General features: G+C 40.2%; 56 protein-coding genes and 2 tRNA genes (1 of these 58 running past the window's edge). 35 read left to right on the plus strand and 23 right to left on the minus strand.

Annotation, left to right across the window (positions count from 1 at the left end; all coding sequences use genetic code 11):
• The coding region (locus AACZ88_RS22175) for a hypothetical protein (RefSeq protein WP_339715415.1) at positions 1–221 on the plus strand (221 nt) is incomplete at its 5' end.
• On the opposite strand, the gene AACZ88_RS22180 is transcribed toward AACZ88_RS22175, so the two are convergent.
• The 12 genes from AACZ88_RS22180 to AACZ88_RS22235 all read right to left on the minus strand — a co-directional run bounded on the left by AACZ88_RS22180 (position 187) and on the right by AACZ88_RS22235 (position 9274).
• Positions 187–268: transfer RNA gene (locus tag AACZ88_RS22180), tRNA-Tyr, on the minus strand. The two genes, AACZ88_RS22175 and AACZ88_RS22180, sit on opposite strands and share 35 nt — an antisense overlap.
• A 25-nt stretch (positions 269–293) precedes the next feature.
• Positions 294–367 (minus strand) — tRNA-Thr (locus AACZ88_RS22185).
• Between the two features lie 101 nt (positions 368–468).
• Complete coding sequence (gene raiA, locus AACZ88_RS22190; RefSeq protein ID WP_339715419.1) at positions 469–771, minus strand: ribosome-associated translation inhibitor RaiA; 303 nt, start codon at positions 769–771, stop codon at positions 469–471.
• Positions 772–812: 41 nt separating this feature from the next.
• Positions 813–1703 carry a tyrosine-type recombinase/integrase gene (locus tag AACZ88_RS22195; RefSeq protein WP_339715422.1) on the minus strand — a complete coding sequence of 297 codons (891 nt, stop codon included), beginning with the start codon at positions 1701–1703 and terminating at the stop codon, positions 813–815.
• 94 nt (positions 1704–1797) lie between these two features.
• Positions 1798–1992 (minus strand): 30S ribosomal protein S21, encoded by a 195-nt coding sequence (rpsU, locus tag AACZ88_RS22200; RefSeq protein ID WP_089895062.1) that lies wholly within the window; start codon positions 1990–1992, stop codon positions 1798–1800.
• Between the two features lie 88 nt (positions 1993–2080).
• On the minus strand, positions 2081–3253 hold the full coding sequence (locus tag AACZ88_RS22205; protein WP_339715427.1) for an acyl-CoA dehydrogenase family protein: 1173 nt from the start codon (positions 3251–3253) through the stop codon (positions 2081–2083).
• 10 nt (positions 3254–3263) lie between these two features.
• Entirely contained in the window at positions 3264–4046 is a 783-nt protein-coding gene (locus AACZ88_RS22210) for a helix-hairpin-helix domain-containing protein (protein ID WP_339715430.1), read from the minus strand.
• A gap of 132 nt (positions 4047–4178) precedes the next feature.
• Entirely contained in the window at positions 4179–6248 is a 2070-nt protein-coding gene (locus tag AACZ88_RS22215; protein ID WP_339715433.1) for an amino acid carrier protein, read from the minus strand.
• 74 nt (positions 6249–6322) lie between these two features.
• The gene (locus AACZ88_RS22220) at positions 6323–7354 is read right to left on the minus strand and encodes an NAD-binding protein (RefSeq protein WP_339715437.1); all 1032 of its coding nucleotides are present in this window, start codon (positions 7352–7354) and stop codon (positions 6323–6325) included.
• Between the two features lie 2 nt (positions 7355–7356).
• Positions 7357–7584, minus strand: a complete 228-nt coding sequence (locus AACZ88_RS22225) for a PspC domain-containing protein (RefSeq protein ID WP_089895051.1) — start codon at positions 7582–7584, stop codon at positions 7357–7359.
• Between the two features lie 9 nt (positions 7585–7593).
• Positions 7594–8877 (minus strand): DUF2851 family protein, encoded by a 1284-nt coding sequence (locus tag AACZ88_RS22230; protein WP_339715440.1) that lies wholly within the window; start codon positions 8875–8877, stop codon positions 7594–7596.
• An 85-nt stretch (positions 8878–8962) separates the two neighbouring features.
• Positions 8963–9274 carry a rhodanese-like domain-containing protein gene (locus AACZ88_RS22235; RefSeq protein WP_339715443.1) on the minus strand — a complete coding sequence of 104 codons (312 nt, stop codon included), beginning with the start codon at positions 9272–9274 and terminating at the stop codon, positions 8963–8965.
• 137 nt (positions 9275–9411) lie between these two features.
• Here AACZ88_RS22235 and AACZ88_RS22240 point away from each other — a divergent pair, with 137 nt between their 5' ends.
• From AACZ88_RS22240 to AACZ88_RS22350, 23 genes are all read left to right on the plus strand, one after another.
• Positions 9412–9858 carry a MarR family transcriptional regulator gene (locus tag AACZ88_RS22240; protein WP_339715446.1) on the plus strand — a complete coding sequence of 149 codons (447 nt, stop codon included), beginning with the start codon at positions 9412–9414 and terminating at the stop codon, positions 9856–9858.
• 26 nt (positions 9859–9884) lie between these two features.
• Entirely contained in the window at positions 9885–10517 is a 633-nt protein-coding gene (locus AACZ88_RS22245) for a nitroreductase family protein (RefSeq protein ID WP_339715448.1), read from the plus strand.
• A gap of 33 nt (positions 10518–10550) precedes the next feature.
• On the plus strand, positions 10551–11129 hold the full coding sequence (locus AACZ88_RS22250) for a YceI family protein (protein WP_339715450.1): 579 nt from the start codon (positions 10551–10553) through the stop codon (positions 11127–11129).
• A gap of 288 nt (positions 11130–11417) precedes the next feature.
• On the plus strand, positions 11418–12815 hold the full coding sequence (locus AACZ88_RS22255; protein WP_339715452.1) for an anthranilate synthase component I family protein: 1398 nt from the start codon (positions 11418–11420) through the stop codon (positions 12813–12815).
• A 2-nt stretch (positions 12816–12817) separates the two neighbouring features.
• Positions 12818–13393 (plus strand): aminodeoxychorismate/anthranilate synthase component II, encoded by a 576-nt coding sequence (locus AACZ88_RS22260; protein ID WP_339715455.1) that lies wholly within the window; start codon positions 12818–12820, stop codon positions 13391–13393.
• Positions 13394–13462: 69 nt separating this feature from the next.
• Positions 13463–13624: a hypothetical protein gene (locus tag AACZ88_RS22265; RefSeq protein WP_339715458.1), complete on the plus strand. Its 162-nt coding sequence runs from the start codon at positions 13463–13465 to the stop codon at positions 13622–13624.
• Positions 13625–13731: 107 nt separating this feature from the next.
• Entirely contained in the window at positions 13732–14727 is a 996-nt protein-coding gene (trpD, locus tag AACZ88_RS22270) for an anthranilate phosphoribosyltransferase (RefSeq protein ID WP_339715461.1), read from the plus strand.
• A gap of 80 nt (positions 14728–14807) precedes the next feature.
• Positions 14808–15593 (plus strand): indole-3-glycerol phosphate synthase TrpC, encoded by a 786-nt coding sequence (gene trpC / locus AACZ88_RS22275; RefSeq protein WP_339715464.1) that lies wholly within the window; start codon positions 14808–14810, stop codon positions 15591–15593.
• Between the two features lie 80 nt (positions 15594–15673).
• On the plus strand, positions 15674–16366 hold the full coding sequence (locus AACZ88_RS22280) for a phosphoribosylanthranilate isomerase (RefSeq protein ID WP_339715466.1): 693 nt from the start codon (positions 15674–15676) through the stop codon (positions 16364–16366).
• A 72-nt stretch (positions 16367–16438) separates the two neighbouring features.
• Positions 16439–17548, plus strand: coding sequence for an alpha/beta hydrolase (locus AACZ88_RS22285; RefSeq protein WP_339715468.1), 1110 nt, complete (start codon positions 16439–16441; stop codon positions 17546–17548).
• A 212-nt stretch (positions 17549–17760) separates the two neighbouring features.
• Positions 17761–18258 (plus strand): hypothetical protein, encoded by a 498-nt coding sequence (locus tag AACZ88_RS22290; RefSeq protein WP_339715471.1) that lies wholly within the window; start codon positions 17761–17763, stop codon positions 18256–18258.
• A complete protein-coding gene (locus tag AACZ88_RS22295; protein ID WP_339715478.1) occupies positions 18245–18487 on the plus strand; it encodes a hypothetical protein in 243 nt (80 codons plus the stop codon). Before AACZ88_RS22290 ends, AACZ88_RS22295 begins: the two co-directional genes overlap by 14 nt.
• 168 nt (positions 18488–18655) lie before the next feature.
• Entirely contained in the window at positions 18656–19450 is a 795-nt protein-coding gene (locus AACZ88_RS22300; protein WP_339715481.1) for a hypothetical protein, read from the plus strand.
• A gap of 197 nt (positions 19451–19647) precedes the next feature.
• Positions 19648–22038, plus strand: coding sequence for a glycoside hydrolase family 95 protein (locus AACZ88_RS22305; RefSeq protein ID WP_339715484.1), 2391 nt, complete (start codon positions 19648–19650; stop codon positions 22036–22038).
• Between the two features lie 5 nt (positions 22039–22043).
• Positions 22044–23744 carry an arylsulfatase gene (locus AACZ88_RS22310; protein ID WP_339715487.1) on the plus strand — a complete coding sequence of 567 codons (1701 nt, stop codon included), beginning with the start codon at positions 22044–22046 and terminating at the stop codon, positions 23742–23744.
• 60 nt (positions 23745–23804) lie between these two features.
• Positions 23805–24986, plus strand: a complete 1182-nt coding sequence (gene trpB, locus AACZ88_RS22315) for a tryptophan synthase subunit beta (protein WP_339715491.1) — start codon at positions 23805–23807, stop codon at positions 24984–24986.
• Positions 24987–25042: 56 nt separating this feature from the next.
• A complete protein-coding gene (locus AACZ88_RS22320) occupies positions 25043–25780 on the plus strand; it encodes a DUF3784 domain-containing protein (RefSeq protein WP_339715494.1) in 738 nt (245 codons plus the stop codon).
• A 121-nt stretch (positions 25781–25901) separates the two neighbouring features.
• Positions 25902–26684: a tryptophan synthase subunit alpha gene (trpA, locus tag AACZ88_RS22325; protein WP_339715497.1), complete on the plus strand. Its 783-nt coding sequence runs from the start codon at positions 25902–25904 to the stop codon at positions 26682–26684.
• A complete protein-coding gene (locus AACZ88_RS22330) occupies positions 26684–26911 on the plus strand; it encodes a hypothetical protein (protein ID WP_339715499.1) in 228 nt (75 codons plus the stop codon). Before trpA ends, AACZ88_RS22330 begins: the two co-directional genes overlap by 1 nt.
• Before the next feature lie 88 nt (positions 26912–26999).
• On the plus strand, positions 27000–27143 hold the full coding sequence (locus AACZ88_RS22335) for a hypothetical protein (RefSeq protein WP_339715502.1): 144 nt from the start codon (positions 27000–27002) through the stop codon (positions 27141–27143).
• A 176-nt stretch (positions 27144–27319) separates the two neighbouring features.
• The gene (locus tag AACZ88_RS22340; protein ID WP_339715504.1) at positions 27320–31234 is read left to right on the plus strand and encodes a PVC-type heme-binding CxxCH protein; all 3915 of its coding nucleotides are present in this window, start codon (positions 27320–27322) and stop codon (positions 31232–31234) included.
• Between the two features lie 230 nt (positions 31235–31464).
• Positions 31465–31812 carry a YciI family protein gene (locus AACZ88_RS22345; protein ID WP_339715506.1) on the plus strand — a complete coding sequence of 116 codons (348 nt, stop codon included), beginning with the start codon at positions 31465–31467 and terminating at the stop codon, positions 31810–31812.
• Between the two features lie 7 nt (positions 31813–31819).
• Positions 31820–33076: a sigma-70 family RNA polymerase sigma factor gene (locus AACZ88_RS22350; protein WP_339715509.1), complete on the plus strand. Its 1257-nt coding sequence runs from the start codon at positions 31820–31822 to the stop codon at positions 33074–33076.
• Positions 33077–33172: 96 nt separating this feature from the next.
• Here the strand turns inward: AACZ88_RS22350 and AACZ88_RS22355 are convergent, their stop codons facing one another.
• From AACZ88_RS22355 to AACZ88_RS22365, 3 genes are all read right to left on the minus strand, one after another.
• Positions 33173–35719: a phosphoenolpyruvate carboxylase gene (locus AACZ88_RS22355; RefSeq protein WP_339715511.1), complete on the minus strand. Its 2547-nt coding sequence runs from the start codon at positions 35717–35719 to the stop codon at positions 33173–33175.
• A gap of 392 nt (positions 35720–36111) precedes the next feature.
• The gene (locus AACZ88_RS22360; RefSeq protein WP_339715513.1) at positions 36112–36798 is read right to left on the minus strand and encodes a uracil-DNA glycosylase family protein; all 687 of its coding nucleotides are present in this window, start codon (positions 36796–36798) and stop codon (positions 36112–36114) included.
• Positions 36799–36871: 73 nt separating this feature from the next.
• The gene (locus AACZ88_RS22365) at positions 36872–40324 is read right to left on the minus strand and encodes a pyruvate carboxylase (protein ID WP_339715516.1); all 3453 of its coding nucleotides are present in this window, start codon (positions 40322–40324) and stop codon (positions 36872–36874) included.
• 221 nt (positions 40325–40545) lie between these two features.
• Between AACZ88_RS22365 and AACZ88_RS22370 the strand changes: the two genes are divergently transcribed.
• Entirely contained in the window at positions 40546–40674 is a 129-nt protein-coding gene (locus AACZ88_RS22370; RefSeq protein WP_339715518.1) for a 30S ribosomal protein THX, read from the plus strand.
• Positions 40675–40678: 4 nt separating this feature from the next.
• Here AACZ88_RS22370 and AACZ88_RS22375 read toward each other — a convergent pair whose 3' ends face one another.
• From AACZ88_RS22375 to AACZ88_RS22400, 6 genes are all read right to left on the minus strand, one after another.
• A complete protein-coding gene (locus AACZ88_RS22375) occupies positions 40679–41038 on the minus strand; it encodes a hypothetical protein (RefSeq protein ID WP_339715521.1) in 360 nt (119 codons plus the stop codon).
• A gap of 56 nt (positions 41039–41094) precedes the next feature.
• Positions 41095–41856: a peroxide stress protein YaaA gene (gene yaaA, locus AACZ88_RS22380; RefSeq protein WP_339715523.1), complete on the minus strand. Its 762-nt coding sequence runs from the start codon at positions 41854–41856 to the stop codon at positions 41095–41097.
• A 174-nt stretch (positions 41857–42030) separates the two neighbouring features.
• A complete protein-coding gene (locus AACZ88_RS22385; RefSeq protein ID WP_339715526.1) occupies positions 42031–44271 on the minus strand; it encodes a hypothetical protein in 2241 nt (746 codons plus the stop codon).
• 32 nt (positions 44272–44303) lie between these two features.
• Positions 44304–44765, minus strand: a complete 462-nt coding sequence (locus AACZ88_RS22390; RefSeq protein WP_339715529.1) for a GyrI-like domain-containing protein — start codon at positions 44763–44765, stop codon at positions 44304–44306.
• A gap of 276 nt (positions 44766–45041) precedes the next feature.
• A complete protein-coding gene (locus tag AACZ88_RS22395) occupies positions 45042–46067 on the minus strand; it encodes an RluA family pseudouridine synthase (protein WP_339715532.1) in 1026 nt (341 codons plus the stop codon).
• Between the two features lie 3 nt (positions 46068–46070).
• Positions 46071–46658 carry a PASTA domain-containing protein gene (locus AACZ88_RS22400; protein ID WP_339715535.1) on the minus strand — a complete coding sequence of 196 codons (588 nt, stop codon included), beginning with the start codon at positions 46656–46658 and terminating at the stop codon, positions 46071–46073.
• 99 nt (positions 46659–46757) lie between these two features.
• Between AACZ88_RS22400 and AACZ88_RS22405 the strand changes: the two genes are divergently transcribed.
• From AACZ88_RS22405 to AACZ88_RS22425, 5 genes are all read left to right on the plus strand, one after another.
• Complete coding sequence (locus tag AACZ88_RS22405; RefSeq protein WP_339715537.1) at positions 46758–47741, plus strand: D-alanine--D-alanine ligase; 984 nt, start codon at positions 46758–46760, stop codon at positions 47739–47741.
• Between the two features lie 28 nt (positions 47742–47769).
• Positions 47770–48222: a pantetheine-phosphate adenylyltransferase gene (gene coaD, locus AACZ88_RS22410; RefSeq protein ID WP_339715540.1), complete on the plus strand. Its 453-nt coding sequence runs from the start codon at positions 47770–47772 to the stop codon at positions 48220–48222.
• Between the two features lie 313 nt (positions 48223–48535).
• The gene (locus tag AACZ88_RS22415; protein ID WP_339715543.1) at positions 48536–50335 is read left to right on the plus strand and encodes a PAS domain-containing protein; all 1800 of its coding nucleotides are present in this window, start codon (positions 48536–48538) and stop codon (positions 50333–50335) included.
• Positions 50322–50726, plus strand: a complete 405-nt coding sequence (locus AACZ88_RS22420) for a response regulator (protein ID WP_339715546.1) — start codon at positions 50322–50324, stop codon at positions 50724–50726. Before AACZ88_RS22415 ends, AACZ88_RS22420 begins: the two co-directional genes overlap by 14 nt.
• A 148-nt stretch (positions 50727–50874) precedes the next feature.
• On the plus strand, positions 50875–52623 hold the full coding sequence (locus AACZ88_RS22425) for a M14 family metallopeptidase (protein WP_339715549.1): 1749 nt from the start codon (positions 50875–50877) through the stop codon (positions 52621–52623).
• 10 nt (positions 52624–52633) lie between these two features.
• On the opposite strand, the gene AACZ88_RS22430 is transcribed toward AACZ88_RS22425, so the two are convergent.
• Positions 52634–53221 carry an NUDIX domain-containing protein gene (locus AACZ88_RS22430; protein WP_339715552.1) on the minus strand — a complete coding sequence of 196 codons (588 nt, stop codon included), beginning with the start codon at positions 53219–53221 and terminating at the stop codon, positions 52634–52636.
• 7 nt (positions 53222–53228) lie between these two features.
• Between AACZ88_RS22430 and pyrE the strand changes: the two genes are divergently transcribed.
• On the plus strand, positions 53229–53870 hold the full coding sequence (pyrE, locus tag AACZ88_RS22435; RefSeq protein ID WP_339715555.1) for an orotate phosphoribosyltransferase: 642 nt from the start codon (positions 53229–53231) through the stop codon (positions 53868–53870).
• Positions 53871–53874: 4 nt separating this feature from the next.
• Positions 53875–54267 (plus strand): SRPBCC family protein, encoded by a 393-nt coding sequence (locus tag AACZ88_RS22440; RefSeq protein WP_339715558.1) that lies wholly within the window; start codon positions 53875–53877, stop codon positions 54265–54267.
• A 30-nt stretch (positions 54268–54297) separates the two neighbouring features.
• Here AACZ88_RS22440 and AACZ88_RS22445 read toward each other — a convergent pair whose 3' ends face one another.
• The gene (locus AACZ88_RS22445; protein ID WP_339715560.1) at positions 54298–55029 is read right to left on the minus strand and encodes a biotin--[acetyl-CoA-carboxylase] ligase; all 732 of its coding nucleotides are present in this window, start codon (positions 55027–55029) and stop codon (positions 54298–54300) included.
• 92 nt (positions 55030–55121) lie between these two features.
• On the opposite strand from AACZ88_RS22445, the gene rsfS reads away from it, so the two are divergent.
• From rsfS to AACZ88_RS22460, 3 genes are all read left to right on the plus strand, one after another.
• Complete coding sequence (rsfS, locus tag AACZ88_RS22450; protein WP_339715563.1) at positions 55122–55499, plus strand: ribosome silencing factor; 378 nt, start codon at positions 55122–55124, stop codon at positions 55497–55499.
• 9 nt (positions 55500–55508) lie between these two features.
• Positions 55509–57515, plus strand: coding sequence for an ATP-dependent zinc metalloprotease FtsH (ftsH, locus tag AACZ88_RS22455; protein ID WP_339715566.1), 2007 nt, complete (start codon positions 55509–55511; stop codon positions 57513–57515).
• A 64-nt stretch (positions 57516–57579) separates the two neighbouring features.
• Positions 57580–57671 carry the 5' portion of an LUD domain-containing protein gene (locus AACZ88_RS22460; RefSeq protein ID WP_339715568.1) on the plus strand. The gene runs 520 nt beyond the window's last position, so the window shows 92 of its 612 coding nt (coding positions 1–92); its start codon is at positions 57580–57582; its stop codon lies beyond the right edge, outside the window.

Below are 57671 nucleotides of genomic sequence, written 5' to 3' on the forward strand. Positions count from 1 at the left end.
ACCGGCGACATTCAGCTTGGAAGGCTGACGCTCTACCAACTGAGCTACTCCCGCAAATTTTCAAGAAATTTCCAAAAAAGGAAATCCTAAATCCAAAATATCAAAAAAACTTATTACCCAACGCCAATCAACAAAAACCGAATCCTTTAAAAATTCGCCATTTGAAAATTCAGGGTTTTCAAATTGTGGGGAGAGCAGGATTCGAACCTGCGAAGACGTAGTCAGCAGATTTACAGTCTGCCCTCGTTGGCCGCTTGAGTATCTCCCCGACCTATATTTTAAAGACCTTTTTGAGCCGATAGAGGGACTCGAACCCACGACCTGCTGATTACAAATCAGCTGCTCTAGCCAGCTGAGCTACATCGGCTTTTTAAGTGCTTTTTTGTACAAAAAAAGCCCGCTATTTCTAACGGACTGCAAATGTATACGTTTTTTTGTTTATTCAAAACAAAATTCGAAAAATTTTAATCAGACTTGAACACGTAATTTCTCTTTTCTTTTAATCAGCTTTCTTTCTAAAGAGCTACACGCCGAATCAATCGCCTCTTCAAACGATTTACATTGCTTTTTAACAATAAATCTATCCCTGGGCACATTTAACATGATTTCAACAATCTTATTCTCTTTGGCACTGGTTTTCTGCACCTTTAAATATACGTCTGAACTTATTACCTTATCATAAAAAGTTTCCAATTTATCCATTCGATGCTGCACAAAGTTGATGAGCTCTACATCTGCATTGAAATTTACTGATTGAGAGTTTACTTTCATAGGTTGAAGATTTTAAATAATTAAAAATAAAAACCGACTCGTTATTTCTTGCTTCTTGGGTGGGAAGAGGCGTGTATTTTCTTAAGTTCGGCGATACTGTTATGTGTATACACCTGCGTTGATGCCAAACTTGAGTGCCCCAACAACTCTTTTACCGAGTTTAAATCTGCCCCTTTATTGAGCAAGTGGGTCGCAAAAGTATGCCGGATGATATGTGGACTCTTTTTTACTTTAGACGACACTTTACTAAAATAATTATTTATTAATCTATAAACAAGAGTTTCATATATTTTATTGCCCGACCTCAATAAAAACACATACTCTCTATCATTGATAATTTCAAGTGACTTTCGTTCTTTAAAATATTTTAAAAACAAATTTCGAGTGGGGTCCAATAAGGGCACTATGCGCTCTTTATTTCGTTTTCCCAATACGCGAACCGTTTTATTTTCAAAATCAACATCGATTATTTTCATTTGAATCAATTCGGCCCTTCTAATACCCGTAGTATAAAGTAAATCTATAATCAGTTTATCACGTACTCCCTCGAAGTCTTCCTCAAACAGAATTTGTGACATCACCGCTTCCATCTCTTGCGGTGAAAAAGGAACCTCTATTTTTTTTGAAGTCTTAAGTGCTTTATGCTTAGCCAAGGGATTCGACTCGATGGCCCCGGTACGCTGTAGAAATTTGTAGTAGGCTTTTAGTGATGCGATTTTTCTGTTGATCGAACGATTGGAAAGACGTTGATCAACCAAACTTACAATCCAGTTACGCACCAAGCCATATTCAACATTGTCAATTTCGGCCAAGCCATATTCTTTCGAACAAAACAAACAAAAACCCTGTATATCAGAACTATATGCTTGCACCGTATGTTCAGAGTAGTTTTTTTCCAAAGATAAATACGAGATGAACGATGATACACTCATACCGTAAAGTTACTAAAGAATATTCTCTAGCGCTAGAAAACAAAAAAATCCCGCCAATAGGCAGGATTTTAATATTTTGATTATCTCAAGTGGATTAAATCTCCTCTTGATCTCTTAAACCCTGAATGTACTGGGCTTTTTGAATCAACTGTCTACGCTCTACGGAGGGTTTTGTAAATTGCTGACGTTTGCGTAACTGTCGCATTGTACCTGTTTTATCGAACTTTCGCTTGAAGCGCTTTAAAGCTCTGTCTATGTTCTCTCCTTCTTTAATTGGTATTATTAACATGGGCTACAACCTCCTTTCTTTAGTGATTAGGGGTGCAAAGTTAAAAATTAATTTTCAACTCACAACCAAATAATGATAAATATAAATTTTAGTTTTCCTCTGATACGCGGTACTCCTTTTTATCGATGACAATCTTGGCAATAATTTCCCGAAGAATTTCCGATGTGCCCCCACCAATTGGCCCCAATCTACTATCGCGCAATAAACGTGCCATTGGATAATCTTCAATATAACCATAGCCGCCTAAAAACTGTAAACATTGATAAACAACCTCATCTGCCATTGCAGTGGACTTTAATTTGGCTATGGAAGCCTCACGAACCACATATTCGCCATTATCCATTTTGTAAACTACGGAATAATTGTATTGCTTGCACATATCCATGTCTGCATGTAAGTCGACAAACCTATGCCGTAATGCTTGGTATTGGTTAATTGTCTTACCAAAGGCCTCGCGTTCCGACATATACTGCAACGCATATTCTAGCGCATATTCTGCCCTCGCGTGAGCATTAATTCCCATTATTAAACGCTCCATAGCGAAAGCTTCCATTATAAAGCTAAATCCTTTCCCTTCACTTCCCATCAAATTTGCCGCTGGTATAATCACATTATCAAATGCTAGCTCAGCTGTATCTGATGCCCTCCAGCCCAACTTGTTGAGCTTGCTTGAAGAAACCCCTTCGCTGTTGAGATCAACAATGAATATACTGATTCCCTTGTTTCCTGCCGAGGGATCCGTTTTTGCTGCCAAAATTATATAGTCTCCATAGACACCATTGGTGATAAAGGTTTTTGATCCGTTGATGATATACGTATCCCCTTTTTTGACAGCCGTGGTACGCATACCTGCCACGTCGCTTCCACCAAAAGGTTCCGTAACCCCCAGGCATCCGATTTTCTCACCCTTGACACTTGGCGTCAAATAGGCTTTTCTTTGATAGTCATTACCGTTTTTATTCAAATGGGTCATTGCTAAATAGGCATGGGCCCAAATAGCGGCAGCGAAACCTCCGGAATTTATTTTTTGCAGCTCTTCCAACAAAATGACGGTATAGAAAAGATCTAGGTTCATACCTCCATCACTTTCGGCTGTAGCCAGGCCAAAATAGCCCATCTCACCGAATTTCTCCCAAATGAAACGTTCAATAGTTCCGGTAGCTTCCCATTTATCGATATGGGGAACAACTTCTTTCTGTAAAAAATTCTTGAAGCTTTCCCGAAATAAATGATGTTCTTCAGTGAAGTACATACTTTGCATAGCTGATTTTTTAGAGCGTCAAATATAGCTTAATTCTATCAATCTTATCCGCAGGAAAATCAACAATATCCTTTAACTCGTCAAATGAGTTGATACGCCCGTTGATTTCTCGGTAAGCCACAATTTCCTTGGCTACACCATATTTAATATACACTAGTTTTGAAATTTCTGCAACGGAGGCTTTGTTAATATTTATTTTCTTGATTTCAGGTTTACTAAGCACCTTATACCTCTTCAAAACTCTTTCTGCAACTACCGAATCCAAGAAATAGACCTCATATAATTGTTCATCGATTAAAAAGCCATTCAACATATCCCTGAATTTCACAATCCTAGCCGATAATTTTTCTCCTATGCCATTTATAGATTGTAGGTCTTCTGCCGTCACACTGTTTAAATCGAGAACATTTGACACAACCTCGTCTGCAGTTAGGTTTCCTTTAGTCGTATTTGAGTACGTTGTAGCCTTAAATGCTATCTTACTCGGCTTCTTCGTCCACTCGGGAAATTTAAAATACGGGGAGATTGCCTTTAACAAGCTATCGGATATATGCGTTACATTTTGAAATTCCGTTGGTGAGTTGGCAAACTTATTCTGTTTGCGAAAGGCATGCAACCTATCGATTTCCTCAACTGACATGCCCAAGGTATAGCCTTTATATTCTGTGATAAAATTGGGATTGAAGGGATACAGCCGCCCCCCAGGGTCACTCTTTAATGCTCCCTCTTTTAGCATATCGATTTGGGCCTGGGTCGTATCATTAAGCGAAAATGCGACCGCCGAGCCACTCACAGGCCTTACTTTGATGACAAAAAATATAATTTGTAATATTATTATAAGAAGTAGCAAAAAGAAAATCCCACTTCGTTCCTGTTTACTGAACTTCAAGTGGGATTTAAACTTTCTCATGATTGAGTCTATCTTTTATTCCGTCTGCTTTTGCTTTCTAAACAGCTGGTTCGCTTTTAACTTATTCCAATATTCTCCTAAATCGGCTTTCACCTCTCCAGACATAATATAAAGACCAATGATATTTGGGAAAGACATGGCCAGAATCATCATATCAGAAAAGTCGAGTACCGCGCCCAAACTTACAGAGGCTCCAATTACAACGAAAATTAAGAAGAACATCTTATAAATCATTTCCGATTTTTTGCTTTTTCCAAAAAGATAAGTCCATGCACGCATCCCATAATACGACCATGAAATCATGGTAGAAAAGGCAAAAAGGAATACGGCCAACGCCAGCACATAGGGAAACCAAGATATTTGACTTGCAAAGGCGTCAGAGGTCAATTGAGCTCCTGCCATTCCCTCCACTTCGTGCATACCTGTAAAAATAAGCACCAAGGCTGTCAAAGTACAAACTACTACGGTGTCGATAAAAGGTTCAAGTAAAGCAACAAAACCTTCAGAAGGCGGGTGATTCGTTTTAGCCGTACTATGTGCGATAGCCGCTGAGCCTACACCTGCCTCGTTGGAAAATGCGGCTCGTTGAAAACCGACCACCAGCACGCCTATAATTCCGCCTTTGAGCGCACTGGGGTTAAAGGCCCCATCAACAATGGCCGAAAAAGCGGGACCAATATTTTGAATGTTCATAATAATAATGGCCAACGCCGCAACAATATACATAGATGCCATAATAGGCACTACTTTTCCCGTCACTTTAGCGATACTGCTTATGCCACCAATAATAACAACCCCTACTAGAATGGCAGTAACCACACCAAACCAGAATCCGTTACCTACCAAAACAGGAAACTGTCCCGATAATTGTTCAAAAGACTGGTTAGCCTGAAACATGTTACCTCCACCAAAGGAAGCACCAATGGCAAGTACGGCAAAGAAGCCGGCAAGCACTTTTCCAATCCCTTTCATGTTTCTTTTTTCGAGTCCGTACCGCAAGTAGTTCATCGGACCACCGAAAACTCTTCCATCAGGAAGAATATCACGGTATTTTACGCCAAGGGTACATTCGACAAATTTAGAAGACATTCCTAGCAGGCCACAAACGATCATCCAAAAGGTGGCCCCAGCACCACCCAAGGAAACTGCGACTGCTACACCGGCAATATTACCCAAACCAACGGTACCTGATACCGCAGTGGCCAATGCCTGAAAGTGGGTAACTTGACCAGGGGCGTTGGGGTCATCATATTTGCCTTTGGCCAAATCAATAGAGTGCCGAAACCCTCGAATATTAATAAAGCCCATTCGAATGGTAAAGAAAAGCGCACCTACAACCAACCATATAACTATAAAAGGAATTCCCTTTGTTACCGGGTCTCCATTGGGGTGCACCATCACCACCGGTTCGTCATATTTTATTTCTGCAAGGTTATGAGCCCCCGCTTCGATAATATGTTCTTGATTTTCAGAATTGTATATTACCCCCCCTTCCTTTACTAGATATTTAAGCTCTCCGCTAGCCGGTGCAACAATAGTTTCATCGACACCATTATCCCTGGAGACAACTGCTATTTGGTCTCCCTTCTTAATTTTTGAACCATCCTCTTTAAACCATTTTTTTAATACAAATTTGTCTCGAACCTCTGGAGACCACCCTGGGGTTCCCACCAATTTAATATCGGCATATGCCACAGGGTCATAGATACCGAGTGCATCAAAGGGATCCCAAAAGAGAACAGCACCCAAGGCACTCACCGCCGGGGTCATTGCTCCGTTAAACACCTCGGTTATCGCCTTGGCATCTACCTTAAATACTTTGGTTTCTGAAACGCCTTTGGCATCGATTACCGTAACGGTGTATGCTATACCCTCAACCAAGCCAGTTGCCATTTTTGAATTCAGTGGGGTACTTTGATTGCTCCATTTATAGGTATACGGAGGAGTTCCTCCATCAACTTCCAATTCGATAGCTCCGTCATTAATAGTATTCGACGGGTTTATGGTCTTGCCCTTCACTACGAGTTCTTGTGCAAAAGATGCAAAACCATATAGCATAAAAAGGAAAAAAAGGAATCTCTTCATAATGAAATTTTATTTTTGGTATGTTTGATTTCTGTTAAATATGATGGGCAATATCCTAAAAATAAGCATCACTATCAAATATTGTCGTTGAAAGATGCTTGCTCAATGTGGAACATTTCGTTTAAATTTTGAATCTGCTCGGGTTTCCCTAGTACAATCACCTTACTTTTTGGCTGAAGTTGTAAATCAGCCTCTGGGTTTATTATATATTCTCCATCGGGTGCTATATAACCTATGATGGTACAGCCCGTTTTTCTTCTCAAATCAAGATCGCGAAGCGAATTATTCCCCGCGCTTAACATAAAATCTTCGATGGCTACTTCTTCGAGGTTGGTTGTATGCTGCCCTTCCGTCGATAATTTATTTATAAAAGTAATCAGATTGGGCATAACCACCAACGAGGCCATATGATCACCACCAATTTTGTCGGGCATAATGACCTTATCGGCACCTGCTAATTCCAATTTCTTCTGTGAAGTTACCAAGGAAGCCCTACTCACAATAAATAAATTTGGATTTAACTGTCTTGCTGAAAGTACCACAAATAAATTTGTAGCGTCGTCGGGCATGGCAACAATGAGGTACTTTGCTTTTGCAATCCCTGCCTTAACCAACATTTCATCATCATTCGTATCACCCTCTACGAAGAGCACCTCATCTTCATATTTCTCTATGATTTCCCGGTTTCTTTCAATGACAACAAAGGGTCTTTTATACGATTTCAAACGTTCGGCCGCTTGCATACCATTTCGTCCGTAGCCACAGACAATTACATGGTCAGACAATCTATTGATCATATTTTTCACTCTTTTTTTCTTTAAAAGTTGTAGCGCGTTTCTACTTAAAATATATTCGGTGATTACCGAAATGGCATACGCAAATATGAAAACACTGGCAATAATTAAAAATACGGTAAAAATCTTTGCCTCGGGATCTAAGGGCCGTACTTCCGAAAAGCCTACGGTAGAAACGGTGATAACCGTCATATAAAAAGCTTCAAGCCAAGTAAAATCTGCAATAAAACGGTAACCCAACACTCCAATGACCAAAACTGCAACAATCAAGAGTTCTGCCAAGTAAATTTTTGAACGAAAGAATTTTATCATATTCAGAGGTCAAAAACCGATGTTCGTTTGGTATAGAGCAAATCTTTAATCTTTAACCAAAAGGCCAAAAACAAGTACAAGGCAAAACCAAAGCCCAAGGTCACGAATGTAAGGTAAATGAACGATGTGCGCACTACCCTTGCCCGTATTCCCATACGCTCAGCGATACGTCGACAGACTTCAAAACCGCGTTTCTGAAAATAGTAAAGTAACTGGTAGAACAAATTCATCGCCTAAAATTAGCTATTTTGGGTCAATAAACCAGTACCAATCGTACATTGTAGGCATTTGTTCTTTGTACAATATTCATTATACAACTGTAAAATACCCTGACTTTCCATAGCATTTTCAGCAGTTACCCCATGTGCAGCAAAATTCGAAACCACACTATTCTCTTCTTTATCAAGGGCCAAGGCAATGCTTGAAATAGTTTCATCTACGGCCTCATTCAAATGGCGGGAATAGCAAAACTTGATGGGCAATATGGTATTGACGATCAACAGGTCTATAAATTTCTTGGTCAATTTCTTTACCCCTTTTCGAGATGATTTTCCAAAAGTAAAATGGTCATCCCAATAACGGCTCGCTGAAACATCGAAAATGGTATAGATTTCCTCTAGGGTCGTAGCCTCGATTACTAAACTGAACAAGTTCTGGTGCTTGTGATACAAACTAGCCAATTGAGATAGCCTGATAGTAGGGAAATTTGGCGGACGAAGTTTAAAAAACTCCGGTTTTTGTACCCTTTCTTCCTCTAAAGAAAACTTATGCTGCAAATACCTGTATTCTTTCTTTAATAGCATATGGTACTCATCTGAAATAGTATCGTCATCCAGTAGGTGCGACATTCCATATAAAACGCTCTCCAGCTGAAACGGATCATGTTGAAGTTTGCGCACTATAGAAAAGTCAAGGGCCTTGGCCAAACTTAGAAAAGCGTCCCCATTGATTTTTAGTCCGAAATTTTTTAAGAGCAATACAAAAAAGACATTTTCCCAATCAGTTTTTGAATCTTCGAGCAACGTAAAGACAACGTTTGATTTGCGCTCCAAACGTTCAAAAAAAAGTCGTTCGAGCCAATTTTTGATCGTAAATGCGTCTGTCTGCCCGATATCTTTTTCGCAATTGATGAAGCGACTACCTTTTTTATCGAATAGGTCTTGGTAGGCCCCCAACAGCCTGTCTGAAATATAGTTTTTGAGTTGTAACGTGGGAATCTCCGAATTATCACTTCGAAAAACCTCAACATCCTCTTCCCAGACCACGTGTAGAATAACGTTATCGTAGTTTCGGTCTTTTTCATGATGGTGCGCATACCAATCGGAAGACTTGATATGTATTTCGACATTTCCGGCCCACAACTGTTCATCGATACGCACCTGGGCATTAAAAAAATCGGGGCCGGCAAGGTGATTATGCCTGCCCGCATCAACAATGACTACGGCCTCGTTCTTGGAAGTGACCAAATCTTTTAGCGGAAGCTTTTTATATTTCCATATAAAATGAAGTAAGTCTTCTCGCATAGGTGCAGTCTTTATTGTTAATAACTAAAAAACTACATACATCTTTCTAAAAGCGAATGATATAAAAACAAAAGATACGGTTAGGCTACTCGGCAACCTCCCCTTCCCAGTTCATAAAGCCACCTTCTAAATTATAGGCCTTCTCAAACCCCAAACTATTCATAATGGCACAAGCCTGTCCACTACGGGCACCAGATCGACAATAGACATAGTACGATTTTGACTTGTCCAATTTTTCAATCTCATCTATAAATCCCTGACCTAAATGTATGTCGATATTGGTTGCATTAGGAATATAACCTTCTTCTACCTCCTCTGGCGTTCGTACATCTAAAATAAACGCATTGCCGTCATTTTCCAATTGCTCTTCCCACTCCTCTTGTGATAAATCTGCCATAATCTAAAATTTAAAATCCAAAAATACGGTTTTTGGAGCAAATCGCTTGCACTAAATAATTAACAGAAATTTGGCACTCAGACACAACCCAATATGAAAAATTGACATACATTTGTATATACAATTATTGTATTGACATGAATGTAGAGGAAGTTATAAAAACCGACAAGCCGATTCCACTGGAAAGCAGAACCCTAATTCATTATAGCCTAGTAGGCAATAGAATTCATGAGGTGATGACAAACGCACTTAAACCCTTTGAAGTGTCGTTACAGCAATTTAATGTGCTACGTATTTTAAGAGGCCAGAAAGGTAAACCCGCCAATCTTTCTACCTTAAATGAAAGAATGGTGACCAAAATGAGCAACACCACTCGATTGGTAGACAAATTGATTATTAAAGGTTATGTAAATAGAATAACGTGCCCAAGTAACCGGCGTAAGGTTGAAATCAATATTACCGCAAAGGGCGAGCGTGTATTGACACAAATGGATAGCGCGATGAAAGCTGCCGAGAAGTCGGTTCTAAAAAACCTAAGTCAAGAAGATCTAAAAATTTTGAATCAGTTATTGGATAAATTTTGAATTAATAAAAATAAAAACATATTTTCATGAGTACGTATATTGATAGTTTAAATTGGCGATACGCCACCAAGAAATTTGACAATAGCAAAAAAGTATCTGAAAGCGATTTAGAAGTTTTGCTCGAGGCCACAGCTTTAAGCGCTTCGTCATATGGGCTGCAACCCTATGAAATATTGGTTATTAAAGATACAGAGTTAAGACTCAAGTTACAGCAAGCGGCCTGGGGGCAGGTGCAGACAACACAGGCATCACATCTAATTGTTCTTGCCAACAAAGAATCTTTTGGCGAAGAGTTGGTTGATGATTATTTAAAAAATGTAAGTAAAACTAGAGGTATCGCCCCTGAGGATTTAACAGGTTATGCCGATTTCATGAAGTCTAAATTAATGACATTGACCGATGGGGAGAAGACCATATGGACAGCGCGACAAGCGTATATTGCATTGGGAAACCTTCTCTCCGCGGCCGCGGACATGAAAATCGACACCTGCCCAATGGAAGGTTTTGACAGCGAACAGTTCAATGAGATTCTGAATTTAAAGGAAAAAGGCTTGAACGCCGCTGTTTTAGTGGCTATTGGCTATCGTTCAGAAGAAGACGAAACACAGCACTACAAAAAGGTACGAAAACCAAAAGAGAATTTAATTACCCATTTATAACAACGTAAACAAGAACAATTAAAAATGAAAATTATGAAGAAAAATGTATTGAGTTTAGTATTTGCGGTCGTAATCGGCGCTGTAGGAACTGCCGCTGATCCGATCGATGATGAAAAGAAAGAAGTGAAGGTCAGCGAAAGCACCGTCACTTGGAAAGCATATAAAGTAACAGGTTCGCATCATGGGACTATCGATTTAAAAGAAGGTGCATTGGAGTTTGATGGCGACAAATTGGTCGGTGGTGAATTTTTGGTCGACATGACCACTTTGGTTTCCACCGATATGGAAGGTGACGGCAAAGGTAAACTGGAAGGCCATTTAAAGTCTGACGATTTCTTTAGCGTTGAAAAGCACGAAACGTCTAAATTGGTCTTCACCAATGTGAAATCTACAGGTAAAAACTCATATGAAGTTACAGGAGATTTAACAATCAAGGGCATGACCAAACCCGTTACCTTTGATGTTTCGGTTTATGGAAGCAAAGCTACCGCCACAATGAAAGTAGATCGTACCGAATATGATATTAAATTCAGATCAGGCGATTTCTTCGAAAATTTAGGCGATAAACTAATTTACGATGAATTTGACCTTGTCGTTGATTTGGTATTCTAGACAGACTTAGATTCAAAACCAAAAACCTGCTTTTCACACTCGAGAAGCAGGTTTTGTTATTTTTAAGCACAGTATATTGTCGGTTTTAAAAATGATTTCTATATTTGACGCAATGAATACATGTAGAACAAATACTTGGTGGTGGAACAACTTACGACAACCTTCGTGAGCTAAGCATCATTGTAGTTAAACCATACAAGGCTTGTCATCACGACAAGCCTTTTTTATTAATGCTTTTTTAATTTTATTTCTGCACAGGCGGAAATCAAACTAAATGAATAAAAATATATGTTATACCAGCTCCATTCGCATCAGAAGAAGATATTAGCCGATACTATTACACCGGTAAGTGTATACTTGAAAATACGCGACCGTTTTCCGAATAGTATATTGTTGGAAAGCAGTGATTATCATGCCAACGACAATAGCTTTTCCTATGTCTGTTGTAACCCGATCGCCTCGATAAAAATTGAAAATGAAATCGTTACGCAACAGTTCCCCGACGGAACCATCAACGAAACCCCCATTGACGATACCACCGATGTAGTCAACATGATCCATGAATTCGGACAGCATTTCAAGGTACAAGACAATGATTTCAAGTTTATCAATAATGGCCTTTTCGGTTATATGGCCTATGATGCGGTTCGTTATTATGAGGATATCGACATTTCAAAAAAGGAAAATTCGCTGACCATTCCCGATGTCTACTATGCGATTTATAAAAATGTAATTGCTATTGATCACTTTAAGAACGAAGCCTACATTTTTGCCCATTGCTATCAAAGTGAAGAGAATACCGCCGAAATCGAACATATTTTGAATGTTCGCAATTTTGCCTCCTATAATTTTCAGATGGAAGGTGATGTCGCCTCAAATTTAGAAGATGAAGAGTACAAAGAGCACGTTCGTTTAGCAAAAAAACACTGCCAACGCGGTGATGTTTTTCAATTGGTGCTCTCACGACGATTTTCACAAGGTTTCAAAGGAGACGAGTTTAATGTGTACCGTGCCTTGCGATCGGTGAACCCTTCCCCCTATTTGTTTTATTTTGACTTTGGCGATTTTAAAATTTTCGGAAGCTCTCCCGAAGCCCAACTTATCGTAAAAGACGGAAAGGCCGAAATACACCCTATCGCTGGAACTTTCAAAAGAACGGGAGACGATGAAAAAGATACCATTCTCGCCAAAGAACTTACCGAAGATGACAAAGAAAATAGCGAACATGTAATGTTGGTCGACCTTGCCCGCAATGACCTGAGTCGCAATGGCAATATGGTCAAAGTAGACAAATATAGGGAGGTACAGTTCTTTTCTCATGTCATCCATTTGGTATCTAGGGTAATCGGTCAAAAAAAAGACAATATTTCGACCATGAAAGTAGTGGCCGACACCTTTCCGGCAGGTACGCTAAGTGGTGCTCCCAAGCATATGGCGATGCAATTGATCGAAAAATATGAAAAGACGAGCAGGGGCTATTACGGCGGAGCCATCGGATTTATGGATTTTAACGGAAATTTCAACCATGCCATTATGATCCGCACCTTTCTCAGCAAAAATCACCAATTGCACTATCAAGCCGGGGCAGGTTTGGTGGCCGCATCGGATCCAGAAGATGAATTACAAGAAACCTATAATAAATTGGGCGCGTTGACCAAAGCACTCGAAATAGCCCAAACGATATGAAAATGCAGAAAATATTAGTTATAGACAATTACGATAGTTTCACCTACAACTTGGTGCACTATCTTGAAGACCTTGATTGCGAAGTGGTCGTAAAGCGTAATGACCAACTCACGCTTGAAGCAGTCGATGCGTTCGACAAAATTGTGCTGTCGCCCGGCCCGGGAATTCCCGATGAAGCCGGACTTTTAAAACAGATAATCGCTACTTATGCCCCTACAAAACAAATTTTCGGCGTTTGTTTGGGCCAACAGGCCATTGCCGAAGTTTTCGGCGGTTCCTTGATTAATTTAGACAAGGTATATCACGGCACGGCTACCAAAATTAAAATCACCAAAGATGATATTATTTTTGACGGAATGGCCCGGGAAATTGAAGTGGGCCGGTATCATTCATGGGTCGTAGACCCGAATTTACCGGAAGTTTTAGAGGCAACATCATTCGATGAAAACGGACAAATTATGTCGCTAAGGCATCGCGATTATGATGTATGCGCCGTACAATTTCACCCCGAATCGGTGCTGACTCCCGAAGGAAAAAAAATATTGGCCAATTGGCTTGGGAAAAATAGTATAGCGTAGTGAGAAGTGAGTATGTAGTACCTAGACTGTGGTATTATGCAGCGCAGTGTTTTATACCAAAAAGTAGCAATGAACAATTATAAGGAACTTATCGTAAGGCAAAAATCAATGTTGCTTGTAGAACTGGTGTATAAACAGACCGATTCTTTTCCCAATGAAGAAATTCACTCAGGCCCAATATCTCTTATCTTAAATCTAAATACTTGGAAGAAAATAGAAGGGAGACGTTAAATTTGGGGCCAAAGACTTTGGAAACAAAAAATGGTAACTTTAGTAAAATACGGAATATTAACTAAAAATCAGCTCTTTCCCTTTTGCGGAAGGCTGGGACGAGGATTATGAAAGATACACTCAACAAATTGATCAACCACGATATGCTCACCAAAGCAGATGCGAAACAGGTTTTGGTCAATATTGCCAAAGGCGATTACAACACAAGCCAAATTGCGGCCTTTTTGACCGTTTATATGATGCGTAGCATTACTATTGAAGAGTTGGAAGGTTTTCGCGATGCCCTGCTAGAACTTTGCTTGGCCGTTGACCTTTCCGACTATAACCCTATCGATTTATGTGGTACAGGTGGTGACGGAAAAGATACGTTCAATATCTCTACCTTGGCTTCTTTTGTTACGGCCGGCGCCGATGTAAAAGTCACCAAACACGGTAATTATGGGGTTTCCTCAAAATGTGGGAGCAGCAATGTCATGGAGTTTTTGGGCATTAAATTCAGCAACGAGGCCGATTTTTTAACGAAATCGATTGAAGAAGCGGGCATTTGCGTGTTACACGCACCCCTGTTCCATCCGGCTATGAAAAATGTGGCGCCGATTCGCAGGGAACTCGGTGTGAAGACCTTTTTCAATATGTTGGGGCCGATGGTGAATCCGGCATTTCCGAAGAATCAGATGGTGGGGGTATTTAATTTGGAGTTGGCACGCATGTACGGCTATCTCTATCAAAACACAGACAAACGCTTTACGATCCTACATGCCCTTGACGGATACGATGAAATATCGCTGACGGGAAGCACCAAAACCATTTCCAACAATTCGGAAGGCATGTTAAAACCCGAAGATTTTGGGGTTCCTTCCGTAAAACAAAGCGAAATCGTGGGCGGGGAAGGCATCGAAGATTCAGCTCAAATTTTTCTTGACGTACTCAATGGTCGCGGCACCGAAGCACAGAATAATGTTGTCTGTGCCAATGCGGGTATTGCCATTGCCACGGTAAAGTCGATATCCCCAAAAGCAGGTTTTGAACAGGCCAAAGAATCGCTGTTGAGCGGAAAAGGATTACATGCATTGAAAAAATTACAGGAATTAAGTAAAAATTAAAAACGTCGTTACGAGCGAAGCGAAGCAAACTGTCTAAAATGTGACGTATGGCTTCTGGCCCGCAATGACAACCATACCAAATGAACATTCTTGATAAAATAGTAGCGGACAAACGCAAAGAGGTCGATTTAAGAAAATCGATTATCCCAGTTTCCCAATTGGAAAACTCCGTGCTTTTTGACCGCGCAAGTCCATCCCTGGCTACTGCCTTACGCAATAGTTCTACGGGCATTATTGCCGAACACAAACGTAGGTCGCCCTCAAAATCGGAAATCAATCAAAGTTTAAACGTACAAGATGTCGCTAGTGGTTACGAAAATGCGGGCGTCTGCGGTATGTCGGTCTTGACAGACGGAAAATATTTTGGTGGATCCTTAGATGATCTGCTATTGGCCCGGGCATCGGTTCAAATGCCGTTGCTGCGCAAAGAATTTATAATTGACGAATATCAACTTATTGAGGCAAAGGCGCACGGTGCCGATGTCATTCTATTGATTGCCGCCATTCTGACCCGGGAAGAAATAAAAGTCCTATCCGAAACCGCCAAAGGGTTAGGCCTCGACGTGCTATTGGAAGTGCACAACGAAGAAGAATTGCATAAATCGATCATGCCAAGTTTAGATATGTTAGGCGTAAACAACCGGAACCTAAAAACTTTCGAGGTCAGTTTAGAAACCAGCAAGTCGTTATCGGCATTGATTCCCGATGAATTTGTCAAAGTCTCTGAAAGCGGCATCAGTTCGGTCAGTGCCATTACCGCTTTAAAACCCTATGGTTATCAAGGGTTTTTGATCGGGGAAAATTTTATGAAAACGGACGAACCCGGAGCAAGTGCCACGGCATTTATCAATGAATTAAAACAATGACGCCATTCCGAGGAACGGAGGAATGATCAACGGATTCCTTCGTGCCTCGGAATAATCAAAGAAAATGACACTATTTCTTAATGAAAACCAATCCTAAACATACGAGAATTCAAGCTCCCTTCGCTTTGGGGAGGGCTGGGGTGGGGATTAAGGTCTGCGGAATGAAATTGAATACCTCGGAAGTGGCCGCATTGCGACCCGATTACTTGGGTTTTATTTTTTATAAAAAGTCTTCCCGTTTTTTCGAAGGGGAAATGCCCTTGTTACCGCACGGAATCAAAAAAGTAGGTGTATTTGTCGATGCTACCATTGAAGAAGTGATGGAAAAGATAACCCGTTTCGATTTACAGGCCGTTCAATTGCACGGTAGTGAAAGTGCGGAATATTGTAAAACATTGAAAGAGAAATACGCTTCGGCTGTACCCCGAGTGCAAATCATCAAAGTATTCTCTATCAAAGACGACTTTGATTTTGACGAATTACAACCTTACGAAGCCGTTTGCGATTTTTATTTGTTTGACACCAAAGGAAAACTCCCGGGCGGCAATGGCTATGTTTTTGATTGGCAGGTGTTGCAAGACTACCCTTCGACCAAGCCCTATTTTTTAAGCGGGGGGATTGGTTTAGAAGAAGTCGACGCCATCAAAACCTTTCTACAGCAACCGGAATCAAAATACTGCCAGGTCATCGATGTAAACAGTAGGTTTGAATCGCAGCCGGGATTAAAGCAAGTGGGAAAACTAAAAGAGTTTAAAAAACAATTGGGCGTATAAGGGGGTTAAGATCAATGATCATATACAATTGTTGGCGGTAATAAGAAAAACCATAGAACTAATTAAGAACATATGAAAATATTAAAGAAAATAGGAAAGTGGTTTTTGATTTTACTGGGAACAAGTGTTGCGTTTGTTTTAGTTGTATTACTAATAATTCGAATCAATAGTTCTGGAAACGAAGAACCTTTTTTAGACGAAAAGGGTAATGTTCTTCCGAATAGTATCGCTATGCACGAGGACATGACAATAAATGGAGTTCCACAAAGGATTACTATTAGAGGAAAAGACAAGAATAATCCCGTACTACTAATAGTTCACGGAGGACCAGGAGCACCAATTTTACCTGTAATTTATAGACTCACAGGAGTTGATTTGGAAGATATATTTACGGTTTGTTATTGGGAACAAAGAGGCTCTGGACTAGCCTATAATGATAGTATACCTGATTCGTCCATTACCTTAACCCATATAGTAGATGATGGTTTGGAACTATCAAACTACTTAAAAAAGACTTTCAAAAAAGAAAAAATTTACATCGAAGGTTTATCTTGGGGAACAGCGGTAGCAGCTTATATGGTTCAAAAAAAACCTGAATTATATCACGCCTATATTGGTAGTGGTCTGATGGCTAACCTATCACTTTCAGAAGAATTATCTTATGAATTTGCAATGTCAGAATCGCAAAAACATAATGATACCATTTCAATCAATCAATTAAAACAAATTGGAAAACCACCTTATGTTAAAAATTCAAAAAATTCAGTAACTGAAGCCTTCGAAATAGAACGACAGATTGTAATGAAGTATGCACCGATAAAATTAGAGACCGATTTTAATTTTATTAAAAGTATGTTTTTAGATAATGGGTTGACGTTTAAAGAAAAATTTACTGATATGATAAACAGTCCTGAATCCTACTATCCTGCATCTAAGATTTTAGAATCTACAGCTATCGATATGAATCTAATGCGTGATATTCCCGAATTGAAAGTGCCAGTTTACATATTACAAGGAGACAACGATCATTTTACCGAAACGTCCGTAGCTAAAGCGTATTTTGATTCAATTATTGCACCATCTAAAAAATGGTTTTTATTTAAAAATGGCACGCACGGAGTACAAGTTGAATATCCTGAAAAATATCGTTCAATATATATCAGTGAAATACTGGGGAAATAATACTACTGCCAAGAATGTATATAAAACATATCTAATATTGGCTTTGCGAAAGGTATGTGTGTATTTGCGAAGACCGCCAAATTTTTAGATTTGGCTTTTAATAAAAAAAAAGAAATATTTAAAAATTCGGCTCGTGTATAATTCGCAACGAAAGCGTCCTTTTACACGCTACGTTTCATACAAGAGACCATTGTGCGTCATTAAAAAATATTATGAAGAAAAAATTAAGATTATATTTCCTTGAATTAATTGGCCCTTTTATATTGATTGTTTTATTGGGTATTCTATTATCCATAGTAATATATTTCTTTGTTAATATTTTTATTGACTATGATGTTTTTAGTGAACCAATTAATGACAAGCGTCTGGATAGTACATTAAAAATTATGGGAACTGCAATATCTTTGACAGGTTTCATATCAATTATTGTTGCAATCATTTACTCAAAAAAAAGTATTCAAAGAGATATTCAAAAAAAAACTATTGAACTTTTTCGAGAATTTAATGGTGAACGATTTAAAAAAATAAGAAGTGAAGCTTGGATTGTAAAAGAGAAGTGGGAAAATAAAAAAAAATATAAAGAAAAACTGATTGAGTACAATTTTGCTAAATCAGGAAAAAAAGAGGATAAAGAATTAGCAGATGATACAAAGGTCGTTTATCAACTATTAGAATTTTATCTTGTTATAAGCACTTTTGAAAAAAAATAAAGAAATTTTACAAAGTTTGAGGTATTTTTATTATGGTTGGTGGAGAAAATTTCTATATGAAATAGCACATGAAATTGAAAGTAACAGAAATATTAACGAAATAATCATTAATGCCAAAAGCGATTACTTAGAGAATATATCTTATACTAAAAACCTTGAAAGATTAGACAAGATTTGTGGACTTGAAGATATTCCCAAGAATATAGAAATTCATCATAATGCTGGATAAAACGAACGCACAACAACGTATAAAACTAATCTCTTGGTATTCGCCTACTTCTGAACCCCGAAACCTCGAGGCTCACGGATTTTCAGTTAGGTGTGTACTTGCAAAGCTAAGTGCTAACCCACACAACTATTCATAGCCGAGACCATTGTGCGTCATTAAAGAAAAACCTTGGGAAAGAAGAAAATAATAAAGATAGACACATTTAACCCTTATGAAAATAGGTTTCCAAATAGAAAACTAATTACAAGGGATACTTTACTGCTTGTTAAGCACTTACGTACTGAAGGTTACGAAGTTGCCATTGAACCTGACAATGGACTTCCAGTACAATATCTGTATAAAAAAGGAATTGCGGAATTTTTTGCTGACCCAATTATTATAACCTTGATTAATATTCCAATAACAATATTAACCAACATTATTTCGAATCAAATTCAAAAACTTTTAGACAAAAAAGAAAAAGTATCTAAAGAAAATATCAATATTAAAATTGATAACTCAACTCGAACTTATAACTATTTGGGAGAACCTCAAGATACCAATAATCATAAACTGATTAACAAAAGAAGAAAAGAATTAAAAGATGGATTTGATAAATGTTTTGAAATAAAATCACCTTATGAAGATTTACCTACACCAGTCTTTTTAGAACATAAGCCAAAAATTGTTGGTTGGTGTTGGCTTTGGAGTGATGATGAAGGACTAAAATCAAAAATGATAATAAATGATAAAGTAGTTAAAAGAAGAATTTCTCAAAATCGACTGAATGGACTAAGTGTTACTGGAATTGCGACAAAAACTGAATGTTCAATTTGTAAGTCTGACTTTGTTGAATGCAAGCATATTCCGGCAAAAAAATATAAAGGAAAAAAATGTTTTAATACGATAATGGAAACTGACTATGTTGAAACAAGTATTGTAAAAGAACCAATAAATTCTCAATGTTTAATTAACCATAAATAACGAACGCACAACAATGGCCATAAGCAATTGCTTGTTCTCACTAACTTCTGAACCCCGAAGCCTCGGGGCTCGCGGATTTTCAGTTTGGTGTGTACTTGCAAACTTAAATGCTAAACCACGCAACTAACCATACACAAAAGCATTATGGGCAATTAAGAAAATATGGAAAGTGATAAAATAAAATTAGCAACTATAAAATGACAAAAAGGCTACATCAAAACATACTGCTACTATTCGTACTGACCCTATTTTCTTGTAACCATACGGAACCCGAAAAATCGCTAAACCCTTCGCTGATGTTATGGTATGCGAAACCCGCAGCGAACTGGACAGAGGCACTTCCCCTCGGTAACGGCCGTATGGGCGCCATGGTGTATGGAGGCGTAGATAAAGAGGTCATTCAATTTAATGAAGAATCCCTTTGGACCGGCCAACCCCATGACTACACCCATGAAGGAGCTTCTGAAGTTTTGAATGAACTCCGCCAGCTTCTCTGGGATGGCAAACAAATAGAAGCCCAAGACCTAGCGAATGATCGTTTTATGTCACAACCTTTCGGACAATTCTGTTACCAGCCTTTCGGGAATATATTGCTCGATTTCCCCGACCACAAAGCGGTTGACAATTACAAAAGGCAACTCGATCTCGAAGATGCCCTATCATCGGTAGTTTATGAAATGAACGGCGTAAAATTTAAAAGGGAAGTTTTTGCATCAGAACCAGACCAAGCCCTTATTACCCATATTGAGAGTTCAAAAAAGGGTGCATTGACTTTTAACATCGGGCTAGATTCTCCACATTCGGAATATGAGGTTTCCGTTGAGGGCGATGAAGTTGTTCTAAAGGGGAAAGCCAATGATTATCCCAAAGCACTGGATTTTCAAAACAAACCCTATCCCGAAAGCAAACTAACCTTTGAAGCACGCTTAAAAGTGGTCAATGATGGGGGTGAACTGGTAAAGGAAGGCAGTGTCATCAAAGTCATTGACGCCACCAGTGCAACCCTGTACCTTGTAGCGGCAACGAGTTTTGTCGACTATCAAGACATCAGTGGCAATCCCACGGAACTATGTATAAAATACCTCGACAACCTAAACGGCAAATCGTATCAATCAATTAAGGAGAAACACCTCGCAGATTTTCGGGAACTCTTCAATCGGGTAGCAATAGATTTAGGAAAATCGGAGCTTTCAAATCGGCCGACCGACGAAAGGTTGATTTCGTTTCAACAAGATGAAGACCCAAATTTAGTATCCCTACTTTATCAGTATGGGCGGTATTTATTGATTACGTCATCAAGAACTGGTACACAGCCCGCCAATTTACAAGGTATCTGGAACGATAAATTAGCGCCGCCTTGGGACAGCAAATACACTATCAATATCAATACTGAAATGAATTACTGGTTGGCTGAAATGACCAATCTTTCAGAACTATCCGAGCCATTGCGCCAGATGGTAGAAGATCTGTCGGTTACCGGAAAAAATATAGCCCAAGAACATTACAATCTCGATGGTTGGGTCGCGCATCATAATACCGATATCTGGCGCGGTGCCGCACCGATAAACAACGCCAATCACGGAATTTGGCCCACTGGTGGAGCATGGCTAAGCCAGCATCTCTGGTGGCATTATCAATACACCAATGACACCGCATATTTAAAAAATAAGGCGTACCCCATTTTAAAAGAGGCATCACGGTTTTTTGTCGGATATCTGGTTCCCGACCCGAACAATTCGGAATGGCTGGTAAGCGGACCAACGAATAGCCCCGAGATCGGAGGGCTGGCCATGGCAACAACTATGGATCATCAAATTATCAGAAACCTTTTTGCCAATACCATAGAAGCTGCTGAAATTCTCGATGTAGATGCCGATTTTATAAAAATAGTGAAAGAGAAACGCGCTAAAATAGCACCGAATTTAATTGGTAAACACGGGCAATTGCAAGAGTGGCTCATTGACCAAGATGACCCTGAAAACAAGCATCGACACGTCTCCCATTTGTGGGGGCTGCATCCGGGCAATGAAATTCACCCTTCAACAACACCAGAACTGGCAGAAGCAACAAAGGTTACCCTATCACACCGTGGAGATGGTGGCACGGGCTGGTCAAGGGCATGGAAAATAAATTTTTGGGCACGACTATTAGATGGTGATCATTCCTTTTTATTACTTCGCAATTTAATGGTGCCCTCAATCGAACAAGGTGTTGAAATGAAAGATAAAGGCGGGCTTTATCTTAACTTGTTCGATTCGCATCCGCCTTTTCAAATCGACGGGAATTTTGGCGCCACTTCGGGAGTTACCGAAATGCTGTTGCAATCGCATTTAAGGGATAAAAATGGCGACTCTTTTCAGGATATTCTTCCTGCACTGCCCTCAGCACTTTCTTCAGGAAAGATTTCCGGAATAAAAGGAAGGGGGGCTTTTGAACTCTCCATCGAATGGAAGGATGGAACATTAGTCGCCGTGGAGGTTAAATCCCTAACAGGAAACAAGCTAAATTTACGATATAAAGGGAAATCGATTTCACAAGAAACAACCGAAGGAGAGACATTTACTTTTGTCCCTGCTGATTTTAAATAGATAAAATGACAAGATCCAAATTACTAATTGTAAGCCTTCTAAGTTTGATCAATTTGGCAAGTTGCGAAACCGACAAACCCAAAAACACCAGACCGAACATCATTCTTATCATGTCAGACGATATGGGCTATTCCGATATCGGCTCCTATGGCGGGGTGATAAATACACCTGTTCTTGACGGACTCGCAGCGAATGGTTTGCGGTTTACCCAATTCTATAACACAGCGCGTTGTTGCCCTACCAGGGCATCACTTTTAACGCGGCTTTATCAACATCAGGCAGGTATAGGCCATATGATGAGCGACCGGGGCAGCGATGCCTACCGTGGTGATTTGAGCAAAAATGCGGTGACCATCGCCGAAGTTTTAAAACAGGCAGGTTACGCTACCTATATGTCAGGCAAATGGCATGTTACTCCTTATAAGGCATCAGAAGAAAATCCGTCCAAAGACAATTGGCCTTTACAAAGAGGATTCGATAAATTTTTTGGTACCATTCACGGCGCCGGAAGTTTTTTCGACCCCAATTCATTGACCCGTGGCAACGAGTTTATCGCTCCATCAAAAGATTTTTATTATACGGATGCCATTTCCGACAATGCCGTTAAATTTATAGAAGAACACGATACCGAAAAACCATTTTTTATGTACCTGCCCTATACGGCGGCCCATTGGCCCATGCATGCCAAACCTGAGGATATCGCAAAATACAAAGGCAAATTCGACGAGGGTTGGGATGCGCTGCGGCAAACCAAATACGAACAAATGCTTAAAATGGGCCTGATCAAACCCGAATGGAAGTTATCGGAAAAAGACGGTATTCCCGATTGGGAGCATGCAGAACGAAAAAGTTGGTACAGTTCGCTTATGGAAGTGTATGCGGCCATGGTCGATTGTATGGACCAAGGTATTGGCAGCGTAATGAATTCACTGGAAAAGAAAGGGATAAAAGAGAATACCTTGGTTTTCTTTTTACAGGATAATGGCGGGTGTGCCGAAGAATATGGTTTTGTCGATTCCATTGCCCCCCATTACCGTGATATCGATCCCGATGAGAAAAAACCTATGAAAGAAGGTGAATTTCAAACCGATATGGTTCCAAGGTATACCCGTGACGGAAGACCTGTACTAGTCGGAAAAGGCTTGGAACCTGGAGGCGACGACACCTATTTAGGCTATGGTAAACCGTGGGCAAATGCCAGCAATACACCGTTTAGAACCTATAAACATTGGGTACATGAAGGGGGAATAGCCACACCGTTGATCGTACACTGGCCTTCGGGAATTGCGGCAAAAAACGAATTCCGGCACCAACCTGGGCATTTGATAGACATTATGGCCACATGTATCGATGTTGCCGGTGGAGAATATCCAGATACGTTCAGCGGCAATACCATCACCCCCTTGGAAGGAATTAGTCTCACGCCCGCATTCAAGAATCAAGATTTAGCGGACAGGGCCATTTTCTGGGAACATGAAGGCAATAAGGCGGTTCGGCTTGGGAAATTCAAATTGGTCTCGAAATGGAAAAAAGATTCGGAATACAACTGGGAATTGTACGACCTTGAATCTGACAGAAGTGAATTGAACGACCTCATCGAGCAAATGCCAGAAAAAGCAACGGAGTTGGAAACCCTATGGAAAGGTTGGGCCCAAAAGGTAGGTGCTTTAACGTGGGATGACAAACAGCCTATTGTAAGGAATTAAGAGAAAACAGAAAGATTAAACAGAACAGATTTCCGTTTTCATGGAAATAAAAATGATAAAATGACATATCAAGCAGACGAAAAAGGATATTACGGAGAGTTCGGCGGAGCTTTTATTCCAGAAATGCTATACCCGAATACCGAAGAACTACGCCAGAACTACATTCGTATCATGAACGAACCCTCGTTCAAAAAAGAGTTCGATCAACTTTTAAAAGACTATGTAGGCCGACCAACGCCATTATACTTTGCGAATCGCCTTTCGGAGAAGTACAATACAAAAATTTACCTAAAACGCGAAGACCTGTGCCATACCGGTGCCCATAAGGTGAACAATACGATCGGGCAGATATTGATGGCCAAAAAGCTGGGTAAAAACCGAATTATTGCCGAAACCGGTGCTGGGCAACATGGTGTCGCCACAGCCACGGTCTGCGCACTTATGGGCATTCAATGTGTGGTATATATGGGGGAGATCGACATTGCCCGTCAAGCACCGAACGTAGCCCGTATGAAAATGTTGGGTGCCGAAGTTCGACCGGCCCTTTCCGGTAGCCGTACCTTAAAAGATGCGACCAACGAGGCGATACGCGATTGGATCAACAACCCCGTCGACACGCATTATATTATCGGTTCCGTGGTGGGTCCGCACCCCTACCCCGATATGGTGGCACGGTTTCAGTCGGTTATTTCCGCTGAGATCAAAACACAGTTGCAAGAAAAGGAAGGTCGAGAAAATCCCGATTACGTCGTAGCCTGTGTAGGCGGTGGTAGTAATGCCGCCGGGGCTTATTATCATTATCTAGACCAAGAAGACGTGGGTATCATTGCCGTAGAAGCCGCTGGTAAGGGCATCGATTCAGGTGAAAGTGCCGCGACTTCCGCATTGGGAAAAGTCGGAATCATTCACGGTAGTAAAACCTTATTAATGCAAACCCCTGACGGACAGATTACCGAGCCATACTCCATTTCCGCAGGATTGGATTACCCCGGGGTTGGCCCCATGCATGCCCACTTATACCGGTCAGGTCGTGGTGAGTTTATTTCCATCACCGATGCCGATGCCATGCAAGCTGGGCTTTTGATGTCGAAACTCGAGGGCATTATCCCTGCCATAGAATCATCGCATGCTTTTGCTATTTTGGAACATCGTAAATTCAAACCTGAAGATATAGTGGTCATCAACCTATCCGGCCGCGGCGACAAAGATCTTAACACCTATATTGAATATTTTAATCTGTAAACTTGTTTTATCCTTCCCGCGAATGCGGGAAGCTGGCTTTAGTTAAATCATTGCTTATGGACTATGTTATAATTGGCATCGGACTTCTTTTTATAGGTATAGGCTTTCTTATTACCGAGAAAAATGCCAAATACCTCCTCTCCGGCTACAATACCATGTCTAAAGAGCAGCGAGACAAAGTGGAGCTAAAACCATATCTGGCGCATTTTAGAAAGTTCCATATTTTTTTGGGACTTTCGTTTATGGTCATTGCATTGGTTTTAAACTATTTGAGTCCGAATATTGGTGGAATTTTCTTAGTGGTCTACCCCATTTTAGCCTATAGTTATTTTATGTGGACAAGCCGCGGGTATTTTAAAAATGTAAAATCAAGTCGAACCCAGCTTAAAGTAGGAATGGCCATACTTATTGGAACCTTAGTCTTTGTGGGCGCCATCTTCTATTTGGGATATCAGGAAGACGAGATTATTTTTGATAAAAACCAGATTACGCTTGAAGGTTTTTATGGCGAAGAAATCGACCCTTCGGAAATACAATCCGTGAAAGTGATTGAACAATTACCAGAAATCAAAAAACGGACCAACGGATTTTCTTCTGGTACCGTGCACAAAGGATACTTTAAACTAGAAGATGGAAAACGCGTCAAATTAATACTCAACAACGAAGCTAAACCCTATGTAATGATTACTAAAAATAATGGCGAACAGATTTATTATTCCTCGAGAAGTAAGTCGAACCAAGAAATTTATAACCAATTAAAAAATTTGTTTCCCGACCTGGATTACAATCCGTGATACTGATTTTGGATGTTGGGAGATCAACCCTTGGAAAAATACAAAAGATACCCGCCTTCGCGCCGGGACCAAACAATAAAGAAATAAGATTTCCGCCTTCGCGGGAATAAACATACAAATAATGAACAGAATCAATCAAAAAATACAAGAGAACAACCTGCCCGACGGCAAGACGGGAAAAATACTTTCCATCTACTTTACGGCAGGCTACCCCGCCTTAAACGACACTGTAAAAATCATTCAAGATCTTGAAAAAAATGGGGTTGACCTGATTGAAATCGGACTTCCCTTTAGTGACCCATTGGCCGATGGCCCCACCATACAAGCGAGTTCCACAGCCGCCCTAAAAAATGGAATGACCACCGAGATTCTTTTTGACCAATTGAAAGACATTCGCCAATCCGTTTCCATTCCCCTGATCATCATGGGATATTTTAATCCCATGCTTCAATATGGAGTTGAGGCCTTCTGTAAAAAATGTCAAGAAATCGGTATTGACGGTTTGATCATTCCCGATCTACCGGTCGACGTCTATCACGAAGAATACCAGGCCATTTTTGAAAAATATGGCTTGATCAATGTATTTCTGATAACACCGCAGACTTCCGATGAGCGTATACGGTTTATCGATAGCGTCTCCAAAGGGTTTATTTATATGGTCAGTTCTGCAAGTGTTACCGGGGGGCAATCAGGTTTCGGACAAGAACAGCAAAATTATTTCGAGCGTATCGCTTCCTTATCCCTCGCAAACCCACAAATCGTAGGCTTCGGCATCAGCAATTCAGAAACGTTTCAAGCGGCCACCAAGACGGCAAAAGGTGCCATTATCGGGTCGGCCTTTATCAAACATTTGACCGAAAACGGGGTGGATTCCATTGCCAGCTTTATTAAAAAAATCCGCTAGTGAAAGACCTAGTCGCTAATTGGAAAGTCGTCATCCTACTCTGTTTGACATTGGGGCTCGCACCATTTTTCCCCGAACCTCATATTTGGGGCAAAATCAAATGGATTATGGGAGGAGCTGTTGGTATGCAATTTAAAGATTGGTTCGATGTCATTTTTCACGGATTTCCATTTTTGCTTTTGATACGGTTGGCAGTTTTAAAGGTAATGGATACAAAGCCTAATTAACACTTACTAACAAAGGTTTATCAAGGCTTTAACGGAGGTTCCGGGTTCAGAACCTTATATTATCTACTAACCTAAAAAGCAAATAATTATGGGATTGATAGATGATAAAAGAAAATTTAAACGAAAAGTCGAACAAAGTAATCCGACGAACCCAACGGGGAATACCAATGTCGACACTAACAAGTTCGATTTTGATAAAAAAACAATAAAAGATCAGCAAAACAAAAAGTAGGATTAGAAAAATAATATAGTTCATGGCCCCGAAGTCGAATCGACTTCGGGGTCTTTCTTTTTTAAAGGGTTCCGCACATCACTCCATTCTATATAAAATATAACGTACCTCTAAATTTCCTAAATTGTAACTTGGAAGAAAGCACCTTTCAAAATATTCATAACATATATTTATCAATGAAACTGCCACATCAACCCAAGTCCTTCCCTTTTCTCGTACTACTACTATCAATTTTGGCATCTTGCGGTCATCAAACCGAAAAAAAATCGGTAACGAATTCTTCAGGAGTACTACAGATCAAACAAGACACAGCCGGCGGAACTTTGTCGGTGTTTCGACAAGGAGATGACGAGGTACTGGTCACACAAAATGCCTTACCGGATTTTCGCCCCTTTTTACATCCAATCATGGCCCCTGATGGTACCGGATCCCTCACCGAATATAGCCCCGGTCACCATAAACATCAAACGGGACTCTATTGGGGGTTTACTCGGGTTAACGGCAAAGGTGCTCCTACCGATACGATACGCAAATATTTTTACAGGAAGGATGATCTGCCCGAGATGCAAAAGAAGATAGGTCGTGATTTTTTTCATCATCCCGAAGGCGACCATTGGAAGCGAGTCTCTTTTGACGTACTAAAGGAAGAAGGCCCCGAAGTCTCTTGGCAGACGGTTTATGAAATGTTGGATGTTGATGGTACCCCCATGCTACAGGAAACCCAAATATGGACCATGACTGAAAAAGAAGGCAAGATCCTATTGAACCTTGAATGGCAGGGAAAAGCAATCAAAGACATAACCATAGGCGAATTCGATTATGGGGGGCTGTTCTTGCGTATGCCATGGAAAGAAGGTATAAAAGGAGAAGCTGTCAATGCCGCGCGGCAGCGTAATGAAAAGGCCGAAGGCCAACGTGCCATGTGGATGGACGTTGGCATGCAAATAGACGGCCATAAAGATCTTGCGCATATTGCCATTTTTGACCATCCCGATAACAATGGCTTTCCGCAACCTTGGCGGGTCGATGGACAATTGGGCGTGGGCCCCGTTCGCGCACGTATGGGCGATTGGCATATCAAATCTGGAGAGACCGAAATTATTAAGAACAGTATTGTCGCCTATACGGGAGAACTGAACAATTTGGCCCTTACCCAACTCTGGAACGACTATATAGGAAGTAATTCGCTCTATACTACAACTTCTTTATGGGGTATCGCCCAAGAAGAAGGCAGAAATGCGAAGTTCTTAAATCCGCAGGAGGCCGTCGCCGAAATGACCCTGTTAGATGGTTTTAAAGCCAATGCATGGGCGGGAGAACCCATGGTAACCCAACCCATGGCTTTTTGTTGGGATGATCATGGTCGTTTGTGGGTAGCCGAAAACCGTGATTACGAGTCACGGGTCGACGGTTTCTCGAATTCCGGTGATAGTAGGATCGTCATTTTGGAAGATACCGACAACGATGGTACCGCCGATAGCCGTAAAGTATTTTTGGAAGGCATTCCGTTTCCTTCCGCCATTGCAGTAGGTTTCGACGGATTGTTCTTGGGCGCACCACCAAACCTCCTTTTTGTACCCGACAAAAATAGGGATGACGTCGCCGACAAAACCGATATTGAAGTGCTATTGACGGGTTGGGGCATTCGTGACCGGCATGAAACCATCAATAGTTTTCATTGGGGACCCGATGGATGGTTATATGGATTGGAAGGCTTTGCGACCCCGTCTAAAATCAGAAAACCAAAAGGTAAAGGTAAAATCTATAAACATAAGGAAGCTTTTCCCGATGATCTTTTGGAAGCCGATGGTGTGGATATCAACGGTGGGGTCTGGCGTTATCATCCCACAAAACAACGCTTTGAAGTAGTGGCCCATGGTTTCAGCAACCCTTGGGGCATTGATTACGATAAAAAAGGGCAGCTATTCATTAGCGCCTGTGTAATTCCACATTTATTTCATGTAGTACCGGGAGGAATCTATCATCGCCAGGGCGGGCAACATTTCAACCCCTACGTGTATGGCGATATTCAGACCATCGTCGATCATCGGCACCGCTCGGCACACGGAGGGGCGCGTATCTACCAATCGGATGCCTTCCCAAAAACGCATCACGACCGTATTTTTATGGCGAACATTCACGAACATGCTGTGCTTTCCGATATTTTAGAACCCAAGGGCTCGGGCTTTGTCGCCCAACATGGGGATGATTTTCTTCTGGCCAACAATGCACAATGGATCGGATTCAGCATGGAAATCGGTCCGTCTGGTGATTTGTATGTGTTGGATTGGCATGACGCGGATATCTGCGGAAAGGAAGTGCTCAATAAAGAAACTGGTAGAATTTTTCGCATAAGTCCCCAAAATTCATTGGCGGAAAACTGGGAAGGAAGATATGGTGATTTAAGAGCGTTAAGTGACGAACAATTGGTACAATTACAAACCAGCAAAAGTGATTGGCATGCCCGTCGGGCACGGCTTATTTTACAATTTAGGGCCACGAAAGGTGCGCTAGACGAAATGGCCATAACGGAATTAAAAGAGTTGTTCAACACAGGTGAAAATCCTGACCATAGGTTACGTGCCATGTGGGCACTTCACAATACCCATAATTTTAGTTCGGAAGCATTGCAAAAGGCCCTCACGGATTCTGATGAATATGTTCGGGCGTGGGCAATTCAAATGGGTTGTGAGGATAAAGATGCTTCTAGTGAGTTTTTGAAAACCATGATAGCTATGAGTACAAATGACCCGTCAGCAGTTGTACGGCTCTATTTGGCAGCGGCCTTACAGCGGGTCGATGCCGAGACGCAATGGCAACTAGTCGAAGGATTGATTTCTAAGAATAGCGACAACGATGACCACAATATTCCAAAAATGATCTGGTACGGCATGGAGGATTTGGTTGCAAAGGAGCCTGCCAAGGCACTTGATTTGCTGGTTTTTTGCCAACTCCCACAAATCGCCGAGTTTATTAGTCGACGTCTGATGGATGCCGACCAATTAAATTTGGTGGTGAATGCCCTGACGAAATATCCTGATCAGTCCCAAGCCCTATTAAAAGGTATGCTTTCCGGGCTGGAAGGTCGTTCGGATATTATTGCCCCAAAAAATTGGGAAATGGTCTATGCTAAATTAAAAATCCAAGAAGAAAATGCGCCACTTGCCCTAAAGGTGGCTCAGCTTTTTGGTGATACCGAAGCCGCAAAACAATTTTTGGTTACTTTAAAAGATACGACTGCACCGCTAAAATCACGAATCGAGGCACTGGAGGGTTTGGCATCCAAACAACGTGGTGAATTGATGGCAGTTCTCCCCATGCTATTGAACGAACCGGGGCTTAGGTTACACGTCATCAGGGCCATGGCCGCCTACAATCATGAACCTTTTGGTCGTCTTCTACTCGATCAATTTGAAAAATTAAATACGCCGGAACAGGGAGAAGCCCTGCAAACTTTGGCCTCCCGGGGAACTTATGGGCGTCTGCTGACCCAGGCAATAAAAGACGAGGCTATAAAAAAGAACGATGTACCGGCCTATGTAGCCCGTCAATTGCGCCGGGTGGTGGGCAATGGTTTTGTTGAAGTCTGGGGGCCCATTGATCAATTGTCCAATGACAAGACACTAGACTACAGACGATACGAAAAACTACTGACCCCAGAGGTATTGACCTCCGCAGACCTATCTAATGGAAAGGCCATGTTCGAACGTACGTGCAGCGCCTGTCATAAACTGTTCGATAATGGAGGCACAATAGGGCCCGACCTTACCGGATCAAACAGAACTGACATCGACTATTTGCTCAATAATTTAATAGAGCCAAGTAGCGACATTCAAGATGACTATAAAATGGTCGTAATTACAAGTAGGGACGGGCGCACCTATTCTGGGAATATTATCGCGGAAAATGAACGACAACTCACCCTGCACGTTATTGGCCAAGACCAATTGGTGCTGAACAAGTCGGATATTCAGTCGCAAGAAACCTCATCGGTATCTATGATGCCCGAGGGGTTGTTGAAAACCCTATCGGAAAAGGAAATCATAGATTTATTAGCTTATTTACAAAAAAGCGAATCAACGGAATTATAGCCCGATTAATAGTCTGCTCTAATTGACCGTGCCGCTATAGCTTATTGGTTCAAAAAAGTGGAAACCGCGAAGCAAGCCTCAAGGAATTTATAAAAAGGAATCCAACAAAAAAGAAACATCTTGACATTCAATTTAGAAATAATGCACAGAAAATTAAAAAAAATGTCCCCCTTTTAGTTTCTAGTTTCGTCATTACTATGAATGATTTTATTAATTTAAACAAAAAAGAAATGAAAGAATTTATGATGATTTTTATCGGAGCCGATTATCAAGAATTAGGGTTGTCCCCCGATGAGCTACAAAACCGCATGGGGAAATGGTTTGCCTGGAACAATAAAATGGAAGAAGCTGGTATTCTAAAAGGTGGTAACGCCTTGATAAGTACCGCAAAATGTGTTTCGGGGCCCGACCGAACCATCGTTGATGGCCCTTTTGCAGAAAGCAAGGAGCTTATTGGCGGGTATTATATCGTAGACGCCGAAAATGCAGACGCGGTCGTTACGATTGCCCAAGACTACCCCGATTATGATTTGGGCGGTACCGTAGAAATACGGGAAGTTATGGTCTTCGATCAATAGAAAATTCATGATCAAGCAGCAGAAAATAGACCATCTTTTCCGTCACCAGTACGGGAAGATGGTCTCTATTTTAACCCGCATATTCGGATTATCGCATTTAGAGACCATTGAAGATGCGGTTCAAGATACTTTCTTGACGGCTACTTTGAAATGGCGAAATGAACTGCCAGAAAACCCGGAAGCATGGCTGACCAAAGCTGCAAAAAATCGTGTTTTAGACCTACTTCGAAAAATTACCGCCGACCAAAAGCGAATTTCAAATTTGAATAGTGGCCCATCGGCCATTACCATCAACCATCTTTTTTTAGATCATGAAATCGAAGACAGCCAATTGCGTATGATTTTTACGGCCTGTCACCCTGAACTAAAAGCGCAAGACCAGATTGCCTTTGCCCTTAAAACCATTGCCGGATTTAGTAGTAAAGAAATAGCATCGGCACTATTGTTAAAAGAAACGGCGGTAAAAAAGAGGCTGACCAGGGCACGAAAAACCATTAAAGATAAATCAATCACTTTTGAACTACCCGAACGTAACACCATAAAAAATCGGCTGCATAGGGTTCACGAAGTTATCTACCTGATTTTCAATGAAGGATTCCATTCCAATAGAAAAGATATGCTCATTCGAAGGAATCTATGCGGTGAGGCCATACGATTGTGCCAATTGCTATTGAAAAAAGAACATTATAGAACTGGCGGCGGTTATGCCCTATTCTCTTTACTTTGTTTTCATGCCGCTCGTTTGGAAAGTAAACTGTCGGAAGACGGAAAAATAATAGACCTTAAACATCAGAATCGGTCGTTGTGGTATGCGCCATTAATAGCATTGGGAAAAGATTCCATGACTAAATCATACCAATACAACGAAATATCGTCGTATCAAATGGAAGCGGCCATTGCCTCTGAACATCTTAAAGCCAAAACTTTCGGTGACACGGATTGGAGTAAAATATTGGTGTATTATCAAAGCTTGGATAAGCTACAAAACTCATCTTTTACCTCATTGAACATCGCTATCGTGCTTTTACAGTTGCAACGTAACGACGAGGCGCTTAAAGTTCTTTCTGAAATTGACCCCGATCAACTAGAGCAACGCGCGTATTTATTTTATGGAACCCAAGCCGAATACTATAAAAACACCAATGAAATCGGCAAAGCCATTGATTCACTCGACAAGGCCCTGCAGATGGTCAGCAATTCAAGTGAAAAAGCGTACTTGAAAGCGAAAAAGACCGTACTTCTAAGCAACCTCACCCGCCCTTAACCTCCAAAACACTAAAAACCAACGATCATTTACATTCTTTAACCAAATATAAATAATCGTTGACCGAAAAAGCTAAAAAGGTTCGCCCCTCAGAAATTATGCTGAATTTCTACTGGCATTAATATTACCGTATAATGATCTGGTGACAATCTTTTCGTATTCTTTTTTATAGCTGGTTTTCTGTCCAATTTTCTGCAGGGCATATTGCTGTATCGCCAATAACGGGAGTACAATACTCTCACGAATTTTTATGGACTCTCGGGAAACCGCTTCATTTTCCATTAATACTTTACTACCGGAAATCAAAAGCAACATCTCTTTTGAAAGCTTATATTCTGTATGAAGAATATTCCAGAACTCCCCATATTCCTCATCCTGTTGCATATAGCTTGTCAATTCAAAATAACATTTCGATAATGACATCATACTATTTAGCATCAGAGCTTTGAAAAAGGGCACATCTTTATACAGCTTTTTGAGTTCACGCAGCCTGCCGGCATCCTTAAATGTTTTTATAGCCGTACCGATACCGAAGTATCCTGGTACGTTTTGTTTTAACTGGCTCCATGAACCTACAAAAGATATGGCCCTAAGGTCGGTGAGCTCTAATTTCTTTTTATTTCCCCGTTTACCCGGCCGACTGCCAATATTGGCCTTTTGGTAGTATTTGAGGGTACTCCTATTTTCGAGATAGGAAATAAACATTTCATGGTTTTTCAACGCATCGTATTTCTCGAAACTTAAATCGGAAAGTTCTTCGATAAGTTTGCGATCCTGTCTGGAAATAACGTTCTCTTTCCCAAAGAGATTATTTGAAAGTCCTGCCGTCAACAATTGTTCACTGTTATGAATAAATTGCTCTTTGGTACCGTAAGTGCTCGTAATGGTCTGCCCCTGTATGGTTAGCTGTATCTCATTGTTGGCAATATTCTTGGTCTGCGCCGCATAAAAACGGTGCGTTTTTCCGCCACCACGTGCCGGCGGCCCACCTCGACCATCAAAGAATATGGCTTTAATACCATTTTTATCACTGACTTTAGATAAGGTTTCCTTGGTTTTGAGAATAGACCAGTTGGCTTTGAGATAGCCACCATCTTTAGTACCATCGGAAAAACCGAGCATAATGGTCTGATTGTTATTGCGGCTTTCAAGGTGTTGTCTATATTCTGGTAAATCGAACAAAGTCTGCATGGTCTCTTCTGCCGCTTCCATGCCCTTCATGGTTTCAAAAAGCGGAACAATGTCAAATGTAATTTCCTTACCGGACCAACCACACCATCGAAACAGGCCATAAACAAAAAGTATGGCGAAAATGTCTTCGGAATTACTAATGATATAACGGTTGCAACCGTCTTCGCCATTGGTATCTTGAATACGCTGAAGTTGCGATATGTTAGTAATAGTATCCTTTATAATATCCTCTTCATAATCTTTGGCATTCAATTCGATATTTTTATGAATAAGAATATCAATCAACGCTTCTTCAGAAAGCTCTTCTATAGATTCTTTTATGAATTTATTATTCTTCAACACAGCTTCCACCACTTTTTTATGGATGCTATTATCTTGTCTAATATCTAAAGTGGCAAAATGAGTTTTAAATATTTTCACCTTATCGATAAAATAATCCAGCTCCTTTAGATACAGGCTATGGTATTTCTCGACAAGTAGGGTTCTAATCTCTAAAAGCGGTTCTATAATGGCATTAAAAGTTACTGTTTTCTTTGTATCGAACATTGCCATATACAAATTGCCCCGCAGCTTCTTGATCAGTTCATGAACGTCTTTAAATGTTAGCTTTTTCTGAAGCTGTTTTAAATCATTATAATAACATTTCATCAAGTTTACGCGAAGCTCATCAGCCACATCTTTAGTAATATCGGCAGTTACGAAAGGATTACCGTCACGATCGCCGCCTGGCCAAAAACCTAATTTAACGATATTATGATTTTCAAAATCTTCTTTGTGGATATTTTCTTTGATATAGGCGTACAAATCGCCGACCGCATCATAATATACATGGCGCAAAATATAAATGATATTTTTAGCCTCATCTAAAGGTGTTGGCTTTTTGGCATTGATCAACGAAGTCAAGCCCAATTGTTGAAGGGTGATATCGATATCATCAATACGATCCTCAAGAATAAGCGACCTTAAATCGGATATAATATCTAAAACCGCCGGGGTGTAAAACTGCGTAGGGTGCGCCGTAAGCACGATGCGGGCACTGAAGGTAGATAGTTTTTTAGAAACCTTGTCCCAACTTTTATTTTTGTCTACCAGTTCAAAATAATCTTTAATAGATAATGACCTTCTATGCTGTTGTAATTTAGGAAAAGCAGCATCTTCAACACTATCGTACAAAACAACTTGGCGTTCGACATACTGAATTATTCTGAACATAAAATCGATCCGTTCTTCCTCCGATTCAATATTGGCATAATTCTGAAAAAACGCTTCCAATATTTCTTGCGGATTCTGCCCTGCTTTGAAACCTTTTTTACATTGATCGAGCAACAGGGGAATCAGCATTCCCACATTTTCTATATTCCGGTACGGAAGATTCAAAAATAAACTGTTGTAAACATTGAATTTATTGTTAACCGATTTCTTAAACTCATTTAATCTCTCTAACTGCTGCATATATAATTTTAAGTATGGATTGAAAAACGTACGTTCGAGCGTACATCAATCAACCTTCGATTGAAAGTTTAAATATCGGGATAAATACCTTGTTGCCCGAAGCTTTTAAACGCAAATAACAAATTAATCTTACTACATGACAAAAACAACACAGTTCACAACAATAATTTCACTTTACTGTATGGAAACCCTAATTTTATCCTATTAAACAAAACAAAGTAATTTTTTCATTTTCATATAGTGTTCTCGTGAAGGAGCCTTATCATAAAAGATAGGGCTCTTTTTAGTTAGTTCCGTTTTTGTACTTTTTACTTCGCAACGCTTACACTACCCCTATGCATCATAGCCATTTCTCATAAACTCAAAAGAAATTCAAATTCATCGAACAACTATCAAAAGAAGTCTTGGTACTGCAGAACCCTAAAATCTAACGTGTTGAATTTTGGATTTTGGATTTTCATTTGTTTATACTCGTCAAGACTACCCACTGCTCTATTGGCAGCACCGGAAGGAGCAGTAAGTGAAACGGTTCTGACCATACGGGATGCGCTGTTCTTCAACACCATGTCTTCCCGTGGTGGAAGGATGAACTCATGAATTCGCGGAACTCGGTCAGAAATGACCTTTAGCTTTACCCCCCATTCTTTTAAATGTTTCCTAAAAAAATATTCAGGACCATTTTTACTGTTTCCCCCTGTAAACAAAAGCGTATCTATATTGGGATAATCATGTAGAAAGCCCAAGATATTGCGCAGTTCAATATTTCGCATTCCCAAATCGGAAGCATCTATTTTTTCTCTTTGTGCACTAGCAACGATATCACAAATACCAATTTTACGCTGCTTCAAAAATGCCTTGCGTTGGGTAACGGCAAGGTCTGAATTTTCGAATTTCAAATTTAAATCAAAAATTTTATCTAAAATAGGCCATAACTGACCATCACGGCTACCGTAGCAAAAATCAACATCTCCCTTTTTAAAGTCTCCTGTCGTAAAACGTGGTGGAGGTAAGGTACCTACAATAAGCTTTGTCGCAGATTCAAATAGAAAAGGTGCATACGGGTGTGTATGTAAAAACATCTTTTATCACGAATTAAGGCGGCCATTGTCACAATTTCATTTGAGAGATCAGCACCACAAAACGATTTCCATTTTATTTGAGCACCAACACCAAGTCGTCACTATTGACCAATGATCCGCCACTCAATTGAATTTTATCGACCACACCCTCTTCCGTTGCCGTTACCGAAGTCTCCATTTTCATGGCCTCGATGATGAACAACGGTTGATTACGTTTTACTTCTTGTCCTTTTTTCACCAACACGTTCGACAACAGCCCTTGCAGGGGTGCACCGATCTGTTTTGGATCTGAGGCATCGGCCTTGACATTTTCCACTTTGTCGACCTTTACCGCCGTATCTTTGACGATAACATTTCGCAACTGCCCATTTACCTTAAAAAAGATGCTCACATTACCGGCCTCATCGGGCTCTCCCTTTAGCATTAATGAAATCAAAACATTCTTGCCCCTATCTAATTCAACCATAATTTCTTCCCCTATTTCCATACCATAGAAGAAGTTTTTGGTAGGTATGTTCATCACGTTACCATATTTCAAATGATTGTTATAGGCATCGGTAAAAACTTTTGGATAGAGCTTATAAGATAAAAAGTCGGTCATCTCAAGTTCACGGCCCATGCCCTTATTGAACTTTCGTTTAAATGCCTTGAATTCCTTATCAAAATCAATAGGTTCCATTTGAGCATTCGGCCTACCGGAATAAGGTTTTTCATCTTTGAGAACAATCTTCTGTAGTTTCTTGGGAAAACCACCAACAGGCTGCCCCAAATCTCCCCTGAAAAAGCTCTTGACAGATTCGGGGAACGAAATATCGTCACCTCTTTCCTCAATATCTTTTACACTAAGGTTGTTGCTGATCATATATTGTGCCATATCGCCGACGACCTTTGAACTCGGAGTCACTTTTACGATATCACCAAAAAGTTTATTTACCTCACCGTACATTTTGGTCACCTCAGGGAATTTATCCTCAAGGCCCAAAGCAATGGCCTGGCCTTTCAGATTAGAATATTGTCCGCCTGGTATTTCATGGCCATATACTTCTCCCGTACCCGATTTGAGTCCAGATTCGAACGTATAATAGTAATTTCGAACAGTTTCCCAATAGTTGGAATATTCGGCCAGTTTCTGGGTATTGATCGGATTCTCTCTTTCGTGAAACCGCAACATTTCAACAACGGAATTAAAATTGGGCTGCGAAGTGAGTCCTGACAATCCTCCCAAGGCTACATCAATCACATCGACACCTGCTTCTACGGCCTTCAAATACGTCGCCGTCTGTATCGAAGAAGTGTCGTGTGTATGTAAATGAATAGGAATATTGATTTCCGATTTCAATGCCGATATCAATTCAAAGGCGGCATTTGGTTTTAAAAGTCCCGCCATATCCTTCACGCCCAAAATATGGGCTCCGGCATTCTCAATATCCTTGGCAAGTTGCAAGTAGTATTTTAGATCATACTTGGTTTTCGAAGCATCTAATATATCACCGGTATAGCAAATAGAACCTTCTGCCAAGCCTCCTGTTTTGGTTCGCACATACTCGATACATGGTGCTATGGACTCCATCCAGTTCAACGAATCGAATATTCGAAAAACATCGACACCCGTCTCCCAGGCCTGTTCTACAAATTTCTCTATTAGATTATCAGGATACGCAGTATACCCTACTCCGTTTGAACCACGAATCAGCATTTGCAACAATACATTGGGCATAGCCTGACGTAGCAGCGCCAATCGCTCCCAGGGGTTCTCTTGCAAAAAGCGTAGACAAACATCAAAGGTAGCTCCACCCCAAACTTCCATACTGAAAATCTCAGGATGGTTCTTGGCATAGCCTTCCGCCACCTTCATCATATCGGCCGTACGCATTCGTGTTGCCAATAGACTTTGGTGCGCATCGCGCATTGTAGTATCGGTATATTGTATTTTATTTTCTTTTTTGAGCCACTGTGAAAATCCTTCAGGGCCTAGTTCGGTCAACAGGTCCTTCGTCCCTTTTGGATACCCGTCAGTCTTCGGAAAGGTCGGAACAATGGGCTTTGAAAAAACATGGTTACGATCGTATTTTTTTACATCAGGGTTTCCGTTTACGATGGTCTCTCCTAAATATTGCACTAGTTTATTAGCACGATTTCGTGGCTCGGTAATCTTGAAAAGGTCCGGCTCGTTTTTAATAAAATTCACCGTTACCTTGCCTTCCCTAAAGGTCGGATGCTTCAATATGTTGTCTAAAAAGGCCATATTGGTGTTCACTCCTCTTATGCGAAACTCTGCCAAGGCACGGCGCATTTTTCGGCAAGACCCATCCAACGTTCGACTAATTGCTGAAACTTTTACCAACATCGAATCAAAAAACGGGGAAATGCTCACCCCTTGATAGATACTTCCAGCATCTAATCTGATTCCCAGACCCGAGGCGCTCCTATAAGTGGTAACTACTCCATAATCGGGCTTAAAATTATTCCCCGGATCCTCAGTAGTTATACGGCATTGTAGGGCATAACCCGTAATCTGAATCGCATCTTGATCTTGTATCTTTATTTGTTGGTCGGATAGTTTATACCCTCCAGCAATAAATATCTGGGCCTTTACCAAATCGATATTGGTAATCATCTCGGTAACCGTATGTTCTACTTGAATTCGAGGGTTCACCTCTATAAAGTAAATACTGCCATCATCATCGACCAAAAACTCTACGGTACCAATGTTATTATAATTTACGGCCTTACAGATATCGATAGCATAGGTATACAGACTGTCTTTTGTCTCTTGCGGAAGCCCTACTGACGGCGCAAACTCAATTACCTTTTGATAGCGTCGTTGTACCGAACAGTCGCGCTCGTATAAATGAACGATATTACCGTGGGTATCGGCAACAATCTGTATTTCAATGTGCTTTGGATTTTCTACGAATTTTTCAAGGAACACCGTGTCGTCGCCAAAAGCGTTCAATGATTCACGACGGGCTTCTGGAAAGGCTTTTCGCAATTCATCTTTGGAGCGAATTACACGCATACCTCGCCCCCCTCCGCCTGAAGCAGCCTTTAACATAATAGGATAACCAATTTTATCGGCCTCCGATAAAGCGATATCAATAGTATCAAGGTCTTGGTCGCTACTTCGAATGATGGGCACATTGTTGGCAACCGCAACCTGCTTGGCGGTTATCTTATCGCCCAGCGCCTTTAATACGGAAACCTTCGGTCCAACGAAAATAATGCCGCTATCGGCACACTTCTGGGCAAAGGTTGCGTTTTCTGAAAGAAACCCGTAACCGGGATGAATCGCATCAACATCATTGTCTTTGGCTACTTTTATGATATTATCCATATCTAAATACGGACGCAGGGGTTCAGTGTCTTCACCAATTTGATAAGATTCATCAGCCTTATAGCGATGCAGTGAATAGCGATCTTCATAGGTATAGACACCAACGGTCTTTATTCCTATTTCAACACATGCCCTAAAGATACGAATGGCAATTTCTCCCCTATTCGCTACTAATACCTTTTTAATTTCCATAAATTCCTTATTATTAATGAGCTGACCGCAGTTATATCCAATCGGAGTGCATTGTCACAAAACTACTGTTTTTGACGAAGTATAACAATACGAGAACTTTATAAAGTTGGGGAATTTGTTACAATTCAGTAGTAAATAGCGGAATAAAAACGTTGAAGCCCCTGATTTGATTATTACAAAAAAAATCGTTAAATTTTAACAAACAAAAAATCAATTTTACATTGGGAAAAGGAGATAAAAAATCAAGAAGAGGTAAAATATCAAACAAATCTTACGGAGCTAGAAGGCCAGGAAAAATCAAGAAAAGACCGACTGCCGAGGAAAAAATAAGTATTGCAAAAAAGAAGTAGAAATTCAATCTTCCAGAATATGGAATTTTAATCCCGCTTCATTTGATACGGTATCTATTTGAAAGGTGTACAACCGAAGCATGACCGAGTCTATTTCAAAATTACCTACGGTTTCCTCAAGTTCTAAAGAATCAGCCTTTATTCTCAAAAATTCAGGCAAATCCGAACTATCATATTTTTGATAAGGAGTTACCTCTTTTTGAGCGACTTCACCGTATTCGAGCGAATCGATATAAACCTCAGTCAGGTCGACTGCACTGTTATTGCGTACCCGTATTTGGGTTCCAGATAGGTTGTCGTCATAATCGGTACAACCCAAAACCACAATACAACTAATAAAGGCAAGCGCAAAAAACTTTTTCATAGCAATTTTAGATAGCAATTCATCTATCTAATTAACGCTGTCTTTTGCATAATATTTTATCGAACGAAAACGGGTTGGTTCGCTTTTAAGGTATGGGCTTGACTAAATTCATATCCGTCAATATTAAAACCTTTGATATCGTCCAACGTTTTTGCATTGGAATCCAATATGAAACGAACCATAGAGCCGCGAGCTTTTTTGGCAAAAAAACTAATAACCTTAAGCTTGTCATTCTTCCAGTCTTTAAAAACAGGTGTAATAACAGGCACTTTGAGTTGCTTTTCATCGATTGCACCAAAATATTCATTGCTCGCCAAGTTGATAAAAAGTTCATCATTTTGCAGGGTTGCGTTCAAATGTGCAGTAAGTTCTTTTTTCCAAAATTCGTAAAGGTTCTTTTTTCGCCCTATTTTCAATTGGGTCCCCATTTCCAAACGGTAAGGCTGTATGAGGTCAAGCGGTTTTAAAACACCGTACAACCCCGATAGTATACGCAGGGTATCTTGTAACCGATCTAGTTCTTCTTCAGATATGGAGTAGGCATCGAGCCCTTGATAGACATCACCGTTAAAGGCATAAACAGCGGGGCGTGCGTTTTCGGGTGTAAATGGCAGTGAAAAATTTTGGTTGCGCTCCCAGTTCAATTCGGCAAGGTTATCAGATATACCCATCAATTTCGACAACGCCTTTGGTTTTTTCTTCTCAAGAATTTTGTTCAACTTTTCGGCCTGCTCCAAAAAAACAGGCTCAGTATATTGGGCAGTAGGCAATTTGCTATCAAAATCAAGTGATTTTGCTGGGGATATTACAATCTTCATCTTCTAAATTTTGCTTAAAAATAGGAAAGAATTTTAAGTTCAAGCTATGAACTAAAAAGAGATTCACAATGCCTTTATCGAAAAAATTTATATAACCTGCACCATACAATTTACGAAGCAAAACGGCCACGAGAAATTTCAAACACCGACAATACCCCCTATCTTAAAGGCACATCATCTGACCCCCACCGGTTGATAAGCCTTTAAGACAAACGTTTTATTGTTTACCGAAATAGTTACATCGCTATCTGTCTCTATCTTGACAATTCTACCATTTTCAAGTTGTGAAATAAATCCACAAGCAGTATTCAAAACCAATTCTGCGTCGCCATCTTGATCAATATCCAATGTTTGACCATAACCGCCGGCCATTTTCTTTCCAACGTACAAAGTGCCATCTACGCGTCCCAACAGGGATGAAAATCCATTTTCCGTTAGCCTAAAACTTTCTTTCACATTAATTACTTCGGGAGCCCCTTGTAACTTCGGATATACAAAAACAATTGGCCGATTATCCGAAGAGCGGAATTTAACGGGTAACAAGGTACCGTAGGTACTTTCGATTGCCAAGCCATCTTGCTCCGCTTCCATAGTTTCGTTCAGTCCTATGAAGTTTTGTGTATCACCACTTGATCCGTATCCCGTACTGGCAATTTTGCCTCTTATTTGAGTGTGTAAGGGACGCCCATCATTAACCAATAAAGGTATTGTCAAACCAAATGGCGTATTCTGTGGGCTAGAGAGATAGGTCATTACCCCGTCTGGGGTTACAACAAATTTTTGTTCAAACTGCGGACCTCCCCAGCCCGTGATACTTGCATAGGTGATTTTAAATTTTATCAATAAAGGATGTACAAATTCAGTGGTCACCGCACCTTGATAGTGTTTGGCCATATCGGCGATACGAACCGTCTTGCCCTCTTTCTCCCATGTAGGCCCAAAGGTCAATCCTGTTTGTGGATATATATCATCGGTTGGATTTCCAAGTGTGTTACTACTAAGTGCAGGGTCTACGGAAGCATTGATTCTTTTACCATCGGAAGGACCAAGGCGGTCGTCCCAGCCCATTTTTGAAAATCGCACACCTCCCAACGGCGTCCAGTACTCATTGTATTTGGGCACGGACGCTCCGCGCAGGTTTATAAACACCTGCATTCCGCCAGCGTTAGCCGTAAAGGTAGAAAACCGATTACCAGTCTGTATGGCGTATCCGCCAATTTCGGTTGGCGCAGGTACTTCCTTGATCTTGGAAGAACGAATTAAAAAAGCTTCGGCAAGGTGAAACATCATGGCCCCACTATAATTGCCCCATTGACTTGCAGGCTGATAACCGGTGCGCTTCGACAAATCAAAATGGTTTTTGGCAATCGAATAGGATCCGTTCCACAAAGTGTCAGAACGCTTCCAGCGCGCAATACTTTGAAATGCCAATAGGGCCGACCTTCGATACCGCCCCGCGAGTTCTAGCTGATTTTGTTTGAAGGCATCCTCCGCCAATGCCTCGAAAATAAGTTGGTACAGAATATCATTGAACACATGGTTATCTGTTCTTCCGTTTGGTGGGCATTGCCCTGTGGGACTCATCAACAACATCGAGGTCGCCCCTCCCCTGCGAACAACAGCTTTTATCTGATCGGCTGATGGGCCATCATACACCAGTGCCATCGCCGTTAAATTGCCTCGGCCAACGGCCTCGACAGCTAAAGATTGAGGGTCGCTGCTCCAATCTTCATAGAGGTTCCACTTCGTAAGTCCGATACGTTGTAACTGCCCATAGTTCTTCCAATTATCCTCTATGAACTCAACGGTGTTTTGCTTGTCGATAAAACCATGGCTCGCACGCCCCCATTCACCCTTCATCGCATAGGTACGCCAATTGTTTAAATGGCTGCCTATGCCATCCCAAATACTATCCAATGGTGTAGCCATCATTTCGGTCCATTGTTGGTATTTTTTCTTTGAAACATGACTTTTATACAGCTCCATAGCTTCGGCCAGCGCCGCAATATAGAATTCTCCATGTCTATCGGGAATGCTATCATTACCATTCGAAAAGTCGGTCAACGCCTTTTCCATGGCCAGCACTCCCGATGGCAACATTTCAGAGGCGTAGCCAGAATCAACAAGCGCTGCTACAGCAAATGCATAATAAGGTGTACTATATTGGTGCTCCCGATGTAAAAAAGGATCAATGATGGCACCACGCTCATCTTGAAATCGATGGGCCACATCGACCATTCCTTTCACGGCATCCAAATAATACTCTTTCGGAGTTTCCAATGGTCTCCAATCGGGGGAGGTCAAGTGATACTTAATTTCAGGAAGGCTTTCAGGCAAATCTTGACCCAAAATAAAGGTGCAACCAAAAACGATAAAAAAAAGTCCCTTACATAAAAAAAGAATATTTTTTCCCATTGGTTCGCACGCTTAAGAATTGATTTTAATTATTATTCCCCGACTGCTACAAAAATGTCCACCTCTGCGTTTTTCGGATCTTGTGACTTTTCACCATAAACCTCAAAATCGGCCGTATAGGATCGCCGTAACGGTGAATTCCATATCCTTACCCAAGTTTTATAGACCACTCCTTTTGATAAATCTCCCTTGGAAACGAACTTCACATAGGTTCCTCCTTCAAAACTTTCACCGACCATACCTTCAGGAATATCATCCAAAGTGTTCACCCTGCAACCCAAAATAGTGTCATATGCCCCCTTATGATCGCTTTCGTAATGTGTATAGATTGACAATATACTACTATCAATTCTATTGGGAATTTTTTCGGCAATATTCGCTACAATAAACTTCTCCCATAACCGTGCGATATCTTGGGTCTTTTGAATATCTTCGTTAGAGGTCGATATTGAAATACCAATAATCTTGAATGGCTGGATTTTAATTTTTTCCATAATCTACATTTTAAGTTTAATCCAAAAGTAGAAGAGCAATATGACAACAGTATGTCAACTTCAACTTTCGAATCTTGAGATTATATGGGATTTGTAATAAGCTTCATCCCATTGTACTATAAAAAACACCAAATTGGAAATTTGGTTCTTAATTGGACAATGACGGTAGTAAAAGATGCTACCATTTTCTGCGTTTAACAAATTTAGGAAGATTAAAAACAAAAAGGATTAATTCAAAAGTGCCATTACCAAGTCTTAATTTTTGACGGCATGTAATTACTCTTGGTGCTTGGCATAATGGCGCCATTTCTCGATGCAGTCAATCATATCTTTTGGAATTTCGGAATCGAAACGCATGGCCTTCCCCGATACTGGATGAACAAAACCCAATGTTTTGGCATGCAGGGCCTGTCTTGGCAACACCTTAAAGGCATTGTCGACAAATTGCTTGTATTTGGTAAAGCTAGTTCCCTTTAGAATTCTATCACCACCATACCGTTCATCGTTAAAAAGTGTATGGCCAATATACTTCATATGCACCCTTATTTGGTGTGTTCTACCGGTTTCAAGTTTACAGGAAACCATGGTAATATATCCTAACCGTTCCAACACCTTATAATGGGTTACCGCTTCTTTTCCTTGTTCCCCATCTTCAAATACCTGCATTTGCAATCGATTCTTCGGATTGCGGCCAATATGCCCTTCAATAGTTCCCTCGTCTTCTTCCATATTACCCCACGCGAGGGCAATATATTCACGCTCAGAGGTTTTCTCAAAAAACTGTTTGGCCAAATGCGTCATCGCCGCCTCAGTCTTGGCAACCACCAAAAGACCAGAGGTATCTTTGTCAATACGGTGAACAAGCCCCGGACGTTCATTACTGTTCACCGGTAAGTTATCGATGTGATAGATCAAAGCATTGATCAACGTACCCGAATAATTTCCATGACCTGGGTGCACTACCATACCGGCAGGCTTGTTTACTACCAAAAGCACATCATCTTCATAGACAATGTTCAGCGGAATATTTTCAGGAACCAATAAATTCTCGTGTGGTGGATGCTCGAAAAGCACTTTCACCTCATCTGCGGCCCTTACCTTATAATTCTGTTTTACTATCGTATCATTTACCCAAATATGGCCGTTTTTTGCGGCTTGCTGAATTTTGTTACGCGTAGCGTTTTCAATGAAATTCATCAAAAACTTGTCTACACGAAGTGGCTCCTGCCCTTTTGAAGCTACAAATCTATGATGCTCAAAAAGCTCATCTTCCCTTAATTCAGGGTCTTCCTGTGGCCCCATAACTTAGTTTGATTCGGCATTGATACGGGCTTGCTCAGAAATGTTTCCATTTCCACAGACAAGCTCGATTTTCGAAGTTTTTGGTAATTTATCGCCAGGTTTGATCTGTTTTCCTTTAAACTTTATAAAGTAGACCATGTCTTTTCCTAATTCATCCCGATAAGACACCCTTTCTACATCTAGACCCACTGCCCTCAGCATTGAGGTCGCATTACGTTGCGTTACCTGTATAATTTGGGGAACGGTCACCGTTTTATAACCGGATGGATTAACTGTAAAATAAATCTTTCTATTCTCCTTTACCTTTTCTCCAGCTTTGGGATTTTGTTCTATTATCGAAAATCGAGGATAGTCGGGATTATAGTTTGCAGAATCAAGCACCTCGTAACGTAAATTGCTTTCTTCAACAGACTTTCGCATATCCATTACCGACATTTTCGAAAAATCGGGCACCTCGACAAACTCACCATGATTGGTAGTATTGTCTAACCACCGGAGTACCAAAAAAACCAAAACTATCAATACCATCAGGGCCAGCCCTAGTTGTATCAAAAAAGTCTTGCTCCTTAAAAAGTTTAAAAAATTTCTCATTGATTACTTTTGACGTGACAAATATAGCAAACCGATTGCTTTTTTCTGTACTTTGGGCCTCCCATAATATTTATGCAGGCTACATAATATAACGACCATATGAAAACTAATATTGCCATTATCATGGGCGGACATTCAAGTGAATACCAAATTTCGCTTAAAAGCGGAAATGTGGTGTACAACTACCTTGATAAAAATAAATTCAACCTATATAGAGTCCACATTTTTCAAGAAAAATGGGTTTACGTAGATGATCAAAATAACGAATATGATGTAAACAGACATAATTTCTCGATAAAAATCGATGGTGAAACCATTTTATTTGATTGTGTCTTCAATGCTATTCACGGGTCACCCGGTGAAGATGGTTTACTACAGGCTTATTTTCAGTTGTTGGGCATTCCCCAAACTTCTTGTAATTATTACCAAGCTGCACTAACTTTTAACAAACGTGATCTTTTAAGCGTTCTCAAACCCTATGGCATAAAATCGGCCACATCATATTACCTTAACCTAGGGGATGACATAAATGCCGATGCTATTGTTGACAAAGTCGGCTTACCCTGTTTTGTTAAGGCCAATAAGGCAGGTAGCAGTTTTGGCATTTCAAAAGTGTATGAGAAAGAGAAGTTGGAAGCGGCCATTGAAAAGGCCTTTAAAGAAGATGAAGAGGTACTGATCGAAACTTTTCTAGATGGTATCGAAGTTTCCGTTGGCGTCATTACTTATAAAGGGGAAATCAAAGTTCTCCCCATTACAGAGATTGTTTCAGAAAATGACTTTTTTGACTATGAGGCCAAGTATGAAGGAAAGTCACAGGAAATCACACCGGCCCGAATATCTCCGTCTCAAGAACAAAAAGTAACGGAAACTGCAAAACGAATATACACTATCTTAAAAATGAAAGGCTTCTCAAGAAGTGAGTTTATATTTATTGATGATGAACCTTATATGCTTGAGGTAAATACTACACCGGGCCTAACGGTAGAAAGCATTTTGCCCCAGCAGGCCAATGTGGCAGGTATCAGTCTTTCTGAATTGTTTGAAAGCGCTATTAATGAAGCTTTGTCCGAAATTAGGTAACTTAGACCGAACATACAAAACATTTACTATGCGACGTGCAGTTTTTCCAGGTTCTTTTGACCCTATTACTTTGGGCCATTTTGACATAATACAACGAGGCATAACCCTATTTGATGAACTCATTATTGCGATTGGCATTAATGCCGACAAAAAATATATGTTCACACTGGAAGAACGCATGAATTTTATCACAAAGGCGTTTGAAGGCGAACCAAAAATAACGGTACAAACGTACGAAGGTCTGACGGTTGATTTCTGCAAGAAAACCAATTCTAATTTTATTCTTAGAGGACTACGTAACCCAGGTGATTTTGAATTCGAAAAGGCGATTGCACACACCAATCGAAAGCTATCTGAAATAGAAACCGTTTTTCTTCTTACTTCATCAGGAAAATCCTACATTAGTTCCTCCATTGTACGTGATGTTATCCGCAATGGAGGTGATTACACCGAATTAGTGCCCAACTCTGTCAAAATTTAGGCATAGCTACCCAACGGTGTTCCATTTTCATAAGCTCCACAAGACTATTCAATTTAAAATAAGACCGACTACTTTAGAGGTAGTAATATGACTTTAAATTGTAGGAAATAATACTTTAACAAAAAGGTAATATTCCTTATGTATTCATCAATATTCTTTAATAATTGATGAATACTCTCAATTCACAACGCATAAGGGTTAATTCACAACAAACCTTCAACTTTGTTAAAAAATCATTTTATATTCGTAGGAAATTACAACTTTAATGTTAAAGGGATCTCAAACATCATCTACTAGCTACTTAATAAAACAGTTGCCGAAAGCAACTGTCTTTGTTAACAATAGGTCAGAGATTGTTTACGTTTCTGACAAATGGTTAGAAGAGTTTAATTTTTCAAATCAAGATGTAACCGGAAAAAAAATATTAGCCCTTGAAAACAGAATTAGCAAAGAGGGGCGACAAGCTTTGAAGGCTTGTTTGCAAGGTGAGAACCAGAAAAAAACAATTGAACGGAGTCTTTTTATATCCTTAGAAAAACAATTCGAATGGACATACTCGACCTGGTACGACGAAGCCGAAAATATTATTGGAGCGATTATTCATTCTGAAGATATTACTCAATTAAAGCAGACCGAACTGCAACTCGAAAAACAAAAGGTACTTCTTCACGAAACCTCGGAGAATGGAAATATTGGACATTGGGAATATGATGCCGTTCAAGACAAGGTCACCTGGTGCAAACGTACAAAGGCTATTCATGAGGTTCCACCTGACTTTGAACCCACCATTGAAAATGGTATTAACTTCTACAAATTAGGGTATAGTAGAAACACCATATCGATGGCGGTTGACAGGGCTATGAGAGATGGAACTCCGTGGAAAGAAAAGCTACAAATAACGACATCAAATGGCACTGAAAAGTGGGTTATTGCAGCGGGGAAACCTTTGTTCAATGATAATAAGTTCATCGGCCTCATAGGTACTTTTCAGAATATTAACGAACATGTTATTTCAGAAAATCGCACGAAAGAGAGCCAACATCTTTTAAGAACTTTAATAGACAACCTACCATTGAATGTTTTTATGAAAGATGTTCAGTCTAAAAAAGTTTTGGTCAACAAACATGAGCTTCAGTTTTATGGTCTTGAACATGAACATGAAATTATAGGAAAAGACGATTTCGCCTTTATGGATCATAATTCGGCCTTACGAAGCCATGAAGAGGATCGCTATGTCATGACCACCTTAAAACCCATGCTTGACCAAGAAAATGAAATCACCCAGAAAAATGGAAAATCGATAACCTTTTTAACCTCGAAGATTCCGTTAATGAACGACGCCGATGAAGTCATAGGAATTATTGGCTTTAGTCTCGATATCTCGAATATCAAACAAAAGGAAGAAGAACTTAAAAATTTAATTAATGTGACCTCGCTTCAGAATAAGAAGCTAATAAATTTTGCCCATATCGTTTCCCACAACCTGAGGTCTCATACCGCTAATTTCTCTATGCTCCTTGACTTCTTGGTCGAAGAAAATGATGAAACCGAAAAAGAAACAATAATAGGAATGCTTACCCATGCCTCGGACAACTTATTGGAAACCTTGGAAAATCTTAATGAGGTGGTAGCCATTAGCAGCAATGTCAATCTTGAAAAAGAGCCGGTCAATATCAATGAGAAAATTAGGTCTATAGAGCAGAATTTGTCGGTATTCCTAAAAAATTACGATGCCAAGATTATCAATTCTATTTCGAATGCTGCATCTATAAATGCTATTCCGGCATACATTGAAAGTATATTCATGAACTTTATAACCAACGCCGTAAAATACAGCTCACCGGAGAGAAAACCTGTTATAAAGCTATCTTCAACAAATAAAAACGGTTACACCATCGTTAGTATCGAAGACAATGGGCTAGGAATCGATTTAAAGAAGTACGGCAGTAAGCTTTTTGGAATGTACAAAACATTTCATCCCAATAAAGATGCGAAAGGAATGGGACTATACATTGCCAAAAATCAAATTGAAGCCATGGGAGGCAAAGTTATGGTCTGCAGTGAAGTAGGAAAGGGAACCATTTTTAATATCTATTTTAATGAAAAGAATTAATCTCATCTGCATTATAGATGACGACCCTATAACAGTTTTTGGAATAAAAAAAATGTTGAAATCGGTTTCCGATTGTGATGCTATTGACACTTATACCAACGGAAAATTAGCTCTGGAGGGTATAAAAAGTAAATTGGAAACAACACAACGGGTTCCAGAGGTTATTTTTTTGGATATTAATATGCCCATTATAGACGGCTGGCAATTTTTAGAGGAATTCATCACCTTACCAGCATCGAATAAAGCCCGTATAAACATTATCACTTCATCAATTGACCCGGCAGACCGTGCCAAGTGGGAATACTTTAGACTGAACACCACCCATACCATTACCTTCAACTACAAACCTCTTCAAAAACAGGACCTCTTTGAAATAACCAAGGTCGCCTAAAGGCTTGAAGCCGATTTTCCTTAATTTTATGATAGCAAAAGGGAACTATAAGAAGTAGAAGCGACCGAAACTTCATAAAGCCAAAAAGACAATACCTTTTAAGGGCTCAACTTTTTTATACAATCCTTTAAATTTTATTCTATCACAAATGAAAATAAGGATAGTAGTATTTACCATATTCATTTTATCGATACTTTCATGCGAGCGTAAGACAACGCACAAAGTAAATAGTTTCCCAACTCATTTTGAGCGTTCCGATAGTACCGAAACCACAACATATCTTCAAGCTATCGATTTCTATATAAAATTGGCCAAAGAATTTCCCGCCATCAGCATTCAAACCATGGGGGAAACAGATAGTGGTTATCCACTGCATATAGTAAGTTACAATCCTGATGGGAATTTCAATTTTCAAAAACTAAAAGAAAATAAAACCATTGTTTTTATTAATAACGGTATACATCCGGGAGAAAGTGACGGTATTGATGCGACCATGCTACTCTATAGGGATTTTGCCACTGGAAAAATCAAACCGCCCACAAACACGGCTATTGTCACCATCCCTATCTACAATGTAGGGGGAGCCCTCAACAGGAATAGCACTAGCCGTGTCAACCAAAATGGACCAAAATCTTATGGTTTTAGAGGCAATGCTTTAAATTATGATCTTAATAGAGACTTCATAAAAACCGATACAAAGAACAGCCGCAGCTTTACGGAAATTTTCCATATGGTGGATCCCGATATTTTTATTGATAACCATGTCAGTAATGGAGCAGACTACCAATATACTTTGACCCACATTTTTACACAACATAACAAATTAGGTGGTGAGTTAGGTGCTTATATCCATGAAGAAATGATGCCCGCACTTGAGAATTTATTACGGAAAGATGGTTGGCCAGTCACCCCATATGTCAACGTCTTTAATAAAGTCCCAGAAGATGGGTTCGCCCAATTTCTTGACTATCCCCGTTATTCTTCCGGCTATGCCGCACTTTGGAACACCTTCGGTATGATGGTCGAAACCCATATGTTGAAACCCTACGGAAAAAGAGTGGCCGCGACTTACGCACTTCTTAACAAAATGATAGACATAGCCGAAAAAGACGGCGCCATAATAAAAGCTTTACGAAACAAAGCCCAAACGCGGCATAAGAACTGGGTGTATTATCCAACCAAATGGGGTATTGATACTTCAAAAATGACCACCCTCGATTTTAAAGGTTTCGAAGCCGACACGATAACAAGTGTGGTTACAGGTTTGAACAGACTTAAATATAATCGAAAAAAACCTTTTACAAAACCAGTGGCATATCAAAATTATTATACCCCCTTAGATTCGGTAAAAATTCCAAAGGCATATATTATTAAGAAAGGTTGGGAAGAGGTAATTTCACGACTTCAGTTAAACCATATTAAATATTCCATCATTAAACAAGACACTTCGTTAATGGTAGAATCGTACAAGATTCTCAAATACGACACCTCTCGGCAACCGTACGAAGGTCATTATTTACATGACAATACCGAAGTTATCGGCAGCCTAAAGAAAATTACGTTTTCAAAAGGCGATATTTTAGTTTCAACTGATCAAAGCGGTATACGATATCTATTGGAAACCTTGGAACCCGAAACCAAGGACTCTTTTTTTAATTGGAATTTTTTTGATGCCATTTTACAACAAAAAGAAGGGTTCTCCCCCTATGTCTTTGAAAATCTGGCAACTGAAATTTTAGAGAAGAACCCCATTTTGAAAGATTCCTTTGAACAAAAAAAGAATTTAGACCCCTCTTTTGCCAATGATTGGTTCGATCAACTAAACTGGATATATATTCGATCCGAATATTACGAACCGGCCCATTTGCAATACCCGGTTTATAGAATCTTGAAATAACATAATATTATTACTCCCCAAACAATGTCTTAATATTGGTATATGAATTCTCAAGGGCTTTTTTGATTTTCTTAGGCCCTTTCCACTTGACTTTTTCAATCCCCTCACTTTTTTGTCCCTTTAATTTACCATCGTAAGAGGTTTTCATGGCATACCAATGTACCTGTTTCAATTTATATTTACCATTTCGTTTAAAGATATGGTAGGTGGTACTTAAAAAATTCTCGATTTTCAATCCCTTCACACCGGTCTCTTCCTCAACCTCTCGTACGGCACACTCTTCAATTGTTTCACCTTTATCAAGTTTCCCCTTCGGAAGGTCCCATTTGTCGTTTCTATAAATAAAGAGAACTTTCCCCTCTTTATTAGTGACCACACCACCCGCAGCAACTTCAATAGGAATTTTTTTACTAAATTTCTTAAGAATTTCCTCGTGGTTAGGATGGTAAATATAGGCTTCGCTAAGCTTGTTCTTCGATAGAGCATCAATAGCTTCTTTCATAGTGTCGCCATTTAGCGGGTAGTATTTGCTATTTGCAATTTCCGACAATTCATTTGTTAAAATGAGGGGCGATTCTTTAACAAAAACTTTATACATTTGCGTAATGATTTTAGACAAAAACAGCGCCGAAAAAACAGCAGAGCTTCTATTGCAAATTAATGCAATTAAGTTGAAACCCGAAAATCCTTTTACGTGGGCTTCTGGCTGGAAATCTCCTATCTATTGTGACAATCGAATAATACTATCTTTTCCTGCCATTCGCAACTATGTGCGAGAAGAGCTTGCCAAGCAGGTTGATGCCTTGTATGGCAAACCCGATATAATTGCCGGTGTGGCCACAGGTGCCATTGGTATAGGAATGTTGGTAGCTGACTATTTAGGGCTTCCATTTATCTATGTACGCCCCGAAGCCAAATCACATGGAAGGCAGAACCAAATCGAAGGTCATTTAGAGGCGAATCAAACCGTTGTCGTTATTGAAGATCTAATCAGCACCGGAAAAAGCAGCCTAAATGCTGTAGACGCCCTTAATGAGGCTGGAGCACGAATCAAGGGTATGGTGGCCATATTTACCTATGGCTTTGATGTGGCTTCCGAGAACTTTGAGAAAAAGGAACTCGAGCTCCATACACTAAGTGATTATAACCACCTCGTGCAACAGGCCTGTTCGACAGGCTATATTAAAAATGATCAATTAAATACGTTATTAGAGTGGAGAAAGAATCCTTCACAATGGCACCCATAGCATTATGTTTATAGAGACCCAAAAAAGAGTAATTGCCAAAAGCGACAAAGAAGTTTTTGATTTTCTCACAAATCTAGAGAACTTCGAAAAATTGATGCCAAAAACTATCGACAAGTTCGAAGTATTAAACAAAGATAGATTCCTATTCGCTTTAAAAGGAATGCCAGAGATTGTGTTGGAACGTAAAAAAGAAACCCCAAACAGCCAATTGATCCTTGGCGCTGCCAGTGAAAAGCTACCTTTCACCCTTACTGCCGACATCAACGCCTTAAACGATACCTCATGCGAAGTCGCACTAAGTTTCGAGGGCCAATTCAATGCAATGATGGCCATGATGATTAAAAACCCAATTACAAATTTTATGGGTACATTGTCTGAAAACCTCGAAAACATCTAACTAGTTCCTGACATTTTACCCATCGGTATGTCAGTATAATAGTTTAACCTCTTTTAAATCGAATTCCTTTATAATATCGTCTTCAAGGACAACTTGAAGTTTTCCCATTTCGGAAACTCCTTTTATAAAGCCCATGAAGTAATTTCCGCTTCCATTTTCAAAAGTAGATGGTTTGTTTTTTCGGAACAGGACATTTTCATAGGCGGCCCATAATATTTCTTTACCTCCGTTTTCCAAAGAAACAAAAGTCTGCTCGAGATTGGCCAAAACCATATTCAACAGTTCATCTAGATCAAAGCTTCGGCCCAACAACAATTTTAAAGAAGATGCGTTAGGAAGGTTAGTAAAGTTGATTTGATTAACATTCAGCCCAATACCGATTATCGATGTCTGAATTTGATTTCCTGTAAGTGTGTTTTCAATAAGAATACCACAAACTTTAGAGCTACCTGACAGAATGTCGTTCGGCCATTTAATGCTTAAATCTGGAATATGAATAGCTCTTAATGTATTGAAAAGGGCCAAGGAAACACAAATGTTCAATAGAAATTGATGGTGTACAGCGAGACCATTCATGTTTTTCAAAACACTGAAGGTCAGGTTTTTACCAGTTTCAGAGATCCAATTAGTGCCAATTTGCCCTCTCCCGTTGGTTTGCTCGGATGCAACTACGACAGTAAAATCGTCAAGGGTTTGGTCAACCAACATTTTTTTTAAGTAGGCGTTGGTTGAGTCCGTGGCATTAAGTTTGATTATTTGCATCGTAACCCAGAAGTATGAATCTTTAATCAATTGTCAAAAACTAGGGTAAAAGAACAAAAAAATAATAACTTTGTACAAACTAAAATTATTGAATGCAAAAAAGGAAAGCTAGTGCAGACGAGTTAATTGCATTAATTTTACAAGGAATAGAGGAAGTAAAGGGAATCGACATAAATTTACTTGACCTTAGAGAAATAGAGAATACCGTTTGTGACTACTTTATCATTTGTAATGGTACTTCCAATACGCATGTAAATGCTATAGTCTCATCTATCCAAAAAACAGTTAGCAAAGCTATCAGCGACAAACCTTGGCACGTTGAAGGGGAAGATAATGCCGAATGGATTCTTATGGACTATGTCAACGTGGTAGTTCACGTCTTTCAGAAACATATTAGAGAGTTCTACGACATAGAAGGTCTTTGGGGCGATGCTAAGGTAACCGAAGTTGAAAGTAGCATTAATCAGTAAAAAAAAATAATGGCAAAAGATAACAGTACAAATCCTAAAAAACCCAAGTTCAGTTCGTGGTGGATCTACGGACTTATTTTGGTTTTAGTAATAGCTTTTCAACTTTTTGGTAGTGGAAACCTATCCAACACCAAAAAGACAACCACCTCAGAGCTTCAAGAATACTTGAGAAATGGTGATATCAGTAAAATATTGATCATCACCAACACGAGACAGGCCAAGGTTTTTCTAACGGACGAAGCACTTCAGAAAGGTGTGCATAACGACGTTTCCGAAAAACCGTTCCTCCCTTCTTCAGGAATAGTTCCTCAATACATCTTGGATTACGGGGATCTTCAGAATTTCGAAAACGATATCAAAAAAATAAAGCAAGAAAATAATCTAGATACCATTGTTGATTACGATACCGAGTCTAATTATTTAGGTGACTTTTTACTGGGTATCCTTCCTTTTATTTTGATTATAGGTATCTGGATCTATTTGATGCGCCGAATGTCTGGTGGTGGCGGAGGCGGTGCCGGCGGACAGATTTTCAATATCGGTAAATCGAAAGCTAAACTTTTTGATGAAAAAACAGATACTCGTACCTCTTTCAAAGATGTTGCGGGTCTTGAAGGAGCTAAAGAAGAAGTCGAGGAAATCGTAGAATTCTTAAGAAACCCTGACAAATATACTTCTTTGGGAGGTAAAATCCCGAAGGGAGCCCTTTTGGTAGGACCTCCAGGAACGGGTAAAACCTTATTGGCCAAGGCCGTTGCCGGTGAAGCCAAAGTTCCTTTTTTCTCGCTATCGGGTTCTGATTTTGTTGAAATGTTCGTTGGAGTCGGAGCCTCAAGGGTTCGTGACCTTTTCAAACAAGCAAAAGATAAGTCGCCCGCCATCATTTTCATTGATGAAATTGATGCCATCGGTAGGGCGAGGGGGAAAAACAATTTCACAGGTTCTAATGATGAGCGTGAAAACACATTGAACCAGTTGCTCACCGAAATGGACGGATTTGGCACCAACACCAATGTTATTGTTTTGGCAGCTACCAACCGTGCAGATGTACTTGACAAGGCCTTAATGCGCGCCGGTAGGTTTGACAGACAAATTTATGTCGACCTGCCTGACATTCGAGAGCGTAAAGAGATTTTTGAAGTCCACTTGCGCCCCATTAAAACGGCCGAGACTTTAGACCTTGATTTTCTAGCGAGACAAACTCCCGGATTTTCAGGTGCTGATATTGCCAACGTCTGTAATGAAGCTGCACTGATTGCTGCACGTAAAGAGAAAAAGGCAGTAACCAAACAAGATTTCTTAGATGCCGTAGACAGAATTGTAGGCGGGTTAGAGAAAAAGAACAAGATTATTACTCCGGGGGAGAAAAAAACGATTGCTTATCATGAGGCAGGGCATGCCACTGTAAGCTGGATGCTTGAACACGCAGCGCCCTTGGTAAAAGTTACTATCGTACCAAGGGGACAATCATTGGGGGCCGCCTGGTACCTTCCTGAAGAAAGGCTTATCGTGCGTCCAGAGCAGATGAAAGATGAAATGTGCGCTACACTTGGTGGTCGGGCTGCGGAAAAAGTAATTTTTGATAAAATCTCGACAGGTGCGCTTAGTGATTTAGAGAAGGTTACCAAACAAGCTAGGGCCATGGTCACCGTATATGGTCTTAATGATGAAATCGGAAATCTTACCTATTACGATTCATCGGGCCAAACGGACTACGGATTCTCTAAACCTTATAGCGAAGACACCGCCCAAAAAATAGATAAAGAAATTTCCCTTCTTATCGAAGATCAATATAAAAGGGCAATTGAAGTACTTGAAGAAAACAAGGACAAGTTGACCGTACTTGCCGAGCGCCTGCTTGAAAAAGAGGTTATTTTCAAAGAAGACTTGGAGAAAATTTTTGGAAAACGACCTTTTGATAAAGAGTTCGATAAAAAAGGACAAGAGAAATTATCACGAGACGACGAAGACGCAAACGACTTGCCTCTTGAGGAAGAAACAAAAGAAAATAAATAACAGTATTTATCGTTGTTCTTTAACAAAGAACGCATTAATTTAGCGAGTTTATTGAATCATTCAAATGGGGCTATTTGACAAGTTGTTTGGCGGTGGCAAGAAAAAGGTTTCCAAAGAAACTTCGGAGACTCGTGGGGTACACATGCCTGATTTGGA

This window comes from uncultured Kriegella sp. (assembly GCF_963975415.1).
Classification (GTDB): Bacteria; Bacteroidota; Bacteroidia; order Flavobacteriales; family Flavobacteriaceae; genus Kriegella.

Bases quoted from the DNA above. Each gene is read 5' to 3' on its own strand.
- AACZ88_RS22285 (WP_339715468.1), top strand. From the start codon at position 16,439: ATGAAAATATTAAAGAAAATAGGAAAGTGGTTTTTGATTTTACTGGGA.
- AACZ88_RS22245 (WP_339715448.1), top strand. From the start codon at position 9,885: ATGAGTACGTATATTGATAGTTTAAATTGGCGATACGCCACCAAGAAA.
- AACZ88_RS22430 (WP_339715552.1), bottom strand. From the start codon at position 53,221: ATGTATAAAGTTTTTGTTAAAGAATCGCCCCTCATTTTAACAAATGAA.
- AACZ88_RS22195 (WP_339715422.1), bottom strand. From the start codon at position 1,703: ATGAGTGTATCATCGTTCATCTCGTATTTATCTTTGGAAAAAAACTAC.
- AACZ88_RS22375 (WP_339715521.1), bottom strand. From the start codon at position 41,038: ATGAAAAAGTTTTTTGCGCTTGCCTTTATTAGTTGTATTGTGGTTTTG.
- AACZ88_RS22310 (WP_339715487.1), top strand. From the start codon at position 22,044: ATGACAAGATCCAAATTACTAATTGTAAGCCTTCTAAGTTTGATCAAT.
- AACZ88_RS22280 (WP_339715466.1), top strand. From the start codon at position 15,674: ATGAAAACCAATCCTAAACATACGAGAATTCAAGCTCCCTTCGCTTTG.
- AACZ88_RS22290 (WP_339715471.1), top strand. From the start codon at position 17,761: ATGAAGAAAAAATTAAGATTATATTTCCTTGAATTAATTGGCCCTTTT.
- ftsH (WP_339715566.1), top strand. From the start codon at position 55,509: ATGGCAAAAGATAACAGTACAAATCCTAAAAAACCCAAGTTCAGTTCG.
- coaD (WP_339715540.1), top strand. From the start codon at position 47,770: ATGCGACGTGCAGTTTTTCCAGGTTCTTTTGACCCTATTACTTTGGGC.
- AACZ88_RS22345 (WP_339715506.1), top strand. From the start codon at position 31,465: ATGAAAGAATTTATGATGATTTTTATCGGAGCCGATTATCAAGAATTA.
- yaaA (WP_339715523.1), bottom strand. From the start codon at position 41,856: ATGAAGATTGTAATATCCCCAGCAAAATCACTTGATTTTGATAGCAAA.
- AACZ88_RS22400 (WP_339715535.1), bottom strand. From the start codon at position 46,658: ATGAGAAATTTTTTAAACTTTTTAAGGAGCAAGACTTTTTTGATACAA.
- AACZ88_RS22225 (WP_089895051.1), bottom strand. From the start codon at position 7,584: ATGAATTTGTTCTACCAGTTACTTTACTATTTTCAGAAACGCGGTTTT.
- AACZ88_RS22205 (WP_339715427.1), bottom strand. From the start codon at position 3,253: ATGCAAAGTATGTACTTCACTGAAGAACATCATTTATTTCGGGAAAGC.
- trpB (WP_339715491.1), top strand. From the start codon at position 23,805: ATGACATATCAAGCAGACGAAAAAGGATATTACGGAGAGTTCGGCGGA.
- AACZ88_RS22355 (WP_339715511.1), bottom strand. From the start codon at position 35,719: ATGCAGCAGTTAGAGAGATTAAATGAGTTTAAGAAATCGGTTAACAAT.
- AACZ88_RS22305 (WP_339715484.1), top strand. From the start codon at position 19,648: ATGACAAAAAGGCTACATCAAAACATACTGCTACTATTCGTACTGACC.
- AACZ88_RS22230 (WP_339715440.1), bottom strand. From the start codon at position 8,877: ATGCGAGAAGACTTACTTCATTTTATATGGAAATATAAAAAGCTTCCG.
- AACZ88_RS22425 (WP_339715549.1), top strand. From the start codon at position 50,875: ATGAAAATAAGGATAGTAGTATTTACCATATTCATTTTATCGATACTT.
- AACZ88_RS22255 (WP_339715452.1), top strand. From the start codon at position 11,418: ATGTTATACCAGCTCCATTCGCATCAGAAGAAGATATTAGCCGATACT.
- pyrE (WP_339715555.1), top strand. From the start codon at position 53,229: ATGATTTTAGACAAAAACAGCGCCGAAAAAACAGCAGAGCTTCTATTG.
- AACZ88_RS22365 (WP_339715516.1), bottom strand. From the start codon at position 40,324: ATGGAAATTAAAAAGGTATTAGTAGCGAATAGGGGAGAAATTGCCATT.
- rpsU (WP_089895062.1), bottom strand. From the start codon at position 1,992: ATGTTAATAATACCAATTAAAGAAGGAGAGAACATAGACAGAGCTTTA.
- AACZ88_RS22250 (WP_339715450.1), top strand. From the start codon at position 10,551: ATGAAGAAAAATGTATTGAGTTTAGTATTTGCGGTCGTAATCGGCGCT.
- AACZ88_RS22445 (WP_339715560.1), bottom strand. From the start codon at position 55,029: ATGCAAATAATCAAACTTAATGCCACGGACTCAACCAACGCCTACTTA.
- AACZ88_RS22320 (WP_339715494.1), top strand. From the start codon at position 25,043: ATGGACTATGTTATAATTGGCATCGGACTTCTTTTTATAGGTATAGGC.
- AACZ88_RS22390 (WP_339715529.1), bottom strand. From the start codon at position 44,765: ATGGAAAAAATTAAAATCCAGCCATTCAAGATTATTGGTATTTCAATA.
- rsfS (WP_339715563.1), top strand. From the start codon at position 55,122: ATGCAAAAAAGGAAAGCTAGTGCAGACGAGTTAATTGCATTAATTTTA.
- AACZ88_RS22340 (WP_339715504.1), top strand. From the start codon at position 27,320: ATGAAACTGCCACATCAACCCAAGTCCTTCCCTTTTCTCGTACTACTA.
- AACZ88_RS22395 (WP_339715532.1), bottom strand. From the start codon at position 46,067: ATGGGGCCACAGGAAGACCCTGAATTAAGGGAAGATGAGCTTTTTGAG.
- AACZ88_RS22360 (WP_339715513.1), bottom strand. From the start codon at position 36,798: ATGTTTTTACATACACACCCGTATGCACCTTTTCTATTTGAATCTGCG.
- AACZ88_RS22420 (WP_339715546.1), top strand. From the start codon at position 50,322: ATGAAAAGAATTAATCTCATCTGCATTATAGATGACGACCCTATAACA.
- AACZ88_RS22265 (WP_339715458.1), top strand. From the start codon at position 13,463: ATGAACAATTATAAGGAACTTATCGTAAGGCAAAAATCAATGTTGCTT.
- AACZ88_RS22385 (WP_339715526.1), bottom strand. From the start codon at position 44,271: ATGGGAAAAAATATTCTTTTTTTATGTAAGGGACTTTTTTTTATCGTT.
- raiA (WP_339715419.1), bottom strand. From the start codon at position 771: ATGAAAGTAAACTCTCAATCAGTAAATTTCAATGCAGATGTAGAGCTC.
- AACZ88_RS22215 (WP_339715433.1), bottom strand. From the start codon at position 6,248: ATGAAGAGATTCCTTTTTTTCCTTTTTATGCTATATGGTTTTGCATCT.
- trpC (WP_339715464.1), top strand. From the start codon at position 14,808: ATGAACATTCTTGATAAAATAGTAGCGGACAAACGCAAAGAGGTCGAT.
- AACZ88_RS22235 (WP_339715443.1), bottom strand. From the start codon at position 9,274: ATGGCAGATTTATCACAAGAGGAGTGGGAAGAGCAATTGGAAAATGAC.
- AACZ88_RS22405 (WP_339715537.1), top strand. From the start codon at position 46,758: ATGAAAACTAATATTGCCATTATCATGGGCGGACATTCAAGTGAATAC.
- AACZ88_RS22350 (WP_339715509.1), top strand. From the start codon at position 31,820: ATGATCAAGCAGCAGAAAATAGACCATCTTTTCCGTCACCAGTACGGG.
- AACZ88_RS22260 (WP_339715455.1), top strand. From the start codon at position 12,818: ATGCAGAAAATATTAGTTATAGACAATTACGATAGTTTCACCTACAAC.
- trpD (WP_339715461.1), top strand. From the start codon at position 13,732: ATGAAAGATACACTCAACAAATTGATCAACCACGATATGCTCACCAAA.
- trpA (WP_339715497.1), top strand. From the start codon at position 25,902: ATGAACAGAATCAATCAAAAAATACAAGAGAACAACCTGCCCGACGGC.
- AACZ88_RS22240 (WP_339715446.1), top strand. From the start codon at position 9,412: ATGAATGTAGAGGAAGTTATAAAAACCGACAAGCCGATTCCACTGGAA.
- AACZ88_RS22440 (WP_339715558.1), top strand. From the start codon at position 53,875: ATGTTTATAGAGACCCAAAAAAGAGTAATTGCCAAAAGCGACAAAGAA.
- AACZ88_RS22335 (WP_339715502.1), top strand. From the start codon at position 27,000: ATGGGATTGATAGATGATAAAAGAAAATTTAAACGAAAAGTCGAACAA.
- AACZ88_RS22220 (WP_339715437.1), bottom strand. From the start codon at position 7,354: ATGATAAAATTCTTTCGTTCAAAAATTTACTTGGCAGAACTCTTGATT.